The 54,818-nt window shown below is 44.0% G+C and carries 55 protein-coding genes, 3 tRNA genes and 1 pseudogene; 53 read left to right on the top strand and 6 right to left on the bottom strand.

Annotated features, from left to right (window positions below):
- Positions 1-270 precede the first annotated feature (270 nt).
- Positions 271-669: a MerR family transcriptional regulator gene (locus tag MXE28_RS05015; protein ID WP_021841612.1), complete on the top strand. Its 399-nt coding sequence runs from the start codon at positions 271-273 to the stop codon at positions 667-669.
- Between the two features lie 377 nt (positions 670-1,046).
- On the opposite strand, the gene MXE28_RS05020 is transcribed toward MXE28_RS05015, so the two are convergent.
- Positions 1,047-1,418 carry a winged helix-turn-helix transcriptional regulator gene (locus MXE28_RS05020; RefSeq protein ID WP_226974228.1) on the bottom strand — a complete coding sequence of 124 codons (372 nt, stop codon included), beginning with the start codon at positions 1,416-1,418 and terminating at the stop codon, positions 1,047-1,049.
- 205 nt (positions 1,419-1,623) lie between these two features.
- Between MXE28_RS05020 and MXE28_RS05025 the strand changes: the two genes are divergently transcribed.
- The 3 genes from MXE28_RS05025 to MXE28_RS05035 all read left to right on the top strand — a co-directional run bounded on the left by MXE28_RS05025 (position 1,624) and on the right by MXE28_RS05035 (position 3,405).
- The gene (locus tag MXE28_RS05025) at positions 1,624-2,577 is read left to right on the top strand and encodes an MFS transporter (RefSeq protein ID WP_226974229.1); all 954 of its coding nucleotides are present in this window, start codon (positions 1,624-1,626) and stop codon (positions 2,575-2,577) included.
- The gene (locus tag MXE28_RS05030) at positions 2,574-2,831 is read left to right on the top strand and encodes an MFS transporter (RefSeq protein ID WP_021841609.1); all 258 of its coding nucleotides are present in this window, start codon (positions 2,574-2,576) and stop codon (positions 2,829-2,831) included. Before MXE28_RS05025 ends, MXE28_RS05030 begins: the two co-directional genes overlap by 4 nt.
- 61 nt (positions 2,832-2,892) lie before the next feature.
- A complete protein-coding gene (locus MXE28_RS05035) occupies positions 2,893-3,405 on the top strand; it encodes a flavin reductase (protein ID WP_156703911.1) in 513 nt (170 codons plus the stop codon).
- A gap of 1,039 nt (positions 3,406-4,444) precedes the next feature.
- Here the strand turns inward: MXE28_RS05035 and MXE28_RS05040 are convergent.
- The gene (locus MXE28_RS05040; RefSeq protein ID WP_247239885.1) at positions 4,445-5,881 is read right to left on the bottom strand and encodes an aminoacyl-histidine dipeptidase; all 1,437 of its coding nucleotides are present in this window, start codon (positions 5,879-5,881) and stop codon (positions 4,445-4,447) included.
- A gap of 286 nt (positions 5,882-6,167) precedes the next feature.
- Between MXE28_RS05040 and MXE28_RS05045 the strand changes: the two genes are divergently transcribed.
- Positions 6,168-7,151 (top strand): asparaginase, encoded by a 984-nt coding sequence (locus MXE28_RS05045; RefSeq protein WP_021841606.1) that lies wholly within the window; start codon positions 6,168-6,170, stop codon positions 7,149-7,151.
- A 156-nt stretch (positions 7,152-7,307) separates the two neighbouring features.
- On the opposite strand, the pseudogene MXE28_RS05050 reads toward MXE28_RS05045, so the two are convergent.
- Positions 7,308-8,108: pseudogene (locus tag MXE28_RS05050) on the bottom strand (adenosylcobinamide amidohydrolase); the annotation flags it as partial.
- 224 nt (positions 8,109-8,332) lie between these two features.
- Between MXE28_RS05050 and MXE28_RS05055 the strand changes: the two are divergent.
- The 3 genes from MXE28_RS05055 (at position 8,333) to yfbR (ending at position 10,955) form a co-directional block, all read left to right on the top strand.
- Positions 8,333-9,256, top strand: a complete 924-nt coding sequence (locus tag MXE28_RS05055) for a mechanosensitive ion channel domain-containing protein (protein WP_226974230.1) — start codon at positions 8,333-8,335, stop codon at positions 9,254-9,256.
- Positions 9,257-9,269: 13 nt separating this feature from the next.
- Complete coding sequence (locus MXE28_RS05060) at positions 9,270-10,235, top strand: serine hydrolase (protein ID WP_021841603.1); 966 nt, start codon at positions 9,270-9,272, stop codon at positions 10,233-10,235.
- 108 nt (positions 10,236-10,343) lie between these two features.
- Complete coding sequence (gene yfbR, locus MXE28_RS05065; protein ID WP_226974231.1) at positions 10,344-10,955, top strand: 5'-deoxynucleotidase; 612 nt, start codon at positions 10,344-10,346, stop codon at positions 10,953-10,955.
- Here the strand turns inward: yfbR and MXE28_RS05070 are convergent.
- The 3 genes from MXE28_RS05070 to MXE28_RS05080 all read right to left on the bottom strand — a co-directional run bounded on the left by MXE28_RS05070 (position 10,934) and on the right by MXE28_RS05080 (position 13,982).
- Positions 10,934-11,932: a QueG-associated DUF1730 domain-containing protein gene (locus MXE28_RS05070; protein ID WP_021841600.1), complete on the bottom strand. Its 999-nt coding sequence runs from the start codon at positions 11,930-11,932 to the stop codon at positions 10,934-10,936. The two genes, yfbR and MXE28_RS05070, sit on opposite strands and share 22 nt — an antisense overlap.
- A gap of 142 nt (positions 11,933-12,074) precedes the next feature.
- A complete protein-coding gene (locus MXE28_RS05075; protein ID WP_247239886.1) occupies positions 12,075-13,223 on the bottom strand; it encodes a site-specific integrase in 1,149 nt (382 codons plus the stop codon).
- Positions 13,224-13,259: 36 nt separating this feature from the next.
- On the bottom strand, positions 13,260-13,982 hold the full coding sequence (locus MXE28_RS05080) for a helix-turn-helix transcriptional regulator (protein WP_247239887.1): 723 nt from the start codon (positions 13,980-13,982) through the stop codon (positions 13,260-13,262).
- A gap of 146 nt (positions 13,983-14,128) precedes the next feature.
- Here MXE28_RS05080 and MXE28_RS05085 point away from each other — a divergent pair, with 146 nt between their 5' ends.
- The 45 genes from MXE28_RS05085 (at position 14,129) to MXE28_RS05305 (ending at position 54,662) form a co-directional block, all read left to right on the top strand.
- A complete protein-coding gene (locus MXE28_RS05085; RefSeq protein WP_247239888.1) occupies positions 14,129-14,338 on the top strand; it encodes a helix-turn-helix transcriptional regulator in 210 nt (69 codons plus the stop codon).
- A 69-nt stretch (positions 14,339-14,407) separates the two neighbouring features.
- On the top strand, positions 14,408-14,659 hold the full coding sequence (locus tag MXE28_RS05090; RefSeq protein WP_247239889.1) for a hypothetical protein: 252 nt from the start codon (positions 14,408-14,410) through the stop codon (positions 14,657-14,659).
- Positions 14,660-14,804: 145 nt separating this feature from the next.
- Positions 14,805-16,160: a phage/plasmid primase, P4 family gene (locus MXE28_RS05095; RefSeq protein WP_247239890.1), complete on the top strand. Its 1,356-nt coding sequence runs from the start codon at positions 14,805-14,807 to the stop codon at positions 16,158-16,160.
- A 252-nt stretch (positions 16,161-16,412) separates the two neighbouring features.
- Positions 16,413-16,712: a hypothetical protein gene (locus MXE28_RS05100; protein WP_247239891.1), complete on the top strand. Its 300-nt coding sequence runs from the start codon at positions 16,413-16,415 to the stop codon at positions 16,710-16,712.
- A 12-nt stretch (positions 16,713-16,724) separates the two neighbouring features.
- Positions 16,725-16,952, top strand: coding sequence for a hypothetical protein (locus tag MXE28_RS05105; protein ID WP_247239892.1), 228 nt, complete (start codon positions 16,725-16,727; stop codon positions 16,950-16,952).
- A gap of 189 nt (positions 16,953-17,141) precedes the next feature.
- Entirely contained in the window at positions 17,142-17,327 is a 186-nt protein-coding gene (locus MXE28_RS05110) for a hypothetical protein (RefSeq protein WP_247239893.1), read from the top strand.
- Between the two features lie 452 nt (positions 17,328-17,779).
- Positions 17,780-18,307, top strand: a complete 528-nt coding sequence (locus tag MXE28_RS05115; protein WP_247239894.1) for an OmpH family outer membrane protein — start codon at positions 17,780-17,782, stop codon at positions 18,305-18,307.
- A gap of 6 nt (positions 18,308-18,313) precedes the next feature.
- Positions 18,314-19,171, top strand: coding sequence for a hypothetical protein (locus MXE28_RS05120; RefSeq protein WP_247239895.1), 858 nt, complete (start codon positions 18,314-18,316; stop codon positions 19,169-19,171).
- Positions 19,172-19,330: 159 nt separating this feature from the next.
- Complete coding sequence (locus MXE28_RS05125; RefSeq protein WP_247239896.1) at positions 19,331-19,783, top strand: hypothetical protein; 453 nt, start codon at positions 19,331-19,333, stop codon at positions 19,781-19,783.
- 22 nt (positions 19,784-19,805) lie between these two features.
- Positions 19,806-20,108: a hypothetical protein gene (locus tag MXE28_RS05130; RefSeq protein WP_247239897.1), complete on the top strand. Its 303-nt coding sequence runs from the start codon at positions 19,806-19,808 to the stop codon at positions 20,106-20,108.
- Positions 20,090-20,317: a hypothetical protein gene (locus tag MXE28_RS05135; protein ID WP_247239898.1), complete on the top strand. Its 228-nt coding sequence runs from the start codon at positions 20,090-20,092 to the stop codon at positions 20,315-20,317. Before MXE28_RS05130 ends, MXE28_RS05135 begins: the two co-directional genes overlap by 19 nt.
- 415 nt (positions 20,318-20,732) lie before the next feature.
- Positions 20,733-21,521 carry an FAD binding domain-containing protein gene (locus MXE28_RS05140; RefSeq protein ID WP_247239899.1) on the top strand — a complete coding sequence of 263 codons (789 nt, stop codon included), beginning with the start codon at positions 20,733-20,735 and terminating at the stop codon, positions 21,519-21,521.
- Complete coding sequence (locus tag MXE28_RS05145; RefSeq protein ID WP_021841598.1) at positions 21,512-21,967, top strand: 2Fe-2S iron-sulfur cluster-binding protein; 456 nt, start codon at positions 21,512-21,514, stop codon at positions 21,965-21,967. The genes MXE28_RS05140 and MXE28_RS05145 overlap by 10 nt, the downstream gene beginning before the upstream one ends.
- Positions 21,964-24,276: a molybdopterin cofactor-binding domain-containing protein gene (locus MXE28_RS05150; RefSeq protein ID WP_247239900.1), complete on the top strand. Its 2,313-nt coding sequence runs from the start codon at positions 21,964-21,966 to the stop codon at positions 24,274-24,276. Before MXE28_RS05145 ends, MXE28_RS05150 begins: the two co-directional genes overlap by 4 nt.
- Before the next feature lie 53 nt (positions 24,277-24,329).
- Positions 24,330-25,088, top strand: a complete 759-nt coding sequence (gene yqeC / locus MXE28_RS05155) for a selenium cofactor biosynthesis protein YqeC (protein ID WP_021841596.1) — start codon at positions 24,330-24,332, stop codon at positions 25,086-25,088.
- Positions 25,089-25,183: 95 nt separating this feature from the next.
- Entirely contained in the window at positions 25,184-25,795 is a 612-nt protein-coding gene (locus MXE28_RS05160; protein ID WP_247239901.1) for a nucleotidyltransferase family protein, read from the top strand.
- Positions 25,792-26,640 carry a selenium-dependent molybdenum cofactor biosynthesis protein YqeB gene (gene yqeB, locus MXE28_RS05165; protein ID WP_156703899.1) on the top strand — a complete coding sequence of 283 codons (849 nt, stop codon included), beginning with the start codon at positions 25,792-25,794 and terminating at the stop codon, positions 26,638-26,640. The genes MXE28_RS05160 and yqeB overlap by 4 nt, the downstream gene beginning before the upstream one ends.
- A 19-nt stretch (positions 26,641-26,659) precedes the next feature.
- Positions 26,660-27,376: an XdhC family protein gene (locus tag MXE28_RS05170; RefSeq protein ID WP_021841593.1), complete on the top strand. Its 717-nt coding sequence runs from the start codon at positions 26,660-26,662 to the stop codon at positions 27,374-27,376.
- A 2-nt stretch (positions 27,377-27,378) separates the two neighbouring features.
- On the top strand, positions 27,379-27,693 hold the full coding sequence (locus tag MXE28_RS05175) for an XdhC family protein (protein WP_021841592.1): 315 nt from the start codon (positions 27,379-27,381) through the stop codon (positions 27,691-27,693).
- Between the two features lie 124 nt (positions 27,694-27,817).
- Positions 27,818-28,636, top strand: coding sequence for a diadenylate cyclase CdaA (gene cdaA, locus MXE28_RS05180; protein ID WP_021841591.1), 819 nt, complete (start codon positions 27,818-27,820; stop codon positions 28,634-28,636).
- Complete coding sequence (locus MXE28_RS05185; RefSeq protein WP_021841590.1) at positions 28,633-29,589, top strand: CdaR family protein; 957 nt, start codon at positions 28,633-28,635, stop codon at positions 29,587-29,589. The genes cdaA and MXE28_RS05185 overlap by 4 nt, the downstream gene beginning before the upstream one ends.
- Positions 29,573-31,198 (top strand): FAD-dependent protein, encoded by a 1,626-nt coding sequence (locus MXE28_RS05190; protein WP_021841589.1) that lies wholly within the window; start codon positions 29,573-29,575, stop codon positions 31,196-31,198. Before MXE28_RS05185 ends, MXE28_RS05190 begins: the two co-directional genes overlap by 17 nt.
- The gene (gene glmM, locus MXE28_RS05195) at positions 31,198-32,553 is read left to right on the top strand and encodes a phosphoglucosamine mutase (RefSeq protein WP_247239902.1); all 1,356 of its coding nucleotides are present in this window, start codon (positions 31,198-31,200) and stop codon (positions 32,551-32,553) included. The genes MXE28_RS05190 and glmM overlap by 1 nt, the downstream gene beginning before the upstream one ends.
- Positions 32,554-33,079: 526 nt before the next feature.
- Positions 33,080-34,912 (top strand): glutamine--fructose-6-phosphate transaminase (isomerizing), encoded by a 1,833-nt coding sequence (glmS, locus tag MXE28_RS05200; protein WP_021841586.1) that lies wholly within the window; start codon positions 33,080-33,082, stop codon positions 34,910-34,912.
- A 161-nt stretch (positions 34,913-35,073) separates the two neighbouring features.
- Positions 35,074-36,060, top strand: coding sequence for a tryptophan--tRNA ligase (trpS, locus tag MXE28_RS05205; RefSeq protein ID WP_021841585.1), 987 nt, complete (start codon positions 35,074-35,076; stop codon positions 36,058-36,060).
- A 46-nt stretch (positions 36,061-36,106) separates the two neighbouring features.
- A complete protein-coding gene (locus tag MXE28_RS05210) occupies positions 36,107-36,595 on the top strand; it encodes a hypothetical protein (protein ID WP_021841584.1) in 489 nt (162 codons plus the stop codon).
- A gap of 255 nt (positions 36,596-36,850) precedes the next feature.
- Positions 36,851-37,666 carry an amino acid ABC transporter substrate-binding protein gene (locus tag MXE28_RS05215; protein WP_021841583.1) on the top strand — a complete coding sequence of 272 codons (816 nt, stop codon included), beginning with the start codon at positions 36,851-36,853 and terminating at the stop codon, positions 37,664-37,666.
- A 116-nt stretch (positions 37,667-37,782) separates the two neighbouring features.
- Positions 37,783-38,445 (top strand): amino acid ABC transporter permease, encoded by a 663-nt coding sequence (locus tag MXE28_RS05220; RefSeq protein ID WP_247239903.1) that lies wholly within the window; start codon positions 37,783-37,785, stop codon positions 38,443-38,445.
- Positions 38,446-38,456: 11 nt separating this feature from the next.
- Complete coding sequence (locus MXE28_RS05225) at positions 38,457-39,215, top strand: amino acid ABC transporter ATP-binding protein (RefSeq protein WP_247239904.1); 759 nt, start codon at positions 38,457-38,459, stop codon at positions 39,213-39,215.
- Between the two features lie 18 nt (positions 39,216-39,233).
- Positions 39,234-40,475 carry a hypothetical protein gene (locus MXE28_RS05230; protein ID WP_247239905.1) on the top strand — a complete coding sequence of 414 codons (1,242 nt, stop codon included), beginning with the start codon at positions 39,234-39,236 and terminating at the stop codon, positions 40,473-40,475.
- Between the two features lie 194 nt (positions 40,476-40,669).
- Positions 40,670-41,137 (top strand): universal stress protein, encoded by a 468-nt coding sequence (locus MXE28_RS05235; protein WP_021841579.1) that lies wholly within the window; start codon positions 40,670-40,672, stop codon positions 41,135-41,137.
- A gap of 63 nt (positions 41,138-41,200) precedes the next feature.
- Positions 41,201-42,775: a DUF2157 domain-containing protein gene (locus MXE28_RS05240; protein ID WP_156703889.1), complete on the top strand. Its 1,575-nt coding sequence runs from the start codon at positions 41,201-41,203 to the stop codon at positions 42,773-42,775.
- The gene (locus MXE28_RS05245) at positions 42,765-43,406 is read left to right on the top strand and encodes a hypothetical protein (protein WP_247239906.1); all 642 of its coding nucleotides are present in this window, start codon (positions 42,765-42,767) and stop codon (positions 43,404-43,406) included. The genes MXE28_RS05240 and MXE28_RS05245 overlap by 11 nt, the downstream gene beginning before the upstream one ends.
- 129 nt (positions 43,407-43,535) lie before the next feature.
- Positions 43,536-43,832, top strand: a complete 297-nt coding sequence (locus MXE28_RS05250; protein WP_021841576.1) for a metalloregulator ArsR/SmtB family transcription factor — start codon at positions 43,536-43,538, stop codon at positions 43,830-43,832.
- 221 nt (positions 43,833-44,053) lie between these two features.
- A complete protein-coding gene (locus MXE28_RS05255) occupies positions 44,054-45,217 on the top strand; it encodes an isochorismate synthase (protein WP_226974236.1) in 1,164 nt (387 codons plus the stop codon).
- 198 nt (positions 45,218-45,415) lie between these two features.
- The gene (menD, locus tag MXE28_RS05260; protein WP_021841574.1) at positions 45,416-47,359 is read left to right on the top strand and encodes a 2-succinyl-5-enolpyruvyl-6-hydroxy-3-cyclohexene-1-carboxylic-acid synthase; all 1,944 of its coding nucleotides are present in this window, start codon (positions 45,416-45,418) and stop codon (positions 47,357-47,359) included.
- Positions 47,349-48,266, top strand: coding sequence for a 2-succinyl-6-hydroxy-2,4-cyclohexadiene-1-carboxylate synthase (gene menH / locus MXE28_RS05265; protein WP_156703885.1), 918 nt, complete (start codon positions 47,349-47,351; stop codon positions 48,264-48,266). Before menD ends, menH begins: the two co-directional genes overlap by 11 nt.
- Positions 48,267-48,439: 173 nt before the next feature.
- Positions 48,440-49,282 carry a 1,4-dihydroxy-2-naphthoyl-CoA synthase gene (gene menB, locus MXE28_RS05270; RefSeq protein WP_006556072.1) on the top strand — a complete coding sequence of 281 codons (843 nt, stop codon included), beginning with the start codon at positions 48,440-48,442 and terminating at the stop codon, positions 49,280-49,282.
- An 18-nt stretch (positions 49,283-49,300) separates the two neighbouring features.
- Positions 49,301-50,752, top strand: coding sequence for an o-succinylbenzoate--CoA ligase (gene menE, locus MXE28_RS05275; RefSeq protein ID WP_247239907.1), 1,452 nt, complete (start codon positions 49,301-49,303; stop codon positions 50,750-50,752).
- Between the two features lie 136 nt (positions 50,753-50,888).
- A complete protein-coding gene (menC, locus tag MXE28_RS05280; RefSeq protein ID WP_247239908.1) occupies positions 50,889-52,118 on the top strand; it encodes an o-succinylbenzoate synthase in 1,230 nt (409 codons plus the stop codon).
- 107 nt (positions 52,119-52,225) lie between these two features.
- The gene (locus tag MXE28_RS05285; RefSeq protein WP_021841571.1) at positions 52,226-52,603 is read left to right on the top strand and encodes a PaaI family thioesterase; all 378 of its coding nucleotides are present in this window, start codon (positions 52,226-52,228) and stop codon (positions 52,601-52,603) included.
- A 158-nt stretch (positions 52,604-52,761) separates the two neighbouring features.
- Complete coding sequence (locus MXE28_RS05290; protein ID WP_247239909.1) at positions 52,762-53,976, top strand: chloride channel protein; 1,215 nt, start codon at positions 52,762-52,764, stop codon at positions 53,974-53,976.
- A gap of 193 nt (positions 53,977-54,169) precedes the next feature.
- Positions 54,170-54,246, top strand: a tRNA-Pro gene (locus MXE28_RS05295).
- Positions 54,247-54,255: 9 nt separating this feature from the next.
- A tRNA-Gly gene (locus tag MXE28_RS05300) sits at positions 54,256-54,329 on the top strand.
- Positions 54,330-54,585: 256 nt separating this feature from the next.
- Positions 54,586-54,662, top strand: a tRNA-Arg gene (locus MXE28_RS05305).
- Positions 54,663-54,818 lie beyond the last annotated feature (156 nt).

Raw genomic sequence — 54,818 nt, forward strand, 5'->3', positions numbered from 1 at the left:
GAAAGACCCTTATAGGGTCAGAGCAAACCACCCGTTCTACGGGTGGTTATGATTTCTTACATACCTATACTCTATACTTTAGCATTTTTATCTTATGCTTCTAGTTTTATACGCTAAGACTCTAAATTTTGAAAAACTCTATCTGATAATCATATTTTTAATAACAGATAACTTGACTTAAAGTTAACTCAAAGGGGTACAATAATTACAGTAAATAATGTGTCAAAAGCATAATATAGCATAACTAAAAACTTACAAGGAGATGATACAATGACAATAAAAGAAGTTGCTGAAAAGTTTGATATTACAACGGATACCCTTCGTTATTATGAACGCATCGGCTTGATTCCAAGCGTGCCGCGTACGGCATCAGGCATCCGCGATTTCGACGAAGTAACCATCAAGTGGGTTGAATTCGCCCTTTGCTTTAAAAAAGCAGGCGTACCTTTGGAAGGTATCGTGGAATATGTAAAACTTGCCTTGCAAGGTACCGGTACCGAACCGGCTCGCCGCGAAATCCTTGTGGAAACACGGGATAACTTGCTTGAAAAACTAGAAGAAATTCAAAATTGCTTGGAACTTTTGAATCATAAGATTGATGTTGTGTATAAAGACTGCGGTTCATATACACAACAATTGGTGGATGATTGGAAAAAGAGTCAGCAATAAAATATTCTCTAGCAACATGCTAATGTTGTAGTAAGATGTTCCCTATAAGTATAAGCAAAAGAAGGGTTCCCCTCGTAGTGCGATCGTTTCACGCTAAAGCACTACTCCGGGGAACCCTTCCTTTTGCTTTCAGTCATAGAACTAACATCCTTGCTACAACATTAGCAAATCAGTTACATAGAGAATATTTTGTTGCTGTGGGGGACGAAGAAAGAAGAGAAAAAAGATATGTTCTCGTACCGCTGGGCTGACAAGCAGCAAGGCGATACTCCGAGCATATCTTTTTTCTTGGAGGGATTATCATCTCAATTTAAAGTATTGGGAGTTTATATTGCAAGCATAATGATTAAGAGCAAATTTACTTTGAGGATATTTTTTTATGGTCTGAGTCCATCGTCTTCGGGAGCGGTGACTTCTACGGTTTCACCGGCGGCACGACGTGCTTCTATTAATTCGGCACCCCAGTCTGACATTTCGCCTAAAATGCGGCGAAGGCTTTGGCCGCGTTCGCTTAGGCTGTATTCTACACGCGGAGGGACTTCGTTATATACAGTGCGGGTGATAATGCCCGCATCTTCCAATTCGCGAAGTTGGAGGGTGAGCACACGTTGAGATATATTGGGCATCAAACGTTTTAATTCGCCGGTGCGCAAGGTTCCGTTACCTAAATGGCAGAGGATAGATACTTTCCATTTGCCGGTAAGAGCTTCTAACGTAGCCTCAATGGCTAAATGATATAAGTTTCGCAAAAATTTTTCACCTCCAAAACATTGAATATAGTTAAATTGTAACATTTATGTTCCTATAATACAAAAAAGTGCCGTCTTTTCAGGACTAATACTATGCTCTATAATTGCAATTGTTACAAGTTCAGTAAATGAATTCGTGTGAGAGTATAAATTTTTTATTGAAGAAAATAGCGTATAAAAGAGATGGGAGGATTTTTGGAATTATATGGATAAAACAAAAATGGCGCTTATAGCGCTGGCGATGATGTTTTTCGGTACGGGCATTACGGAATTCATTCCTGTAGGTCTCTTGCCGATGTTTTCACAAGAATTTGGCGTAAGCTTGTCTGAAGCGGGCAGTACCGTTTCACTTTATGCCTTTGGTGTAGCCGTAGGCGGCGTAATTTTAACATCCCTAACGGCACAAGTAAATCGCAAACGCCTTTTGGTATTTGCGGTTGCCTTATTTTTAATTGGTCATGTGTTCACTGCGATGGCCACATCTTTTACTTGGTTGTTGGTTGGCCGAATCATGGCGGCTGCGGCTCATGGCTTGTTTTTTGCCATTGCATCCTCGGTAGCCGTAAGTTTAGTGGCGCCTAATAAAAGTGCGGGTGCGATTGCCTTTATTTTTAGCGGCTTTACTATTGCAACGGCTTTTGCGGTGCCACTCGGAACGTATCTCAGTGAATTTCTAAGTTGGCGTGTATCTTTCTGGGGTGTTGTGACCGTAGCGGCCCTTACTTTATGGCTCAACTTGCGTTATATTCCTAACAATGCAGGTCAGATTGTGAGTAAACCTAGTTGGGGCGATCAATGGAAATTGATTACAACGCCACAGATTATTTTGTCATTAGTAATTACCGTATTAGGCTATGGTGGAACCTTCGCTACCTTTACATATTTGTCACCGATTTTACAAAATATTACAAAGATTAGTGCATCTGCGGTTAGTATTGTGCTTATCATGTATGGCATAATGATAGCGATAGGAAATTACTTGGGCGGTCGTTTTGGTAACTCCAATCCGATTAAAGCTTTGCTTTACACCTTTATCGTACAAAGTTTGATTCTCTTTTCATTTTACTTAACCTCTGGTTCGCCAACGGCAGCGATTATTACTGTGGCCGGTATGGGTATATTAGCGTTTATGAGTGTGCCCATGTTACAGGCGACATGATATTAGCAAAACGTTTTGTACCGAGTGCTGTTGATTTAGCTTCGTCTTTGAACATTGCCGGCTTTAGCGGTGGCATTATGTTAGGTGCTATTTTAGGCGGCATAGTCATTGATTTTGCGGGCCTTGCCTATACGCCGTTGGTTGCTGCTCTTATGGTAGGTCTTAGCGTAATTTTGACAGTAGTAGCTATTGTTTTACAAAACGAACCGGTTCATGAAACGGAAGCTGAAGGATTATTAACTAATCTTCGTTAAGGTGATTGGTTTTTAATAGATAGAATCTTATTGTGAAAATTCAGTAGAAAGGATGTATATTATGAAAGAAATTCAAGTAAAAGATTTACAATTGAATCCCATGACACTTATTTCTGACGGTTGGATGCTGATTACGGCCGGCAACGAACAAAACGGTTTTAATACGATGACCGCCAGCTGGGGGCATTTAGGCGCTATTTGGGGAACCAATAAGGGCTTACCTACGGCAACGGTATATATTCGTCCGCAACGCTATACTAAAGAGTTTGTTGATCGTGAAGAGGAATTTACTTTGTCCTTCTTTAGTAACGACTATAAACGCCAATTGGCATATTTAGGTACGCATTCCGGCCGCGATGAAGATAAAGTGGCAAAAATGGGCTTAACACCTGAGTTCGTGGATAATACCACTTACTTCAAAGAAGCCGATTTGGTACTGGTTTGCCGCAAAATCTATAAAGCACCACTTGTTGAAGAAGGTTTTCTTGATAAAAAACTAATTACCGAAAACTATACGGAAAAAGACTTCCATACCATGTACATAGGAGAAATTACGAGAGTATTAACTCGATAAAATAAAATCGCTATATTTTCAGTGTTTTCAAAGCTCCGAAATGTTTAGTCGTATTCCGTAAGTTATACAATCATAAAGAAATAAAGGCCACTCTACCTTCCTTGCACCCGGGCTACACGTAGCAAAGGGATGCTGCGTAAGGCAGAGTGGCCTTTTTGCCGTTTGCGATTACATAACAATAATCGGAATACTCCTAATCATTTCTCAGAGTCATTAAGGGGCACTGGCAAAAGTATAGCGATTTTATTTTTAATCGCCTTAACACCTCGTGTGGGGGAGAAAGGGAAAATTAATAAAGTCCATCAGGCATTTTTAATTATGCTATGTGTGAGAAAAGTGGCAAGAGATTATGCAAAACATTTTACTCTCTATTTAATACACTAGTGAAAAGCCTGATGGCGATTTATTTACAATGTGTGAGTAAGTCAAATTCGGATTCCCCTAAAACACTAACCGGAAAGACTGTAGCGACTAAAGGCGAGTTATTATAATATGCGCACCGGCATTGTTTTGAAATGATACATCCCTACCAGAAAAAAGATGTCCTCGTAGCAGTGCTTTAGCGTGAAACGATCGCACTGCGAGAGGAAATCTTTTTTCCTTTCTCCTCCCCAAGTTGATTACTTGAAGGTTTTGTAGGAGCTCTATAAGGAAGGCGCCTATGTATTTAATGAGTTGGCTAATTGGATAAAAGCTTTGGTGGCCTTCTGATATAGTAGAACGCTTTTTGAAAAGACACCCTTCCATTCAGAGTAATTATATTAGTACATGCATAAGTTTTGGTGCAAACCGAGCTTTTCTATGTATGAGTAAGTATATAAAAAAAGACACACCACCTTCTGAAGCATCCCTTTGCTGCTTGTCAGCCCGGGTGCAAGGAAGGTGGTGTGTCTTTTATTTTTATTTTTAGGAAATTCGGTTGCACCAAAACCTATTCTAACATTTTTTGCAGGAAGGGTGTCTTTTACAATACTTTTTTGTATTATAAGGCCACCAAAACTTTTAATCCTTTAGCAATAAGTAAAGAATAGGCGCCTTCCTACTTGAGCTCCTTCAATAAAACCTTTAAGTAGTCAAAAATATGCTCTACTGATGGCAAATGCAATCTTTCTTGTGGTGTATGGGCATGGGTAATGGTTGGCCCGAAGCTAATCATCTGGGTATTAGGCATAACGGCTTTCAAGAGACCACATTCGAGACCGGCATGGATAGCGGTTACTTTAGGTTTTTGACCGGTTACTTTTTCATAAAGAGCAATGGCTTGTTCTTCCAAAGCGCTACCCGGTTCATATTCCCAAGCCGGATAGGAGCCCGCAATTTTGGAAGGAAGACCTAAGGTGGAAGCTAAGAGATGGATTTTCTTGGTTAAGAAGTCCATGGAGCTTTCGGAGAGGCTGCGGATGGAAATCAACAAGTGAATGGTGTGTTCCGTTTCTTCCACGATGGCGATGTTATTACTTGTTTCAACGAGGCCTTCCAAGGAATGGTTCATGGCAAACACACCGTTTGGTGCGAGGTATAAGAAGGTAAGTAAGGATTCAGCCGTGTCACCGCCGTATACGGTATCAGGTAATTCGGCATCGCTTACGAGGATATTGATTTTTTCATCCTGTGGTGTAAATTCACTGCGATAAGCTTTCATTTTTGCTTGAATCCAAGTGGTTACCGGTTTAACATCCGCTTCTTTTACGAGGATAGTGGCTGAACCTACGCGAGGGATGGCATTGTGTTTAGTGCCGCCCGTGAAGGAAGCTAATTGGTAATTATATTGAGACGCTAATTCATATAAGAGACGGCCGAGAATTTGGTTGCCGTTGGCCCGTTCTTTGTGAATTTCAATACCGGAGTGGCCACCCAAGAAGCCGTCTAAGGTTAACTTCAAGCCGTGCGTGAATTGGGAGTCGCGATTATCGCGAAGGCGTGGAATTTCAACGTCCACACGGCACCCGCCGGCGCAACTTACTACAAATTCACCCTCCACTTCGGTGTCTATATTGAGGAGGTATTGACCGTGGGTTTGACCTTCTTTAACAGCCAAAGCACCATCCATACCGGTTTCTTCGCTTGTTGTGAAAAGACATTCCAATGGGCCGTGTTCGATTTCGTCGGAATCGAGTACAGCAAGGCTCATGGCAACGGCGATACCGTTGTCGGCGCCCAAGGTTGTTTCGTTGGCATGGAGCCATTCGCCGTCAATAATATGTTTAATCGGATCGGTTAAGAAATCATGGGTTGAAGCGTCACTTTTTTCACAAACCATATCCATATGACCTTGCAAAATGATGCTGGGGCGGTTTTCATAACCCGGCGTAGCCGCTTTGCGAATAAGTACGTTATTGGCACTGTCCTGTTCAACTTCCAAATTACGTGCTTTGGCGAACGCAACGAGCCAGTCGCTGACAGCTTTTTCATTACCGGAACCACGTGGAATTTGATTCATTGCTTTAAAAAACTCTAATACTTTTTGTGCACTCATAAATACACCCCATTTACTAAATATTGTTTAAGATTGTATACAAATGTATACGAAGAAAAAACTACAACTTTATAGTAACACATTTATGTTGATTTGTGACAAAAATATTCTTAACTATATAGTATAGAAATTGGAATTCATGATGAAATGTCATTAAAAAAGTTGTACACTGAAATTATCGACACATCGATTTTTATAGATAAAATTACCCCTTTGCATAGCCAGTGAAAGGAATTCTTTGTTATAATAATATTGTAAAAACCTTGAATTAAGAGGAGGGTATGCTATGGCATATACTAAAAAAATTGTTGTTATCGGCACCGGCGGCACCATTGCGGGACAAAGCGGTTCGGCCGAAGACTTGACGGCTTATCAGGCGGGGGAGCTTACCATTGACGAAGTGCTGGCTATCGTGCCGGGCGTTGAAAATTATGGCCCTTTTGAAAGTAAACAACTCTGTAATATTGACAGTTCAGATATGACGATGGCTATATGGATGGAGCTTGCCCGGACGGTTCAAGCTGCCGTGGATCGTGAGGATGTAGCGGCGGTAGTCATTACGCATGGCACCGATACAATGGAAGAAGGCTCCTATTTCTTGCAGTTGACGGTGCAAACGAATAAACCTATTGTCATGGTGGGCGCTATGCGTCCGGCCACCGCGATCAGCGCGGACGGACCGCTCAATTTATTACAGGCTATGCAAATAGCCCGTTCTCCTGAGGCGGTAGGTAAAGGGGTGCTCGTTACCTTGAACGGTACGATTAACTGTGCCCGCGAAGTGGTTAAACAACATACAACCGGTTCCGATGCGTTCGGCAATGCCTTTTTCGGTCATATCGGGTTTGTGCAGGACGGCATAGCGCGTTTTTACTATGAATCCTTGCGTAAACATACGGCGGCCAGTGAATTTGCACCGCTTACGGCAAAAGAATTGCCTATGGTGGCGCTTGTTTATTTGTATGGCGGTATTGATTCCAATGTATTACACTCCGTATTACAAACTAAGCCCCATGGCTTAGTGCTCGCAGGGCTTGGACATGGTATTTTGCCGGAACGTATTCGTCAGTTGGTTGAAAACCTTGATATTCCGGTGGTTCGTTCTTCGCGAACCGGTAGCGGCATGGTATCGGCTATGCCGAATGACAGCCGCCACGGCTTCATCGTTAGTGATACCTTGGCTCCTTCGAAAGCACGCATTTTATTGACCTTAGGTTTGACTAAGACGAAGGATAGAGCCGCTTTGCAGGAATATTTTTACGAATATTAATGCAAGTAGCAGTGTAAGAAGCAGTGTAAGTAGCAGTGTAAGTAGCTTAGATTTTGGCATACAAAAACGTGCTATCTTAAGTCATGGTATTTCTTAAGATAGCACGCATATAGTAGGTTAGAGTATGTTAGAGTAGCTAGGAGAGTGTTAGCTTGTTTAGGCCTCAGTGTCAGTCTCAGCTTCTTCCTTTTCATAGGCCGCTTTAGCTTTTTCATAGGCTACTTTTCGCTGAATGTTTTCAAAAGCCCGTTTCATAGCGAGACGAACGCATTTGGCTAAGGTGTCGCCGAATAGGGAATAGGTGCCGCTATCGGTTAATAACTCTCCATTCGTATCGATGGTGAGGACCACGCCGTCGGTGGCTGTACCGGTGGCGTAGGCACCGCTTATAAGGCTGTGAATTTCCTCGTCCCGAAAGGCTGCGCATTTAGCTTCCGTTACGGTGATTAAGGCTTTGGTTAATGCCCCGTCGGTTAAGGCCTTATTGGTAAAAATTAAGAGATTGATTGTCCCGGGTTGGCGGAATTTACCGTCCTTTTCTTCATAGTAATAACCGTCGCCGGCGCAATGAGCGGTCGCTTCAAAACCGCCGGTAGCAATGGTTTCTACAATGACATCACCGGCTGTTACTTTGGCGTACGCATGAAACTCCATGGTAGCACTTGTGATGAGGCCGGTGCAGAAGTTCAACGGATAATCTTCCTGCTCGAATTCGGCACTCAAATAGCCGGCCGATGAGCCGCCGGGCAATTCCTTTTCCGTTTCTACAAAAAACGGCAGATTCTGATTGCGAATGGCCATGATGTGATGGAGACCGCCATTTAAAGGACCGGTGCTCAAGCTGTAGCGCACATCGTCAAAGGCAACGACGATGGCAGTGTGGTGAAGCTTGACTTGACCGCCTACGGCTAATTCCGAAGGGGCCGTATATGGATTCTGTATAGTTGGTTTTGTCATAACTGACTCCTGTTATTTTGATGTATATGATATATATTCTGTACTACAGTTATACTATGGGTGATGTGCCTGACATATGTTAGCCCATATATAAAGGGCCTATCGACACATAGTGTTATCATATATGTTTTTTTATATTTTGTCATCCATTGTTTTTTTCAAAAAACACAATAAAACAAGTAGTAAAACGTTAGTTAATTATTAAAAGAAAGCGAGGCGTTTATATGTTAGTTGCAAGTGTACAAGAGGCTGAGCCGGTGTCGAATGCAGTTAAAAACCAAGTGGCGGACAGCATGAGTTATGTGGATAAGCTTATTAATTTCTTTATTGATCGCGGACCAAGCCTGATTGTGGCCGTTCTTATTTATATTGTGGGGCTCTATATTGCCCGTTTTATTCGTGATGTAGCCATGCGCATGATGCGCCGTGCCAACTATGATCACACGGTTGTGTCTTTTGTGAGCCAAATTATCTACTACGGTGTGTTGGCTATTGTGCTTTTGACGGCTCTTAACTCAGCAGGCTTCCCGACAACGTCCTTATTGGCAGCCTTTGGTGCCTTAGGTTTGGCCATCGGTCTTTCCTTGCAGAGCAACCTGTCAAACTTTGCATCCGGTTTGTTGATTTTGATTTTCAAACCGTTTAAAGCCGGTGATGTGATTACGGTAGGTTCTGTGACGGGTACGGTTCGTAGCATTCAGTTCATGAACACTACGATTGTAACTAAAGAAATGCGCACTGTCTTTATTCCGAATTCCATGCTCACGTCTCAGCAGGTTACTAATGCTACGTATCAAGATACGCGCGTGGTACCGTTTGTGTTTGATATCGGTTATGATAATGACCATCATAAAGCGATTGACGTTATTCGTGAGGTTATGGAAAATGATGAGCGCATCGTCAACCGTGAAATGGTTGAAATCGGCATCTCCGAATTTGGTGATAACTCCGTGCGTATCGCGGCATATCCGGTGGTGGAAAACCGCAATTACATGCAGGTGTTCTATGATACCATGTCGTCCGTAAAAGATCGTTTTGATGAAGAAAATATTGATATTCCATATCCTCAACGCGTTGTTCATATTCAGCGCAGTGGTCTTGATGAAAATGCGAAACCTTTGAGCGATATGAGTCAATATGTAAAATAAGGATTGTTAGACTATGAAATGTTGGCAAAAAATAGTAAGTGTTTTTGTATTAACCGGTAGCTTGTTTACCGGCGCGGCACTATCGGGAGCAGCGGTTTGCGCTGCTTCTGATAACGCCGTAACCTCGAAGGCGGCGGTATCTTCGGGCAGCCAAACCGGTACGTCTGAATTAGCCAAGCAGGCAGAGGTGTTTTTGGGTGAAAAAAATAGCGCTGCAAAATCGGTCGCTGTGCCTGGTTTTGCCGCCGAAGCGGCGGTTCTGATGAATGCCGATACGGGTGAAGTATTGGTGGCCCGCAATGAAAATAAACGGATGCATCCGGCCAGCACGACTAAAATGGTGACCCTATTAACGGCCTTGAAATTGCAGGGGACGCGTCTTGATGAATTGGCTACGATTAGTCCTTATGCGGCATCCATGGAGGAATCCAATTTAGGGGTGAAAACGACAGATCAATTGCCGTTGCAGGCTGTGGCGGAAGGCATGATGGTGGCCAGCGGCAATGATGCGGCTGTGGTAGTGGCTGAAAATGTAAGTGGCAGCGTGTATCGTTTTGCCTTGGAAATGAATGAGGTAGCCAAAGAAGCGGGCGCCACAAAGAGTCACTTTTTGAATCCTCATGGACTCACTGAAGTGGGCCATTATTCGACGGCGTTGGATTTGGCTAAAATAGCCGCATACGGCATGAATATTCCCATGTTCCGTGATTTTGTAGGCGATGATTTTTACAAAGTTCCTTATGAAAACCGTAAACCGGTTTGGGTGCGCACGACGAATCATTTTATTCGCAGCAAGTATGAAGGGGCGAATGGCCTCAAAACGGGCTATACCGAAGCCGCCGGTGAATGTTTGATTGCATCCGCAACGCGCGACGGCCATACTTTGATTGTGGTCCTTTTGAATGACGATAATCGTTGGGTCGATGCGCCGGCATTGTTGGATTACGGTTTTGCCAAATTGGGCGTAACCGGTAAATAGGGCCGGTCGGTGTAATAAAATTGGTCGCAGCCGGGAATTTTAAATAAATTCGGAGCCCGGCAAAAGAGCTTAGTATACATAGAGATTAGGTATAGGATGAGGGATAGTATGAAAGAAGCAACAAGTAAGGCCAGTGCATTTTTTGCATTTTTGCGGCGATTGCGATTTATTCGTCGCTGGGGCTTGATGCGTAATATGGAGCCTGAAAATAATCAGGAACACAGCCTTGATGTGGCGTTTATCGTTCATAACCTGGCGTTGTTACACAATTTAAACGGCGGCACGGTAGACGTTAATCGTCTGGCCGTAGCCGCCATGTATCATGATGTGAGTGAAATTTTTACCGGCGATATGCCGACTCCGATCAAGTATTTTCATCCGACCCTACGTGAATTGTATGGTCAGGTGGAACGATTGGCACAGGAAAAAATGCTCCGCACATTGCCGGCAGAACTTCAAAAGGCCTATGAGCCGTATTTGCTGGGTGAACTCGACGAAGTAGAAACAAAGCTTCTCAAAGCGGCTGACACGATGGCGGCGTTTATGAAATGCGCTATCGAGAAAAAAGCCGGCAATGAGGAGTTTAACGAAGCGTACGACAGCATATTAAAAAAGCTCCACGCCATGGAGTTACCGGCAGTGGAGCAGTTTTTAACGCTATATTTGGAACCTATGAGTGCGTCCTTGGATACGCTGAATTATTCGTCCTTAGACGAATGATGCTTAGCTGATGCCGGCGCTATGACGGCTGAATCGGCAGATAAGGTTGAGTCGGTAGGCGCGGACGATTCAGTAGCGGAGATGGCGCCGGTGGTTGCCGTGTCGGCCACATAACCGGCGTTGCGCAGCAGTACGGCTTTACCGCGCCACGAGAAAGCACGGTCGCCATAGGCCGCTTTGAATGTCTTATTGGTAAGGCCTACGAGCTCTGCCGGATTGACATAGGGCTCAACGGTTTGAAATTCCGGAATTGGTGTGGTAGGCACATTGCGGTTGTGAGGGCACACTTCCTGGCAAATGTCACAGCCCCAGATGAGCGGCGTTTTTTGAATAATGGCCACTTCATGAGGCGGCAAGTCGCCTTTTTTCTGGGTAAGATAACTTTTGCAGGTTTCAAAACCGAATTCTTTACGGCCCAACGATTGGCCGGGACAGGCGTTAACACAGCGGTTGCAGCCTAAGCAGGTACCTTCCATGGGCTTGTCCGCATCCAATTCGCAGGAGGTTAGGAGGGTGCCGATGGAGGTGTAGCTGCCCCAAACGGGATGAATGAGGGCGCGGTTTTTACCAAACACACCAAGCCCTGCGAGGTAGGCCATGTAACGATCCGCCATAGGGGACGTGTCGCAGTGAATTTCAAATTCCATGGTGCTGTCCATTTCCTGTAAGGCTGTGCCGAAGCGTTTGAGGTAGTCGGGAATGACCAGATGATAGTCGGGCCCCCAGGCGTAACGCGGTAAATTGACGGGCTTTTCGGTTTTTACATAATAGGGAAAAAGGCAAACGATGGCACTCTTAGGTGACTGTAACGCCGTATTGGCGCTGAGGCGTTCCTCTAATGTGCCGTTGATGAACGGACAGGGATTGGCCGTGTCGATATAGTTTGCCGCATCGTCCGGTAACGGCCATGGGGCAATGCCCACGGCGGGAATATTTAATTTTTTGGCTATTTGAAAAATGTCGTTTCGTGTTATCATAATACAGTTCTTTTTTTTTGGTTTTTATTGGTTTCTAATAGAGGCTATGTGTATAAGCGCTGTAGGGGTTAGGGGGCGTTTTTGGTTTCTAATGTTAACTAAGGTTTTACGCCTCTTTTGCCTCTTTTTTTGCCCCTTAAAATTAAAGCGCTAAATCTTCAAGTTTATTGATTAAATCAGTGTTCATGCGTTCAGTAACATGCGTATATATTGCAAGGGTGGTATTTGGGTTATTATGACCTACTCTTGCCATAATCGCTTTTAGTGGTACGCCTAACTCACAAAGTATTGAAATGTGGGTATGTCGGAATACATGACTTGTGATATGTTTTCCGTTAATTGTAATTTGGGCTAGGTTGCGGTTAATGACTTGAATTTGTAAGGGTTGACCTGTACGCCCTGTGAATATATAGCTTTCATTGCTCCATAGGAAGCGTTTTCTATTCTCCATGATTAATATATCAAGGATAGCCATTGAACGTCTACAAAGTGAAATAACACGATTGCTATATATGTTTTTGGGAGTACCTCTTTTTTTTTCATTAGAGCCTCTCAAAGTAAAGCATATCGTACCATTGATGCTTAACTGTGAATGCTCTTTATCATAATCACAGTTTCGTAAGGCGAGCAATTCGCCAATTCTAACACCGGTTAATGACATAAACTCCATAGCAAGCCCTACACGCTTATTTTTAGCCTTGATTTTTGATAAAACTTCTTTCAACTCATCACGATTTAAGAATTTATCATTCTTTTTCTTGATTTCCTCAACTGAATACGCTTTTCGCTTTAACTTGATAGCCTGTATCTCGTCGATATGGGCTATTTTCTTTTTGTCTTTTGCATATTGAAAAACTTGTTTAATTGTTGTTAATAATTGGTTGCTATATGTGTAGGATAAGCCTTTTTCAGCATAGTACACGCCATGAATAGCATTTTTTATATCCGGGGCGGTTAGATCTAATAATAGGACGTCCACCGGTAAGACTTTGTGTATCTTTTTTAACATTTGTTTGTGTGTTTTAGCCGTTACCGGTTTTACTATTAGCGCTTGTGCAGCTTGCCACTCATCAGCGATCTTCTTAAACGTGATTTTGGTATCTTCTTTTACTTTCTCTTTAGCTATGACTATTTTCTTCTGTAATTCTTCTGTAGCCATTTTTACAGCTTGCCGGCTGTTGCTATTAAGAGTAATGCTTACTTTTCGTTCCTTGCCTGTGATGTCGGTATATCGTTCAGAATACTTATATCGCACGCCCTTTTTATTTGTCTTTACTTCCTCTATCCACATAATTTATTCCCCTTTTCTGTGGAGAAAGGCTTTCACTCACCATTCGTCTATACCTAACTTTTTACGCAATTTATAGTTTTCAGATAACAGCTCATCTATTCGTATGGACATATTTACTTCTCTTTCTGAATAAGGGACACTTTCACCCTCTAATTCCTTAATGTCTATATTCATATCAATGTTTTCATTGCCAGTCATGCTTGAGATAAGAGAATAAAAAAATATACCTAGTGTATCTGAAATAAATTGTTTAATGTTTTTGTCTAATGAGTTAAATATGTTTGTTGCTGCATATTCATAGTGATTCATGAATATAATAAATATTTTTTGCGGATTTGGTGATAATAATTCGTTTTCTTCACAGATAATGTTAAATGAAATTGCTTTTTTCTTCTTGTAGATTAATTGGAGTGGAATTTTTAATAAAATGGGCTCATCTTTTTTTTGTTGATAGTCTTTAAAATTGACTTTTTGATTAATGAAATATCCTTTTATAAGTATATGGTATAACTCTTTTATATCTATATAATCTTTCAAGTTATATAAGACTTTCAGCTTAATCGGTTCATAAGAAAACAAATTATTTAGTGAAATATCAAGAAATTCGCAAAGTTTATCTACATTAGCCATATTTAAACGTTCAAAATTATTAAGGTATAAGCTGTCAATGAATGTCCTAGAGACGTTTAACTCCATTGCTAGTGGATATGGTTTTAAGCCTTTCTCCGCCATAATTTTTGACAAATTACAAATAATCATTTTATATCACCTCTCTAAGGTAATTATATAAATAAAGAATGTAATTTGCAATAGCAAAAATGTCGATTGACAAAACAAACTAAAAATTGTAAAATCAAGTTACAGTAGTGTTATTCTAAAAAACAATAATGTGAGGTGGAAAAAATATGCATATCATGTTTTCAGTTAATCAAGAACGTTTTAAGTCTGAAATGTTATCTCAAAACAAGAGTGTTACAGATTTAGCAAAAGAAGCGGGGCTTGCCACAGTAACAATAACCAATGTAATTAGTGGGAAGCGTCAAGCTACTGTAAAAACTTGTAATAAGTTAGCTAAGGCTTTAAACGTTCCTGTAGACGAATTATTCACGGTTTAAACCTCTTATATATCATCTCTTAAACCGTGGATAATTCTATTCGTTGTTCTAAGAAAGGAGATCTCAACGATGAGAGCAGCAAAAAAAAGACCGCTTGAGGAATTGCGGCAAATGGAATGGGTAAGACCTTATGAGTTATTGAGGTTGTACCCTATAGGGCGGGCGACTGTTTACAACATCTTCAATGAAATGAAGAAAGAAGGAAGGTATCAAGAATCATTCAAGAAGATTAGTAGAACATGCGCCTTTGTAAAATTGGCTGATTTTGATGAGTTTTTACTGTTAAAAAATGAAATGCGGTTAGCCGCCTTCAAAGAATAGAGGTGTGCATTATGTCAGAAAAAAGAAAAAACCGCTTCATGTGCTGCAACACATGGAGCGGAAGGGGAAGTAAAGCGACTAAGCTTTATACTCTATTTTTATTATACCATTTTCTCATAGGTATATCAATAAAAGGTGGCATTATATGGAATTAGAAACGTCATATTTTGAGGGGCGAAAATTCCTACATCAAAAATTAGGCGATGAATTAATACAAGAATTTCATATTTGCCGGATCCGTCAACACAAGGATGAAAAAGACGAGGATATAAAAAAACGCGATTTAATGTTTTATCAAGCTGAGTGGGGGGCATATACAGCGTTAACGGTGGAGATGCTTAATTCATTGATAAGACAAAAAATGAACGATATTTCAATCAGCCGTCAAAGAGAAGTACGCCGGTACATTGAAGATGTAGCTAGTATTATTCAAGTAAAATATGAAGATTTAGTATCAGCGCCTAACGTGGTATTCAGTGTTAAAAATGGAGCGTTTTTTAGTCACTCATCAAGTCATATCATCACTAAGCGCATAGCAACGAATTACAAAAAGGAAGAAACAGAATGCGCCGTGCTTGATGAGTTTATGAGTACAATAACCTGTGGCAACAAGGAAATAGAGCAGTTACTTTATGAAATAGTCGGTTATTGTCTTTCACCTACAATATTTATACATAAATTCTTTATTATCGTTGGTGAAGGTGGCAACGGTAAGAGCGCATTTCTTAACCTGTTGACGGCGCTGTTAGGGCGTTGGAATGTAGGCAATACACCACTTAATAAATACGGCGGGCGCTTTGAATTAGCCGGCATGGAACACATAGCCGTTAACATTGGCGATGATATAAGCAATAAGGCGCTGTTAGAGAGTGATAATTTAAAAAAATTGGTTAGTGGTGATCCTGTAAAAGTCGAATACAAAGGGCAACAAGGATATACTATTTATCCAACATGCAAGCATATTTTCAGCACTAACAGCATGTTACGCATTATTGATACTACATACGGCATAAAAAGGCGCTTTGTAGCTATTCCATTTAGAGCTAATTTAAAAGGGAAAATGAAGCCTTTTATACTCAAAGATATAATAAAAGCCGGTGGGCTTCCTGTATTGCTCAACAGGGCATTAGAGGGGCTCCAACGTTTATATGACAATCAAGAATTTACTTTATGTGATGAAGTTAAACAGGAAACGGAACAGCGCCTTAATGAAACAAACCCAATACATATTTTTAATGAAATGTGGAAAAACAACGAGTTTGAGCCATATGAAAGCCTAACCGCAAAAGAATTTATATGTGTTCCGGTGGAGCAAGTACCAACAAATAAGTATTACAAATATTACAAAGACTTTTGCAAGCAGTACGGCTATGAGGCGCTAGGTATTACAAAGTTTAATCAAGGCATGAAAGAACTAGGGTATAAAATCGCTCAACGGTGGGACGGCGAATTTAGAGGAAAACGAGTTTTTGAGCATATAGGCGATAACGCTACAAAATGATACACAACACTACAAATTTAATAATAAATCCGTAGCAAGAAAAAATTAGTAATATCAAGGCTTGAAAGGTTAAAGCTACAAATGCTACTGATATTTTCTTATTAAAGAGAAATGTAAGTATAAATAAAATTAAGCATATAAGAAATTGAAAAAATTTGTTGCATCTGTAGCAAATGTCGATAAAGTCAATAAATAAAAGGGTTTTCATGCTACACATCATTTGTTATTAGCAACAGAAAGGGGTGAAATGCTATGAATCAGGCAAAGAAGGTTGTTCAATATCCGGGTTCTAATGAAGAAACAGATTTTACTAAACTTCAAAAAAGAAAATTGGTAGAAGCTATGGAGCTGATGCAAGAAGTAACAGAATGCGATAGAAAAAAGGCGTTTTTTACAGTGGCATCGACAAATGCATTGAATGAAGTTTATAGAGCATATCCGTTTTATGACTATGTTGTTACACCGTTTGTAATTCAGTATAAAGGCATAGAAATTACCTGTTTTTATGTTGATGCTACATATAACCCAAAACCTGCACAAAGTACATACTAGGAGGAAAAGAACATGACTGAAACAACGAAAAAAATTATTAATGAAACATTATCAACGGATCCAAAAGAAGTAAGAGCAGATTTATCTAATATTGATTTAGATACTATTTATGAAGTGTTATCAGTATATTCAAAGGAATTAGAAGCCGGCTGCTCAGGTGATTTATTAATGGCAAAAGTAGCGATTATGTGCTATAAAGCGGGCAAAATAAACGGCATGCGTTTAATTACTAGTAAATAGTATTCTGACTTTTCTGACTCCCTAAAAAGGGCTATTGCGAGATTTGCGAGTCCCTAAAAAGGAAGTATCCCGACATTTCCGACACCCTAAAAAGGGAAAACTTGAAAAACGTTTGGTTTTTAAAAGGTTGAGTAAATAAGCCGGGGCGTTGCACACACAACGCCCTTATTCTTAAAAGAGGGGGGAAACATGATTAAAGCCAAAATCAGTTATGACGCTAATGAAGATACGGATCTTGCCAATGAGTTATTAAAACCGTTTAAGGCTAATTTATATAAGGTGAAATATACAACAAAATCAATTAATGGGCGTGAACATACAATCGTTTATGTGCAGCCTAAAAGAAAACCCAAAAACATGGGAAATATACCGTGATTTTGTATCGAAAAAGTGCTATGAATTCAGTAAATACGCCGGTTTTAATTGATATACTCCCCCCATTTATGATATAATATTAATAACTAGATAAGCATAGTACCGCTGTTATAGTTGACGAATTATAATAGTAAGGCTGATAAACAGTTTTGCATTTAGGTTTGTGTACAAGGCTTAAATAATAAACTGAACGCCGTGGGAATAGCAAATGACCTTTTTAACGAGGTTGTCTCTCTTTTGCTATTTCTCACGGCTTTTTTATTTGGCTGTGGTGGCTTGTTTGGTGAATAATTAAATACCTTTGCTTTTTTCAAAATCTTTTTTGAATATTCTGCTATTGGTATTTTCTTGATACCTCCGTATCATGATTAACAATATACCCCGCTTTGCCTACGCATGGCGGGGTGTGTTGTATACCTTAACTTTAGGGACTTAAAAAGGAGAAACAAAACATGAGCAACGAAAACAACGTGAACCCGACCGGAAATAATGGGGCTGAAAAACTGTTTACACAGTCTGAATTAGATACTATTGTAAAAGAACGTTTGGAGCGGGAGCGGAAGCGCTATAGTGCTGATGCTGATGCAATGAACGAATTAAATAAACAAATGGAAAGCCTACAAGCTGAATTATCACAGCTGAAAGAGGATAAAGCAGCACAGGCAAAACAGCTAAAATCTGAAAAGATAAAAAATGTGATTGTTAATGAATTAAATAAGGGCAATGCAGTAAATACATCTAGCCTACTTCATATATTTACCGGTGGCGCTGATATGGCTGATGATGAATCTATCACATATACCGGTGAGGACGGAAAAACGACTTTAATGTCAGATGCTATTGCAAAATGGCTAAAAAATAATGACTGGGCTGTAAAGTGTACACAAATTCCGGGTAGCGGTTACGGTGGACGAGGCGCAAGCGGGTATAATAGGCGTGATGAATTGCGTGAAGCCTTTGGACTAAAAAGAAAGGAATAATAAACTATGGCAACTATTGAATTAGCTTCTAAATACGCTGAATTAGTGGACGAGAAGTTCAGTACAGAAAGTAAAAGTGATTTACTAACTAACCAAAACTACAAATGGGACGGCGTGAAGTCTGTAAAGGTGTATAAAATCAGTACATCGAATATGTATGACTATGACCGGCAAGGTGAAGGGAAATACAACTCTAAATCTTATTATGGTGAAGTGCAGCCATTAGACGCTACAACACAAGAAATGACCTTATCGCAAGATCGTTCTTTTACATTTGTAATTGACCGATTAGACGAGGAAGAAACAGGGGACGCATTAGGAGCAGCTAAAGCCCTAGAGCGTCAATTAAGGGAAGTAGCTATTCCCGAATTTGATAGTTATATCTTACAAAAAATTTGTAACGGCGCCGGCATTAAAGCTAAGGCTAAAGCGTTGACCGTTGAGAATATCGCTACTGAAATTCTTACCGCAACAAATGCAATGGATAATAAAGAAGTACCGGAAGCCGGGCGTGTATTGGTGGTAACACCGGATATTTATTTCTTAATGAAACAGTGTAAAGATATTGTAATGAATACCGATGTAGGCAATGATATGCGCTTGCGTGGTGTTATTAGTAGCCTTGACGGTATGACTATCATGAAAGTACCTGCAGCCCGCTTACCTAAAAACTTTGGTTTTATGGTAGTTCACCCAGCTGCAACGGTAGCCCCTAGAAAATTGAGTGATTATGTAGTACACGATAACCCGCCGGGCATCAACGGCTTTTTAGTAGAAGGGCGTTTGGCATATGATGCTTTTGTACTTGATAATAAGAAAGACGCTATTTATTATCAGCCTACTACCACGGTAGCCACTGAATAATTAGTTTTATGTACATGCAGCCGCAAGAGGTGAAAAAGTCGCTTCTTGTGGCTATTTTCTTAAAAAATAGTCTTCTTATTTGAGGCGTACGGTGTTTTATGGTTGTGTTAGGTATAAATACCCTAGTTAATTATGAAATGACATATAGGAGCGTATGAGATGCAAGAATTAAGCTATTACAATAAAACATTACACCTCATTCAGTTGAATAAGCGCATTCAAAGGCTACAAGATAAATTGTGCAGTCTTGATAGTATAACCACTAGCAGCACAAGCCCTCAACGAGGCGGGCGCAAGGGCGATTCTATTGGCGCAATAGTGGCAAAACGTGAAGAATATACTGTGGAAATAAGAGAGATAGAAAAAGAGCGTGAAACGTTAATTGGTGATGTGAAAAGGGCTTTATATGCTTGTTGTGATTTAGACCACAACACGAGTTTTGAAGCGCTAAGGCGAGTTATAAGCGTTGTAATAGAAAATAAAACGGCATCGCATGTAGGTGCTTTATATGGTAAAACACCGGAAAGTGTTAATAATTTAGTGATTAAGTATTTGGGGCGCATGAAGGAACGAGAGGAAAAAGGAATATCGAAAATTAGTACATGGCTATGAATTTGTAAAACGAGGTGAAAATATGGATCGCATAGACAAATTGTTAATATGCATGAAAGATAAAGTTGATGATTTAAATACTATTGGCGTAGCTATTTTAGAATTAGATGAAAATAACAAGCCAACTCTAACTATGAGTACGGCTAGAGGGCTGAAAAAAGTAAACTATTCAAGTTATGAAGAAGCGGAACAGGCATTATATGAGAAGTCCGGATATAATGAAGATACCGTGTTAATCATAGATGATATTTCGCCAATGGTGGTGGCGGGGTATCATAGAGAATTACAGGAAGGGGGAACGTACGAATGGGTAAAAAACGATTAAGCCTAAGACTAAGCAAGCCGGCTGATGTAAGAAAAACACTTGCTCGCATTGCTAACATGGTAATAAATAAAGAAGTAGATAGTAAAACGGCTAACACAATTATAATTGCCTGTAATGCGATTTTGAGCGCTCTTCGTATAGATGAGCAGCAGCGGAAGCTTGACGAATTAGAACGTTTTATACAAGAATATGTCGAAAACGATAAATAGAATTATAAAAAGTAGGAATATAAACATTGAATGACGATTCGGAATAATAAATATTATTGTTCTGTGGCTACAACAGTTCTTGAACTGATATTCAAACTTCACAATATAGGATATAATAATCAAAGAAGAATGTATTCTATTGTGGGGTTAGATAAAAAAACCACCCAACGTTTTATAATTGAGTGGCTTTTGAGAGGTGATAATATATTGTGTTTGCCCCTTTTTCCGCCTCTTTTTGTGTATTGGCGTATTAAGCTTTGTAAAATGCGCGCTTTTGGGGCTTGTGTTATCATAATACAGTTATTATGACAAATTTTCCTCAAAAAAGCGAGAATTTTATGTATTGCTGACGGTAGACTTTTATAATAAAAGTGTACAACAATTCAAGTTTTATAGGTATAATTAGGAGGACATCATGTTGATGTATCGGCAATTATTGCAGCCGAAGACGGTTGCCGAGGCTTATGAAATGGCCTTGAAATTTAAAACAGCTCCATTTTTGGCCGGCGGTTGTTGGATCGGCTTAGGGAAATGGCGTTGGCCTTCGGTTATTGATATGAGCGGGTTGGGACTTGATTATATTCGTGAAGAAGACGATTATTATGCTATCGGTGCCATGGCTACGCAAGGTGACGTGGAACGGTTTGCGCCGTTTCAGACTTATGCGAAAGGCCTTTTGGTAAAAGCTGTGCATCCGATTTTGGGCGTGCAATTTCGCAATATGGCCACTATGGGAGGATCCGTGGCGGCACGCTTCGGTTTTTCGGATATTTTACCCGCTTTATTGGCTTTAGAAGCAGAAGTTATGCTTCATCAGAACGGCGTCATGCCATTATCCGAGTACATGAATTTTAAGGAAAAAGATGTGCTCGTTGAAATCCGTGTGCCTAAGAAAGTAACAGCCGTGGCTATTCATACTTTGCGTAAATCGACGAGTGATTTTCCGTTTTTGACCGGCTCAATTCGTAAAGATGAAACAGGCTATCACATTTATATCGGCTGTCGTCCCGCAGCAGTGCGTGAAGCGGTTAAGGCCGGTAAATTATTGAGTGCTAAAGGGATTACGACCCTCGAAGAGGCGATGGCTACCGCGGCCGATGAAATCGCGTTTCAGACGAATTCGCATGCGTCGGCAGATTATCGCGCAGCTATGACAAAGGTATTGGTAAAACGTTTGGTGCAGGAGGTAGAGCAGTGGAGGTAAGTTTGATAATAAATGGTAAAAAACTACAAGTGTCGGTTGAACCGGATGAAATGTTATTGACTACCTTGCGCGGTCAAGGCTATTTCAGTACGCGTCGCGGTTGCGATACGCTGAATTGCGGCCTTTGTACAGTATGGCTGGATGGTAAGACTATCTTATCTTGTTCCTATCCGACCTATCGGGCGGCCGGTCATGAAGTGACAACGTTGGAAGGCCTCGCCGATGAAGCGGCGCTCTTAGCGGATTGTTTGGCTGCCGAAGGGGCCGATCAATGCGGTTACTGCACGACGGGCATGATGATGAGTGCCATGGCGTTACGCCGTCAAAATCCGAATCCCACCGACGAAGAAATTAAAGATTTTCTCGTAGGTAATTTATGCCGTTGTACCGGTTATGAATCACATTTACGCGGCATTCGTCGTTACTTGGAGGAGGTAGAGGCATGAGTGAAGCATTAAAGGCGCGCCAACATGTAGGCAAGTCTTATAAAAAAGTAGATGCCGCTACGATTTTGAGCGGCCGTGCTGCGTATACCGAAGATTTTGTGCCGCCTCATGCGTTGGTTATTAAGGTGCTCCGCAGTCCGCATCCGATGGCTAAAATTTTAGACATTAATGCTACGGCAGCTCTAAAGTTACCGGGCGTGGAAGCGGTTTTTACTTATAAAGATGTGCCGAAGACGCGGTTCACTTTGGCAGGCCAATCCTATCCGGAACCATCCGCCTATGATTCCTTGATTCTGGATCAGTATGTACGTTATGTAGGGGATGCGGTCGCTCTCATCGTAGCGAAGGACGAAGCCACAGCGTTGCAGGCCATGAAAGTAGTACGGGTAACTTATGATGTGATGGAGCCGGTTCTCGATATGCGTACGGCGCTGGACCATCCGACGGTGATTCATCCGGAAGATGATCTTCATTACAATATGCCCGTAGGCGGCGATCCGAAGCGCAACTTGGCCTGTTCTTACAGCCGTGTGGTAGGCGATATTGAAGGGGAATTGGCTAAATGTGACTATGTGGTGGAAGACACCTATTTTGATCAGGCCACATTGCAGACGGCGATGGAAACATTCCGTACCTTCTGTACGCTTGATCAGTTTGGTCGTTTAGTTTGTACCAGTTCGACGCAAATTCCGTTCCATGTGCGTCGACATATTGCCCGAGCCTTGGAAATTCCCGCTACGAAAGTGCGCGTAATTAAACCTCGTATCGGCGGAGGCTTTGGTTCTAAGCAAACAGCCTGTACGGAACTATATGCCGCTTTTGTCACTTGGACTTTGAAAAAACCGGCCGTTTTGATTTATGACCGTCATGAAGCTAATAACTGTTCAACCAGCCGTCACGCTCGTGAATGGAAGATTCGTTTGGGTGCCACTAAAGACGGTATCATTCAAGTTATCGACATGGTGGCTATCTCGGATGCCGGCGCTTACGGCACTCATGCTTTTACCACTTTTACGGCGGGCGAACATAAATCGGTGCCCCTTTACAATAAGGGCAAAGCGGTTCGCTATGAATCCAATATTGTGTACACCAATCACATGGCCGGCGGTGCGTTCCGCGGTTACGGTGCTACGGAAGCCTTGTGGCCGCTCGAATGTGCGGTGACTAAACTCGCTAAAAAGATGGGCGTCGATGAAATTGAATTACGCCTCAAAAACCTTATTAATGTGGGCGAACGTTCGCAGGTTTACGCGCCGGACGAAGTGCTTGAATCCGGTCTTTTAAAAGAAGCGATTGCGAAAGCCAAAACGATGGCTCGTTGGGATGAACGCCCTCACAGTTGGCAGATTGACGAAACGCATCGCGGCGGCTTGGGCGTGGCCTTGGCCTTCCAAGGGTCCGGCGTAGCCAATGTGGATACGGCATCGGTAGAAATTAAGCTCCAAGATGACGGCTATTACACTTTGTATACCGGTTCCACTGACATGGGCACCGGGGCTAACACGATTTTGATGCAGATGGCCTGTGAAGTATTGGGCTGTCCGATTGATCATATGACTTGTTATGAAGCAGATACCGACGTAGTACCGTTCGATCCGGGTTCGTATGCATCCAGTACAACCTATGTAACGGGAACGGCCGCTAAATTGGCCGCGGAAGATTTACGGGCTAAATTGCTTAAGACGTTTGCTATGTATTTGGAAGTGGCCGAAGAAGATATTGATTTTGACGGCGTAACGGCCAGAACCAAGGATGGCCAAAAATCCATGACGACTCAGGAATTGGCACCGAAGTTGATGGTCAGCTTTGGTCATGAAGCACAGCAACTCGTCGGTTTTGCCACCTGGGGTAGTCATACGTCACCGCCACCGTTCATGGTAGGTATTGCGGAAGTGAGTGTCGATACGGAAACGGGTCAGGTAACACCGCTTGATTATTATGCCGTAGTAGATTGCGGTACGGTGGTGAATCCGAAGCTTGCCAAAGTGCAGGCGGAAGGCGGTATTGTGCAAGGCATCGGTATGGCTTTGACGGAAGAAATTAACTATTCGAGCACGGGCCGTTTGGAAACTAATAATCTGATGCGTTATAAGATTCCGACGCGCCTCGATATGGGAACGCTCCATGTAGATTTTGTAGAATCGCATGAGCCGACCGGCGCTTTCGGTGTGAAATCTATCGGCGAAGTAGTCATTAACACATCCTGTCCGGCCATTCAAGGGGCCATCTTAAATGCTTGCGGAGCAGAATTAACTACATTACCTATGATTTCAGAAAAGGTATTTCAGGCCTTGATGGCGAAAGAATAAAGGGTAGGTATTTAATTTCGAGCTAAACGTGCTCGTACTGAGGAGGAACGGCCATGATGATTCAAGCTAAACATTGGAATTCGTTGATTGAACCGGGGATTACAGCCATTGTAGGGGCTGGCGGTAAGACAACTGTATTGTCTAAATTGGTAGAATATGCAGGTTTAATAGGACAGCCGACATTAGTTACGACGACTACCAAACTGTATGAATCTCAGGTAGCTTTGTGGAATCCCTATTACGGGACTGATTTTAATGATGCGGAAGATGCATGTCACAAAGCTATGCAGCGGGGACGGTGTGCAGCTTGGTTCAGCGGTGTGGACGGCACCAAAGTAACCTCCTTGAAGCCCCAGGCTATTGATGCGATGTATATGGTACATCCAAATTGGCAAATTTTGGTTGAAGCGGATGGTGCTAAAGAAAAATGGGTAAAAGCACCAAAAACGACGGAACCGATTATCCCATCCAAAACGACGACTACCATCGGGGTAGTAAATTTACAAATGCTCGGCACTGAACTTACGGAGGAACATGTTCATAATTTAGGCGCTGTAGCGCAGATTATGGAACGTGCCGAAGGGGCCGTAGTTACGCCATCTATGTTGGCGCGCTTGGTACTGCATCCGCAAGGTCTGTTCCAGTACAGCCAAGGTAAGCGAATTTTATTCTGTACCGGTTATGATACGGTGCAGCATCGCATTATCGATTCCTTCCTTGACGCCTTAGCGGACAGCAAATTCTCTATGATTGTTTTGGCCGACGGCTATAAAGCCAGCTGCGAAATTGCCCGCGTTATTCAGTGGCAATAGAAAGACTGTAGGAATTTTCGCACAAAACAAGGTTATATGCATAAGCTGATGCATAAGCCGGGTTTTTAAAAATCAGCAGTGATTAGGAATACACAATGGAAATTGATGTAGTGATTTTGGCGGCTGGGCTCAGCCGCCGCATGGGGACCTCCAAAGTCTTGTTGCCATGGCGTGGAGGTACTCTGTTAGAAGCCGCCTGTCAGGTATACGGTGACTTGGGAGGCAAACGAATTGTAGTTATAGGGGGAGAACGGGCAGAGGAAGCGGCACGCATAGTAAATGCATGTGGCTTTACTGCTGTTTATAACGAAAAACCGGAAGCGGGGCAAAGCCGTTCATTGGCTCTGGGAATCGCCGCCCTGGCTGATTCTGCAAGGCCTGTGCTTTGCGCCGTGGCGGATCAACCGCTGATGACGAAAGAGGCTGCAGGGCAAATGCAAGTTGCCTACAGTAAACTTGAGCAAAATGATAAGCCCATTCTGTGTCCTTTGTATGGGCCGAATAAAGAAAGGGGCAATCCGGTTATTTTTTCACCTGATTGGAAAGACGCTTTACAACAGTTAGTGGGGGATGAAGGGGGTCGCCGTCTGATTCGAGGGGCGGCTAAAGAGTATGTGCAATTTATCGAAATTTCAGAACCTATCGGCGTTGATGTAGATACGCCGTTTGAATATGAACAGTTGTATAATAGGCGAGGAAAAATATGAAACCATTAATATTAATGCGCAGTGGCGGCGATATTGCCTCCGGTTGTGTGTATCGCTTACGCCGCGCCGGTTTTCCTGTTGTGATTAATGAATTACCGATTCCTACGATGATTCGTCGCAAGGTGTGTTATGGGTCGGCTGTGCATCGCGGGGAAGTTTTATTGGAACGTTACGTGGCGCGCCATGTGACTTTGGCGGAAGCTAAAGCTATTTTGGAGCGCGGCGAAGATATAATACCGGTAGTGACTGAGGACTACCGAACCGTGCTGGAGGCCTTGACGCCGGATGTGGTGGTGGATGCCATTTTGGCCAAACGCAATGTAGGTACGCGCAATGACGATGCGCCGCTGGTAATCGGTTGCGGACCGGGCTTCACCGCCGGTGATGATGTAAATGTCGTAGTGGAAACTATGCGCGGTCACACTTTGGGCCGTTGTATTTATGACGGCTCCGCTTTACCGAATACGGGTGTGCCCGGTAATGTAGGCGGCTATACCATTGAGCGGGTTATGCATTCCCCGTGTGACGGTTTATTTACGGCGCGCCGTCATATCGGTGAAGAAGTGGAAGCCGGTGAAACCATCGGTTTTGTTGACGGAACACCGGTTGTCTCTCAGATTGCCGGCATTTTGCGCGGCGTGTTGGCATCCGGTTTGATGGTAACGAAGGGCTTTAAATTAGCCGATGTGGACGCTCGTTGCGAGAAATCTCACTGCTATAGCATTTCCGATAAGGCCTTGGCGGTAGCCGGCGGTGTTATGGAAGCTATAATGGCATTTTTGTATGAAGAATCTAAAAAGCAGACGGCCCATAAAGGGATGTCGTCCGATATAGATTTACATTAAGGTAGAATTTGAGGTTTTTATGAGTTTATATGATGTAATTGAAAAGCGTTTGTCACAAGATGAAAAATCAATCATGGTGACTGTTTTAAGTGGTGAACGACAAGGAGATAAAGTATTGTATAGTGAAAAAGGCGAAGTGGTATATGGTGATGCGGTTGATGGCATCTGCATCAATCCGGAACAACGCCCCGAAGTATTGAATTTGGGAGCTATGGAATGCTTTGTACAACCGGTTGAAAAAGATCCGGAAGTATTAGTGCTGGGCGCCGGCCATGTGAGTCGCTGTATTGCGGATATGCTATTATTTATCGGCTGTCATGTAACCGTAGCCGATGACCGTCCCGAATATTTACGGCCCGACTTTTTCGATGAACGCGTTCGTCGTCAATGCATTGATTTTAATAATCTGGCAGCAAAGTTGCCGCTTAACAACTATAAGGGTATCATCATCGTAACCAGAGCTCATGAATACGACAGCATTTGTCTTCATCAGGTACGCCATTTGGTAGATGCCACCTATATGGGCATGATGGGCAGTCATAAACGGGTGTATCATGCCTTTGAAGTATTAAAAGAAGAAGGCTGGACCCAGACGGAATTAGATAAAATTTACGCACCTATCGGCTTGTCGTTGGGCGCACAAACACCGGAAGAAATCGCCTTATCTATTGTAAGCGAATATCTGGCAGTAACTCGTGGTCATAAGGGCGGTTTCTTATCGGAAGGAGCGAAGTAAGCATGAAACGAGAATTTGTCCGCTATTTACAAGGACATGAGAAAGATACCTTGGCGATTGCCACAATTTTGCAGACTCACGGATCTACACCGCGCAAAGCGGGCACCACTATGGTGGTACATCCGGACGGCTCTATTTTTGGTACCATCGGCGGCGGCCGGGCAGAAAACGAAATCCGTTTGAGTGCCTTAGAGGCTCTTAAGTTAAAAGAAGCTCATCGTCGAATTATGGTGGATTTGAATGATGATGCTGCTGTTAAAGAAGGCATGGTATGCGGCGGTAACCTGGACGTTTGGATTGAAACGCAGAATGTATAATCCGTTGTAATTATTGGTTATCAAATTTACAGCACTCTCAAAATAAGGTAAAATAAAAGAGTACCTGTGCGTTAGCGCAGTGTACTCTTTATTTATTTGTGAACCTCCTGAGGAGTGGTTATATATGATGGCACAGTTGCAAGGTTTAATTGAAACATTCCGCTTCGGTGACTTAGTCGATATTTTATCGGTAGCGGTTTTATTATATTATCTATATAAACAAATTCGAGACACTCGCGCTATGGCGCTGTTAAAAGGCCTTATTGTACTTGGTCTTATTAATGTGGCCAGCCGTTTCTTTGATTTACACGTTATCAGCTGGTTGTTGCAGCAAGGGATGACGGTCTTATTGGTTGCGTTGCCGGTAGTATTTCAGCCGGAATTGCGCCGTGCGTTGGAACGATTGGGCCGTGGACGACTTTTTTCAAAATCACAAGATGTGAGTGAAGTTGAAATCGATAGTTTAGTAAATGAAGTAATGGCGTCGGCGAAAGTCATGTCCCGTGATCGCATCGGTGCGCTCATTGTATTTGAACGTGAAGTGGGGCTCGGCGAAATCATCGATACAGGCATCGAGATTGACGGTAAGGTGTCTAGAGAACTTTTAAATAACATATTTATTCCGAATACACCGCTTCATGACGGTGCCGTTGTTATTCGCGGCAATCGCATTATGGCGGCGGGCTGTTTATTACCGTTGACGCAGGATCGGTCCTTAAGCACTGAATTGGGGACGCGTCACCGTGCGGCTATCGGCCTCAGTGAACAGGCTGATGCGGTAGTATTGGTAGTGAGTGAAGAAACCGGTAAAATTTCCTATACTTACGGCGGTCATATTTACCGTCATTTACCGGAAGAACAATTGCGCGAATCCTTGCGTGCCTTCATGGAACGTCCTAAGAACGCGTTGTCCTTCTTGAAGAAATGGAGGGCTAAAAAATGATGCGTTTTATTCATAAAATTCAAGGTCATTGGATGGCTAAAATTTTGTCCCTCTTAGGTGCCATTTTATTGTGGTTCTTTGTAATGAAGGAACAAAATCCGATTGTGGATATTAATTACACCGTACCGGTGCAGATGCAAAATTTGAATTCCCAATATGTAGTTGAAAATATTCCGTCGGAAGTGCATATCCACTTGCGCGGACCGCGTAATTCCATCTTAGCCATTAATCAAAGCACCCTTAAAGCCTATATGGATATGGGGGATGTGGCACCGGGTCAGCAAAATATTCAGGTGCAGTTTACCCCACCTTCCGGGGTAAGCCTCGTGAGCATGACGCCGGATTCGGTGAACGTAAATGTGGATGAATATACCTTGCGTGAAGTACCGGTAGAGGTACAACAGCTCGGCAAAGTCCCTGAAGACGTGGCCATTAAATCCATAAACACGGTGCCGAAAGTGGTAACCGTAAGCGGTGCGAAACAGCAAGTTGATGCAGTAGCCCATGTGGTACTGCGCGTTAAAATGAATGATCGCCGCGCTGATTTTACTGCCTCCGGTATGATGGTGGCTGTTGATACAGCGGGCAAGGCGGTAGACAATGTAACAATTACGCCACGCCAAGGGCAGGCTCAAATTGACTTAGAGCAGATTCGTTTTGAGAAAAACTTACCGGCTGTAGCCAATTTAACCGGTACCTTGAGCAATGAGTATGCAGTTAAGAGCGTTACCGTAGAGCCGCAACAAGTTCTTGTGAGCGGCAAAGAAGGGGTCATTAAAGACCTCACTGAAGTTCGTACTATAGATATTCCGCTTAACGGCCAAGTTGCCAATATTGAAGGGGACTATGATTTAGTATCGAACGAAAACTATACGGCAACTCCGGCGAGAGTGCACGTAATTGTAGAAATCGTCAAAAAATATTTAGGAGACACTAATGCTCAGAATAATTAATTTTCGAGTGGATGTAAAAAATAAAAATCCCCTGGAAGCCTTACTTGTTCATAAATTTCCTGTCTTAAAAGATCAGATTCAAGAGATTCATGTAGTGAGACGAGCCGTAGATGCTCGTAAAAAACCGCATATTACCTTCGTGTATACCTTGTTCGTAGCGGTGCAGAACGAAGTGGTGGTTATGAAAAAGCTTGGCCGTGATAAAAATGTGAGCACCATGGAGCCTATCGAACCGGAACCGATTGTACATGGCGAGCAGGTTCTGAAAGAGCGACCGGTGGTGGTCGGCTTTGGTCCGGCCGGCATGTTGGCGGCTTTTTACCTCGCCCGTGAAGGCTATCGTCCCATCGTATTGGAGCGCGGCCAAGATGTAGATCAACGCTCTCATGATGTGGAAACCTTTTGGCAAACCGGCGAATTCAAAGCCGAATCGAATGTACAATTCGGTGAAGGTGGTGCCGGTACTTTCTCGGATGGTAAATTAACCACCCGCGTTACCCATCCGCGACTCCATGAAATCGCCAAATATTTTGTTCAATTCGGGGCGCCGCAAGAGATTCTCTACAAACATAAACCCCATGTAGGGACTGATGTTTTGCGTGGTATGGTGAAGGCCATGCGCGAGCAGATTATCGCCTGGGGCGGTGAAGTGCGCTTCGGTGCGAAACTTACCAAACTTCAGTTGGCAGCTAATCAGGTGGTCGGCGTTGAAGTGAATGATGAAGAAATAATTCCCACGAGCCTGGTATTGGCCGGGGTCGGTCACAGTGCTCGCGATACCTATGAAATGCTCTATAATACGGGCATTGCCATGGAAAGTAAACCTTTTGCCGTAGGCGTGCGTATCGAGCATCCGCAGTCCATGATTGATATTTCTCAGTACGGCATCGAGCCGGCTGAATTGGGCCTGGGGGCGGCGGAATACTCTGTTGTCTACCATGATAAAGAAACCGGGCGTACGGCGTACAGCTTCTGTATGTGCCCGGGCGGTGAAGTGGTGGCCTCCGCGTCGGAAGACGGTCACGTGGTTACGAACGGCATGAGTTTATATGCTCGTGCCAGCGGTGTGGCCAACAGTGCCTTAGTGGTTACGGTTGGGCCTGATGATTTCGGGAACCATCCGCTCGGCGGCGTAGCCTTCCAGCGTGAATGGGAAAAGAAAGCCTTTGAGTTGGGCGGTCATGACTATAAAGCACCGCTGCAGACGGTAGGCGATTTCTTGGCCCGTCAAAAAGGGACTGTGCCGGAAGGGAATGCGGCAGCACCGCATTCCTATCGTCCCGGCGTAGTGGCGGCAGACCTCCATGAATGTTTGCCAACCTATGTGACGGACGTAATGGAGCGAGCGTTACCGTATTTCGGACGTCGTATTAAAGGATTTGATGAACCTCAGATTTGTATGACCGGTGTAGAAACGAGAACCTCCTCACCATTGCGCATTTTGCGGGATGATGATCGGCAATCGCCGACGGTCAAGGGACTATACCCTATGGGTGAAGGAGCCGGCTATGCAGGCGGTATCATGAGTGCCGCTTTGGATGGTGCGGAAACAGCCATTCGTGTTATGGTTGCGTATAAGCCGTTGAAGGCGCAGGAAGGAGAAGCGTAATGTCTAGATTATTTGGCACCGATGGGGTGCGTGGCGTAGTAAATGCTTTTTTGACGCCTGAATTGGCGTATCATTTGGGACGTGCGGCAGGATCATATTTCGGCCGTCAAAAGAAACGTCCCGTATTCCTTATCGGGCGCGACACTCGTATTTCCGGGGCTATGCTTGAAAACGCATTGGCTGCCGGCATTTGCTCCGTAGGTGGCGATGTAGTGGTAGCCGGTGTTGTACCGACTCCTGCCGTTGCCTATTTAGTACGCAAACATGGTTGGGATGCGGGTGTTGTTATTTCCGCATCTCATAATAAATTCCCTGATAATGGGATTAAATTTTTCGACCGCGAAGGCTTTAAATTGCCGGATGCCGTAGAAGATGAATTGGAAGAATTATGCAGTCAAAGCAGCGAAAATAATTTGGAACGGCCTACAGGTGCCGATATCGGTCGTATTTTGAACAGCCGTGAATTGGCTCATGAATACGCCGCTTTCGTAGAAAGTACCGTAGATGTGTCCCTCGAAGGCTTGACTGTGGTATATGATGGTGCCAACGGAGCCGCTTCGGCTGTAGGTCCTGAAGTATTTGAGAAATTAGGTGCCAAAGTTATCGCCATCAATGTTGATCCTGACGGCGTTAATATCAATGAAAACGCCGGTTCCACTCATATGGAAGGCCTCCAGGCCGCTGTTGTGAAATACGGCGCCGATGTGGGGATTGCCAACGATGGTGATGCGGACCGTTGCCTTTTGGTTGATGAAAAAGGTCAGACCCTCGACGGCGACCAAATCATGTTACTCTGCGCCAAACAGCTTAAAGAACAGGGCCGTTTGAAGCAAGACATGATTGTAGGCACCGTTATGAGTAACATCGGTTTCCACAAAGCGGCTAAAGAAATGGGTATGAAAACCTTTGCTACCGCTGTAGGCGATCGCTATGTACTTGAAAAAATGCGTGCCGACGGTTATTCCATCGGCGGTGAACAGTCCGGTCACGTTATTTTCCTCGATTATAACAGCACCGGTGACGGTTTATTGACCGCCGTGCAGATGCTTGCATTGCTTAAAAAATCCGGTCAACCTTTATCGGAATTGGCAAAAGTTATGGTGAAATATCCGCAATTGCTTATCAACGTTCATGTAGTAACAAAAACGGGTTGGGATGAAAATCCGCTCATTCAGGCAGAAATTTCCGAAGCCGCTCGTGAGCTTGGTGAAAACGGTCGCATCTTGGTGCGCCCATCCGGCACGGAAGCGTTAATCCGCGTTATGGCGGAAGGTCCGGACCATGAACAATTGGAACGCATTTGTCATACCGTGGCTGAAACCATCGGTCGTGAACAAGGTCTTGTAGAAGAGTAAGGCTAATTGATGCATAGCTGAATGACCTTAGGGGCTCTTCATTGAGCATAAAAGAATAAAGATATAAAATAATCAAAATCCATAGCATGATAAGCGTCTTGGAGTATCAAGATGCTTGCCTGCTATGGATTTTTCACGCTTTTTGGCCTTCTTTACTTTAATTCCGGTATCGGTTATAATATATTAACGCAGTATGCTTTGTTGAGAGATATATTCAGAAACTTTTTGTATGCTCTCTATATGCTTACAGATGATTAAATAAAGTCTCTAATGCGTGTACAGCAGGCTACTGCAAGACTGTCGCAACTTAAGTAAAGGAGAGAACCAAATTCGTAAAGGCGAATAGCGCAGGCACTGATCGGGGACAGCCGATTTCAGTAGACGAGGTAGAGGAGTATCGAAACATCAGCGGATGCCTCTCGGCCGGCTTCAGTCGTTATATAAGTTACAATGTCTATCGGTGACGATGAGAACAAAAGACTTATACGAAGCAATTGGAGTAGTCTGTTTACAGGAGGATACAACCATGTGTGGTATTGTAGGATATATTGGATTTGAAGATGCGTCCCAGTTTATGTTGGATGGTTTGTCTAAGCTCGAATATCGCGGCTATGACTCTGCCGGGATTGCCGTAATCGGTCCGAATAATGTAATTAAAGTGCAGAAAAAAGTGGGCCGTTTGGCTAACTTGGAAGGCATTGTTAAAAACGACCCAAATCCGGGTCATATAGGTATCGGTCATACTCGTTGGGCCACTCACGGCCGTCCGTCGGATATGAATGCTCATCCGCACACCGATGCTAAAGGCTTATTTGCCGTTGTACATAATGGTATTGTAGAAAATTACTTACCGATTAAAGAAGAATTAATCAAAAAAGGTTACGAATTCAAATCCGAAACGGATACGGAAGTAGTAGCCCACTTATTGGCTGACTTATACGACGGAGACTTTGAAGGTACCGTTCGTCGCGTATTACAACGCATCGAAGGTTCTTACTCTTTGGTTATTTTGTGCGCCGACGATCCAAGTCGTATCATTTGTACTAAAAAAGATAACCCTCTCGTTATCGGTCTCGGTAAAGGTGAAAACTTCATCGCTTCCGATATTCCGGCCATTATCAATCACACCCGTGATACTTTTATCATGAACGACGGTGAAGTAGCGGTTGTTACTAAAGATTCCGTACGTGTAAGCGATTTGGCGGGTAATTTAATCAATAAAAAAGTATACCATGTAACTTGGAATGCAGAAGCAGCTGAAAAAGGCGGTTTTGAACATTTCATGTTAAAAGAAATCTACGAACAACCTAAAGCAATTCGCGATACCTTGACCGGTCGTATTTCCAAAGATAACAAAGATGTTATCTTCGAAGAATTGGGTTGGGAACCGGCTGATGTAGCGTCCGTTAACCGTATTTTGATTACTGCTTGCGGTACCGCTTATCATGCAGGTTTGGTAGCTAAATATTATATTGAACAATTGGCGCGCATTCCGGTAGAAGTAGATATCGCTTCCGAATACCGTTATCGCGATCCGTTGACTGATAAAAATACCTTGGCTATTGTTATTAGTCAGTCCGGTGAAACCAGCGACACCTTGGCGGCTTTAAAAGAAGCAAAACGCCGCGGCGCTCGTTCCTTGGCGGTAACTAACGTTGTAGGTTCTTCCATCGCTCGTGAAGCAGACCAAGTAATTTACACTTGGGCCGGCCCTGAAATCGCCGTTGCTTCTACGAAAGCTTACACAACGCAGCTCGTAGCTTTATTGTTACTCGCTGTTTACATCGGTAAATTGAACGGCAAATTGGATGCTGCTTTGGCAGAAAAAATCTTAACCGATTTACATGAATTGCCAACTCTATGCAATGAAATCTTTGAAACGGTTGATGATATTAAAGCATTTGCCAAAAACTACGGTTTCCGTGAAGATGCGTTCTTCTTGGGCCGTTCCATCGACTATGCCGTAGCCATGGAAGGTTCCTTGAAATTGAAAGAAATTTCGTACATCCATGCGGAAGCGTACGCCGGCGGCGAATTGAAACACGGTACCTTAGCCCTCATCGAAGAAGGTGTGCCGGTTATCGCCTTGGCAACCCAGGAAGATGTACGCGAAAAAATGATGAGCAACATTAAGGAAGTTAAAGCTCGTGATGCGGTTGTTATCGGTCTCGGTCTGGCCGGTGATACGGAAATTTCCAAATATGTGGACCACACAATTTTTGTACCACGCTCCGATAAATTTACGGCCCCTATTTTGGCCGTTGTGCCATTGCAGTTATTGGCTTACTATGCAGCCATTACGCGCGGTACCGACGTTGATAAACCAAGAAACTTGGCTAAATCCGTAACGGTTGAATAATTGCTTATTGATTTTTAGAATCCTAACCGTGGCTATATGAAGATGTAGCCACGGTTATTTTTCATGTACAGAATGACGTTTTCGGGGTACAATAATATATAATACATACAAAAGATTTCGCCGGTGTGAGAGAGGACGAAATCTTTATAGGAGGAATTTTTATGTCAGTTATTTTTTCAGGCATTCAACCGAGCGGTGAATTGACCTTAGGCAACTATTTAGGCGCGTTGCGTAACTTTTTGGATTATCAGGAGAGCGATGAATGCTACTACTGTATCGTAAACCAGCATGCTATCACGGTACCGCAAGATCCAAAAGAACTTTTTGCCAACACTCGTCGCTTGGCTGCACTATATTTAGCCGTAGGCCTCGACCCTAAGAAAGTTACCTTGTTCGTACAGTCCGAAGTACCGGAACATGTACGCTTAGGTTGGGTTATGACGACGATCAGCTACGTGGGCGAATTGGAACGCATGACACAGTACAAAGATAAATCGCAAAAACGGGGTGACTCCATTCCGGCCGGTTTGTTGACCTATCCGCCACTCATGGCTGCGGATATTTTGCTCTACCAGACCAATTATGTACCGGTTGGGGAAGACCAGAAGCAACATATGGAATTGACCCGCGATTTGGCCCAGCGCTTCAACCGCGTGTACGGCGAAGTTTTCACTATTCCTGAAATTAAACTCGGCGTGGGCGGTGCTCGCGTTATGAGCTTACAAGAACCGACTAAGAAAATGAGTAAATCCGATGACAATCAGATGGCTACCATTCGCTTGTTGGATGATGAAAAGACAATCGTTAAGAAGATTAAACGAGCTCAGACTGACTCGGAAAACTCCGTTCATTATGACAAAGAAAATAAACCGGGCATTTCCAACTTGATGGGAATTTATGCGGCCATCACCAAAGAATCGTATGAAACCATCGAACAACGCTATGTGGGTCAGGGCTACGGCACGTTTAAAAAAGACGTAGCCGAATTGTTGGTAGACACATTACGCCCGATTCATGAACGTTACAATGACTTAATCGACAGTCCTGAATTGGATCGCATTCTCGACGAAGGGGCTGTTAAAGCTCGTGAAAAGGCAAGCAAAACATATCGTGACGTAGAGCTTGCTATGGGCCTTCATCGTAAATAATTATCTGTATTTAGGGGAACCTTGGGCTGATGCTGGAGGTGGGAATATGGAAGTACGTGAAGTAACCGAACGCTTTCCTTGCGGTGAAGTAGAGGAAACGTTTGCCGATTATATATTAGTATCTTGGGTTATGTGGCTGTTTTTTGGTGCCGTGGCTACTTGGGCCGTGTGGCATTCACAACGCGGTGTGGTTTGGAATCATATCGCGATTGACTACATCATTGTAGGTTTTTGTGTATGGCGCATGACAAGACAAAGACGCCCGTTGGTCTACGTTTGTGAAAAGGGGATTGTCATCAGACGTCGGCCGAGTAGTCTTTGGGAGCGCATTGACATGCTCTGGAATGGTGACCATTACTACAATTTTATTCCGTATGCTCAAATTATCGGTTTTACCGCTAATTGGGAAGAAATCCACATGGTAACCGAAAGCGGGGGTATCCTTATCGTAATGGTGGACTTACAGTTCGTAACCTATAAGGATAAACTTAAATTGTTGTCGGTTATTGATGAACGCAGTCATACTGCCATGTAAATAACAGTGAACGTGCAGCGGTCCGGCTTTTGTCGGACCGTTTTTTGTTAGTGTATAGGCCGAATTTGCTGTTTTGAAATTAAAAAGGCCGGCCGGTCTATTTCATAACTATGACTTTTGGTAAAAGTTCCTATGATTAATTAGAAGTATAAATTAAAATTTAACTCTTTACTTCTTTAGTTAGATAAAGTATAATGAGTTCATGAATTAAAACTAATGCTTTGGATTGAGAAAACAGAAAGAGGGGACTTAGTTATGAAGTTGAAGAAGATGTTGGCCTTGGGCCTGGCAATGTTTACGATGGCGGCGTTTGCAGCCGGTTGTGGTAATGACGCCGATAAAGATAAAGCGGCCGCCACTGAATTACCGAAGAAAATTGTAATCGGTTTGGATGACAATTTCCCACCAATGGGCTTCCGTGATGATAAGGGCGAAATCGTAGGTTTTGATATCGATTTAGCCAAAGAAGTGGCGAAACGAGCCGGTATGGAAGTAGAATTTAAACCAATCGACTGGGACAGCAAGGAAGCAGAACTTAAGAGTAAACGTATCGACGCTTTGTGGAATGGCTTAAGCCTTACACCGGAACGTGAAAAGAATATTTTATTCTCCACCCCATATGTACAGGATAAACAAATCATTGCCGTGCGCGCTGATTCCCCAATCCAAAGCAAAGACGACTTAAAAGGTAAAATCGTAGGTACCCAGCAGGGTAGTAGCGTAGAAGCGGCTGTTGAAAAAGATGCGCAAGAACGCGGTTTTAAAGAAGTGAAAAAATATGGCGACTTCGTTAACGCCTTCATGGATTTGGAACTCGGTCGTATTGATGCCCTCGTAGTTGACGGTATCGTTGGTCAGTTTACCATGACTCAAAAACCGGGCGTATTCCGCTTGGCTAACGGCGACTATGGCGCTGAAACAATGGGCGTTGGTTTCCGCTTAGACGATAAAGCGTTACAAGCCAGAATCAATGAAGTATTAAAACAAGTAATGAATGACGGCACAGCCGACAAGATTGCTGAAAAATGGTTCGGCAACAGTAACTTATTAAATAAAGATGCTTTTAAATAATCGCTTTGTGGCAGTGATGGCGTAAGGCTGTAACCGTTTACACAACCCGGTTAATATAGCAGTGAAGAAAGGAGGTAGTCCTTACCTCCTTTCTTTCTTTGAAAGGAGTCAGTTTGATGGAATTAATAGACTATTTATTGAAGATTACGCCGGTCATCGCCAACGGGCTGGGAGTAACCGTCTCCCTGTTTTTAATCGTATTGGTATTGTCCGTGCCGTTCGGTGTTTTAGCGGCTCTGTTGCGCTTGTCACCTATCGGCATTGTACGCAAAATTATGGCATTCTATGTATATATTATGCGTGGCACCCCGTTAATGTTACAGATCTTATTTATTTACTACGGCTTGCCATTCATTCCTTACGTCGGCGTGCAACTCGACGATACGACGGCGGCGGTTATTTCCTTCGTGCTCAACTATGCGGCTTATTTGTGTGAAATCTTCCGCGGCGGCATTCAATCCATTCCGAAAGGCCAGTATGAAGGGGCCAAGGTTTTGGGCTTTACCTATGTACAGACCATGCGCAAAATTATTTTACCCCAGGTAATCAAACGCGTTTTACCGCCGTTGGCGAATGAAACAATCAACTTGCTCAAAGATACGTCTTTGGTGTATATTTTAGCTATGAACGATGTTCTTAGAATTACGCGCGGTATTGTGCAACGTGATTTTGACACGTCTGCTTTTATCGTGGCGGCTATTTTCTATTTAATAATGACCTTTGTATTGACTAGTATTTTTAACTATTTGGAAAAACGTTACGCTGTGTACGATGAATAGGAGGACTACACATGAGCTTTATTGAAATGAAAGAAATAGAAAAAAGCTTTGACGGCCTACCTGTTCTAAAAAAAGTATCCCTGGCTATGGATAAAGGTGAGGTTGTGGCTATCATCGGACCATCCGGTTCGGGGAAATCTACATTTTTACGCTGTTTAGGTCAGCTGGAAGTGATAGACCGTGGTACAATAGTAGTAGATGGTACACCTTTGGTACAGACTGAAGGGGACGGTAATGCCGTGTATACTGATAAAAAGACACAGCAGGCACTCTTGCTTAAAATGGGCATGGTGTTCCAGCAGTTCAATTTATTCCCACACATGACGGTTTGGGATAATATTTTGATTGCCCCGCAAATGGTAAAAGGCATGAAAGCCGCTGATATTGCTCCGACGGCGGAAGCGTTACTTAAAAAAGTAGGCCTCTGGGAGAAAAAGGATGTATATCCGTCCAAATTGTCGGGCGGCCAGAAACAGCGTGTGGCCATTGCCAGAGCATTGGCCATGAATCCGAGCATCATGCTTTTTGATGAACCGACGTCGGCCCTTGATCCGGAATTGACCGGTGAAGTACTGCGTACGATTCAACAATTGGCGGAAGAGCATATGACGATGATTATCGTAACCCATGAAATGACGTTTGCCCGTCAGGTGGCGGATCGCATCATTTTCATGGCGGACGGCATCATTCAGGAAGAAGGCAAACCGGAAGACGTTTTTACCAATCCAAAGTCACCACGTACCAAGGCATTTTTAGATTCTATGCTATAAGTAAAGGAGACATATGTAATGAAGCAACGATGGCAAATGCGAATTGCTACCTTAGCGGTAGGGGCACTGTTGGGCGTAGTCGGCACCGGCTATGCTAAGAGTTTACCGACTTATGATACGACGAAAGCAACGGCGGAAGCTCAGACTTTTGAAGCTCGCGGGGTTCACAGTGAATCCGATTTACCGGCGGCGTATCAATCGTATGCTACCACGATGATCACAGAAATTCGCGATTACTCTGACGGTTATACATTTACCGTGCCATGGCGTCTCACCAATGGTCGTTATGAATCACAAGCTAAAGATGACGGCAGCACCGAACGCGGTTATTTCTTTAACTTGGCGGAAAGCTCTATTTCCGAGCCATTCCTTGTTTCTTTTACCAAACGTGACAATATTGTGGAAGGCAATGTGAGTTTGCAACAGTGGAACACTACTTGGTATAACGAATCTGTTACGAATATGACGAAAGAACGCTACCTTGCTTTGTGGCGTGAAAACCGCAAGGACTTAAGCGGGTACACCTTAGACGGCGATTTATTCGATTTCAAAGGGGCTACGACGGCTCGTTGGGACTCCTTCGTGCGCAGTGATGCTGGCGAAACCGGTTCTACTTTCTTTGATGCTGAATTTATCATGGCGGCGGACCCTACGCAGCGATATACCATGACCATGATGTATCCTAGCAAATACAATGATTATATGATGCAGGGTGTTGTAAAGAATGTCGTGCCTTCGTTTAAACTTATGAAAGAAAAATATCGCAATACGGGCAACTTGGTATTAACCGATGAAATCAGTTATATTAAACCAAGCGGCTTTAAAGTGGTAACACAAAATAGAAACGGTGCCGTTTTAACCAAAGATTTCTATCGCATCGAAGTGGGCCTATTCCCGATGGATAAAACCGTATCCATCGATTCCCGAGCCAGCTATCCGACTATGACGGCTCGTCAGGAAATTGCCGATTTCTATGTAAATGAATTAGTCACCAATTATGGCGCTACGATTGAAGGTTATAAAACTTTGATTGATAACCATAATACGGGCTCCTTAATCGTAGGCAGCTTACAACGTGGTGAAGGGGTAGCCATTAAGTTTGCTTCTTTCATCACCCTTACCGACTCCGGTCAAGCCGTTGTGGCTCGCGTTATGGCGCCGGATAACGGTCAGTTTACCGACGAAGACTTGATGAAAATGGTCGAAGGTGTTCGCATTCAGCACAAAGGCCTTTTGAGTGGCGGTACGGTTATACTGTAAGCGTGTGCAAGAGCTTCTGTTTAGGTTCGCATACGGTGATATTATGAGTATCTCCGCATTAATTTAAAAATTCTAAACTTTTTTTGAAAATTTTTTGAAATAAAAAAGGACTTTTGTAACTCCGTAGAGAATACTTAAGTATAGAAGAAGTCATCGTGAATGAATCGAATCATTCACCAATGGGAGGGATTCATATGCAAGAACAAAATAACGCTAAAGTAGTATACAAGACGATAGTTGTACCGGCTGACGGTTCCGAGAACTCGAAACGTGCATTACAGCATGCTGTTTCGATTTGCGAACGTAACGAAGCACAGCTTGTTATCGTACACGTAGCCAATATCGTGTCCGCTATTTCCAATTTTGACCAGACCCCTATCAGTGGCGGTTATGTATCGGAACAAATCGCGGAAGACATGGAAGAAACAGGTAAAAAGATTTTGGAAGACGTTTCCAAAGATGTACCTGCTGATATTGCTGTTAAAAATGTATTTGAAGTAGGATCTCCCGGCCCGGCTGTATTAGCGGTAGCTAAGAAGTTTAATGCCGATTTAATCGTAATGGGCAGCCGAGGCCTTGGACCTTTGAAAGGTTTATTTATGGGCAGTGTAAGTAGCTATGTAACCAGTCATTCTACTTGCCCGGTGCTCGTTGTCAAATAAATAGTCACATATGAGGGGCTTTGCTCGCCAAGGGGCAAAGCCTCTTTTTAGAATGGAGGTACTATGAATAAACAACGGATTGTTTGGCTTCATGAACAACTGCCCGAGTGGGAGGCAAAGGGTTGGATTTCTAAAGAACATGCGGCACAGATGCGCGTGTTTTATGGTACCGTAGACACCACTCAGGGGCCTTCGCTCAGAAGGTTATTGGTGTTATTATTAGGGCTGTTGTTAACGAGTTTAGGTGTATTTTTACTCTTTGCCGGTTATTGGTACAGCTTTTCACCGGCCGGTCGTATGGACTGGTGTATTGCGCTCTTGCTCTTGGCGGTTATCGCTTTAGGCTTAGGTCTTTGGAAAGCGCCTAGGGGGAGCATCTATGCGGAAGGCATAGGGCTTTTTTATGTGGCGGCCCTTACCATCTCGACGGTGCTCATGAGCGATACCTATTATACGGGTGAAGGCTGGGGCTTTTATGCCCTCATCATAATGCTCCTCACCTTGCCGGTCATATATCTGTTGGGATCCGGCTTCACCATGATGGCCTATCTCTTAATTGGCCTTTTATGGAGCGTATCGGCGCGGGAAGTTACCATGTGGGGTGAACCTGTTTGGTTATGGCTTCTTCTGGCAGCGGGCAGTCCGTTCTTTGCGGAGCAGTTACGTAAACGCACACGCTCATATTTGTCCACGTTGTGGCTCTCATGGGCCTATGTGGCGGCTATTTTCGGGGCGTTCTTTTTTACCATTACGTCGTATAACTTATCGCTCGGTCTATTCTTTGTAGCGTCTTTATCGGCGGCCACTTATGCACTGGGCAGCTTGTCCCGCGAACAGGGTCTCTGGTCTTTGCCGTTCCGCGGTATCGGGGTACTCGGCCTCATGTATGTGGTCGTATACGGTACATTTATCAGTACCTGGCAGGAAGAAGCGGCGGCTTCGGCTGATTGGCTCAGTATCGGCTTAGGAATAGTTGCCTTAATCTTGGTTGCGGGCGGCTTAAATGCACTTTGGCAAAAACGAATGGGCACGGATCTTTTAATCACGTTTTGTCCTATTGTAGTAGGGCTTTTGATGTTGTCTGTTCATTGGGGTGTGACACCGCTAACCGGTTCTATCCTATTTAATGTATATGTAGTATTATTAGCCATTGTCCTCTTGTGGCAAGGTACGGTAACCAAACGTGTAGGTTTGGTAAATGGTTGTATTTTTACCTTCTTAGCTATGATTGCGGCGCGCTTCTTTGATCCTACGTTCTCCTTTGTTGAACGCGGTTTTACCTTTATGGTAACAGGCGTAGCTATTTTTGCGGTTAACTTGTTCTACATGTGGCGTAAGCAATCGCAACAGGCGCAGGTGAATACATCGGTAGCCAGAGCCAATCGACGTTTACGTCGTCGCCAAACCTTGGGTGATGATGAACATATTGAAGTGACGGATACCGGTGAACATACCGAATCGGCCGGTAATTATACGAGTGCGCCGAGCGATGATCGAACGGGGGCAGACGCAGCGAAATCTGCCACTGTTAAAGAAGACGGTAATATGGCCTATACTGCTCGCGAGCAGGAATCGGCGGCCGCTGTAAGTTCTGATAAAACGACGGCACGAAAGGGGGAATCCTCTGATGCGCAATAGAGTTTATATAAAATGGATTCTCTTTATTGTAGTCGGTATTTGTACTTTGCTATCGCCGTTTTTTATTCAACATCGGTCCACCTCATTGTTGCAAGGTGGCGGTGAATATCAATGGCCCATGTCCTTGTCGCGTACAGCCGGTTGGATTCCGTCCGATTATTTGGAAGTCAGATTTTTAGGCAGTCGCGGACCATGGCAGGGCGGTCGTTTGCCGGTGTATGACCAGGAAGTATATGTGTGGGTAACGGCTAAGCCGAACGGCATCTTGGAAGTAACCGGCGTGTCCGATAAAAAGCCGACTACAGGCGATTATATTTTTGCGCGCGTAACTCGCGTAGATAATACGGATGTAGAATTTAAACTATTATTTAATCGTGTGACCTTGGATTTAAATAAAGTAAATCCCGATTTTTACACGACCTATAAAGGAACTTTATTGGCTACGCTTAAAATCAAAGACGGCCACGGTATCGTTACGGGCGTATATTCGCGCGGTATACCTTTAGAATTGGCTACCCCTGAGAGTGAAGCACAACAGGAAATTGACAGCCGCACACCAATCAATCAAATCGGTGAACCGCAGGCAACTGCTGAAGCAACGGCCGCCATTGACGGGGCGGGTCAAAATTAAACTGGTTAAATTTGCTTGTTTCGTTATATAATAATTAAACAGGCTCTGAAAGCTTTAAGTAACCGTTAGCAAATAGAAGTCTATAAGTATTAGAACGTGAGAATATAAATGGTGTAATAGGAGTTAGGTATGGATGTTGCTCATGCACAAGTAGATGTGCAAGAATTGGCTGATTTGTTTAAAGTGCTGGGAGATCCTACGCGGATTCGCATTGTGCAGCAATTATTGAATAAAGAAATGTGTGTAACGGATATTGCTGAAGCCATGGGTATGGGGCAATCCGCTATTTCACACCAATTGCGAGTGTTGCGCCAAGCGCGCTTGGTAGCATTTCGTAAGGAAGGGAAAACCGTGTACTACAGCCTTAATGACGAACACGTGGTTATGCTTCTCAGTCAGGGGATTGAGCACGTATCCCATCAGTAAAAACAGAATAGCCCTAGGGTTAAACGTAAAAACCGCCTGCAAAGGCGGTTTTATTTTGTTCTGTAAATACAATGTTGCAGACTTAATTTTATGGCAGCGGTTTAATTTTGTTATATGAAGCAGTTGAAAATCGTGGTAAGCCGCATTATGAGAGACATTTTCTTTTGACTGGTGAGAGTGGTATAATAAGATGTTAACGTTATTTATGAATGAGGAAGTTTATGAAATATACAATCTTTCCAACAGATATATGGGAACCCTTAGCTGTTTGGCAACATTTTGAGGGCGAGGAAAGGGTCTATTGGCATGATACGCAGGTTAATCGCGTTATCGTGGCGGCCGGCCGTGTTAAAAGTATTACGGAAGCGGAATTACCGGAGTATCCGTGGGCTTGGTACGGTCAGACTTTTTTTGAAACAGTCAACGATGAAGCATGGCAAAACATGGGGAATGAATTGGTTGTTTTCACCCATTACTATGTACAGGAAGAAGGACGTGCCTATTGGGTCACCGCCGCTGCGGCGCCACCGGTTATTGAATCGGAACCGATTAAGCCGGTAGCACACAGCTATCGCGAAGCGGGAGCCGATGATTATGAAGCCTGGCAGACCTTGTTCGGTCATATTCAAGAAGGTATTGCGTCGGGCGAAGTGACTAAAGTAGTGGCTTCCCGTAAAGTGACGCTGGAAAGCGATACACCGTTTGACAGTACCTCGATTATCGGTCGCTTAGTGGCGCAGAACCAAGGGGCGTTTATTTTTGCCTATAACAAGGGTGACGCCGTATTCCTCGGTGCATCGCCGGAAGTATTGGTGCGTAAGCGCGGTCAGGACTTCATGAGCTATGCCTTAGCCGGTACGATGAAAAAAGATGACATTCATGATCAAGGGGCGCGTCTCTTGGCGGATGCTAAAAACCGCTATGAACACAATATTGTGGTGGATATGATTAAAGCAACCATGAGTGATTTATGCGATAGGGTAGAAGTGAAAGATACGCATATTATGGAACTACCGAATTTGTATCATTTGCGTACCTTACTCTACGGTCATGATACGGAACACTCTATTTTGACCATGGCTAAAGCCCTTCATCCGACACCGGCCATGGGCGGTGAACCGCGGGCAGCGGCGTTGGCCCTTTTACAGCAATATGAGCCGTATGAACGGGGCTTATATGCGGCACCTATCGGTTGGGTTTGCGGGAATACGCCACTTTTCCGTGAAGCGGGCGACGGACTCTTAATCGTAGGTATTCGTTCGGCCCTGATTCATGGCAAGACATTGTATGCCTATGCGGGTTGCGGTGTCGTGGCTGATTCCGATTGCGAGTCGGAATACAAAGAAACAATGACTAAATTACAAACTATTATGCGGGCCTTGTAAGTGGCTTAGGTACCTACAGCTTCGTGGCTAACAGGTTCCTTTGTGGTTAACGGCTTTTTGAACCATCTGATTATAGGCCCTATGAACCAGCCGGTTATAGGCTCTTTGAACCAGCCGGTTATAGGCGTATATCGAAGATTATGATAAAATAAAAAAGCAGGATACGTGTAGTGGTCGTTGTTTTCATGGAGGTGCAGGATGAACGAATATATAGCAGCCGCAGTGGATGAGCTTTTTGAACTTGGTGTGCGCCATGTGGTTTTCAGCGGGGGATCTCGCTCGACGAGTATGGCCGTACCATTCATGGCTCACGGCGGCTACAAAACATATATGAATATTGATGAACGTTCGGCAGGCTTTTTTGCCCTCGGTTTGGCAAAACGTTTGCATACACCGGTGGCTTTGGTATGCACCTCCGGATCGGCAGGCGCTCATTATTTTCCGGCCGTTATTGAAGCGTTTCACAGCCGAGTGCCTTTAATCGTGCTCACTGCGGACCGTCCGCCGGAAGCTCAGTTTGTAGGGGCACCGCAAACGATGGACCAAGTAAAACTCTTCGGTTCTTTCGTGCATCATTTTGAAACCCTCAGTCCCGATATTGCCGGCAGCGGCGCTCTTGAGTCGTCCCTGTATGCGCGTCAGGTAATCCAAAGGGCCTATATGAAAGCCATGGATGTGGTACCGGGGCCGGTACATATTAACGTACCCCTTCGTGAGCCTTTGGTGCCGGATACGAGCGCCGAGCAGTTTGCTAAAGGCCGGTTGAGCGGAGCTAAGCGCTTTGTAACTCAATCGGGTATTATGCGTCTCAGTGAAAATGCCTTAAAGCCTCTGATTGAAGAACTTAAAGGTCGTAAAGGCATTATTTTGTGCGGCCCCGCTACGGGACGCGACGGTGATGATGAGTACTACCGAGCTAATGGTTACGGCAATGGCTTTGAATTTTGCCAGGGCGTAGAAATACGGCCCGGTTTTTACGATAATCCTAAAAACGTAATCAACAATGCCTATGGCACGGCCATGCTAGCCTTAGGTGAAGCTTTGGAAGCGCCCGTACTGGCTGATCCCCTATCGCCGGTTAGAGCTTTGAATCATCCGCTCATCATTGACAAGTATGATGCGTTTTTGAGTAATGAGGAATGGCAAAGTGAGTTGGCACCGGAGTACATCTTGATGATGGGTCAAATGCCGGTTTCAAAACGATTGCAACAATTCATCAAAAAGCATTCCGCAGCTGTTTGTTATCAGATTGATGCGGGGGCCGGGTATCGCAACGGCACGGTAACGACGAACCGTGTTATTCAATGCGACCCCATTGCTTTTGCCTTGGATGTGGCAAAACAGTTGATTTATACCTTATGGGCGCCGGAGATGATTGATAATCTCTTAACCACCAAAGGCGAGTTGAGGACCTTTTTAAAAGCCAAGGAAAATCTTCATAAGAAATTAAGCGACAATGCCTATACGAAAAGTTGGCTGAAAGCACAATATAGAACGAGTCTTTCCATGGCCCGCGTAAGGGAAGAGAAAACTCTCTTTGAGGGCAAGTTCGTGGCCCTCTTGAACGATGGTCTCGATGAGCGAACCTTCATCAAACACGGGGCCCCACAGACGGTGAATGTGGTGGTGGCCAACAGCATGCCGATTCGCGATTTTGACTATTTTTGGCGCCAAGGTAAACCGAATACGCGCGTGTTCGGAAACCGCGGTATCAACGGTATCGACGGCACCGAATCGACAGCGTTGGGGATTGCGGCCGCTTTAGGTGAGCAGACTTTACTCGTGACGGGCGATTTATCCTTCTTCCATGACCTGAACGGTCTTGTGATGGGCAAAAATGAAGGCCTGAACTTAGTAATTGTATTGTTTAATAACGATGGGGGCGGTATTTTTGAATATTTACCGCAAAAAGGCATCGACAATTTCGAATATTTATTTGGAACGCCGCAAGGCCTGAACTACAGTGCCCTAGCTGATTTGATGGGCATTCACTATCAGGCGGTGACGAGCTATGAAGACTTTGAAGACAATGTAGTGCGCGCCATGAAAGCGGGCGGTATCCATGTATTGGAAGTAAAAACAAATCGTGAAGTGAGTCGTGAACTTCACAGAAAGTATACGGTAACTGTGTATGAAAAATGACTTTGACAGTCTTGATGAAACATCAATGTACGATCAAGGTGATCGAGAAGAGATTACGGCTGTGTTGGAAGCGGCCGATGATGTATATATAAGTATTGACAACGTGTCTTATCACGTGGCCCTGCGGGGTGAGGGCATGCCCCTCATTTGTCTCCACGGCTTCGGCGAAGCCGGTGACACGTGGGATAAATTGAATCTCCCCGGTTTTCGCCTCTATTGTGTGGATTTTTTGGGCCACGGCGTATCGGACCGGTCGCACAATCCGGTGCTGTATCAGTTTGATACGGTGCTGCGCCATTTATATACCTTGATTCACACCTTGGTAGGTGAAGAACCATACGGTATTATGGGGTACTCCATGGGCGGTCGCATGGCCTTGCAGTATGCGGCTATGTATGAACCGTCGCGGTTAATGTTCCTCGTATTGGAATCCGCTTCAGCGGGCATTGAAGATATTAATGAGCGGCAGGAACGGGCGGCTGCCGACGAAGTGTTGGCCCACAAAATTGAGACCCACTCCATTGAATGGTTTGAAGAAATGTGGTCAAAACTGCCTATTTTTGCGACTCAGCAAAAACTATCACCGGCGGTGCAGCACACCATCAAAGAGCGTCGTCTCAGTAACACACCGGAGGTGCTCGCCCATACTTTACGCGGCACCGGTCAGGGCATGACGCCCTACGTAGGGAATAAAATTGCCGATTTGGAAATGGAAATCCTTTACGTATCGGGGGCGCTTGATACAAAGTATGATGACATAGGGAAGACTATTTTCGGGTTTTGTGAAAACTCGGCCCATGTGTCGGTCCCTGAGGCGGGGCACAATGTGCACACCGAAATGCCCGATGAATTTAATGATATAGTAAACCTGTTTTTGTCAGATTATAATGACAAAAACATCAGTTGATTAGCTGTTAACTATGAATACTTTATGTGTTTTAGCTGTTAACTATGAATACTTTATGTGTTTTAGTTGTTAACTATGAAGACTTTAAGTGCTTTTTAGATGTATATTAATGTAGCTAGCATTGCCGATTGCAACTGAAATACGGTCGGCAGAGGTTTAAAAAGGAGGCTATTATGAGCAAGTTTGATTGGCAAGTATTGGATCGCGGTTATGAAGATGTAATTTATGAAACCTATAACGGCATTGCCAAAATCACTATTAATCGTCCTGAAATCCGCAATGCGTTCCGTCCTAAAACAGTGGTGGAACTCATTGACGCGTTTACCATTGCCCGTGATGACACCGAAGTGGGCGTAATTATTTTAACCGGTGCCAACCACGGCGGCGATGTGAATAAAGAAGCATTCTGCTCCGGCGGTGACCAGAGTGTGCGCGGTAACGGCGGTTATGTAGGTGAAGACCGCATTCCACGCCTTAACGTGCTCGATTTGCAGCACTTAATCCGCATCACGCCAAAACCGGTTATTGCCATGGTTAACGGCTATGCTATCGGCGGCGGTCATGTACTTCACATCGTTTGTGACTTGTCCATTGCTTCTGAAAACGCTAAATTCGGCCAGACCGGTCCGCGCGTAGGCTCCTTCGATGCCGGTTACGGTGCAGGCTACCTCGCTCGTTTGGTCGGTCATAAAAAAGCCCGTGAAATCTGGTTCTTGTGCCGCCAATACACCGCGCAGGAAGCCCTCGACATGGGTCTTGTTAATACGGTAGTGCCATTTGACCAATTGGAAGAAGAAACCGTTAAATGGTGTGAAGAAATCCTTCAATTATCCCCAATGGCCCTTCGCTTCTTAAAAGCATCCTTCAACGCTGATACCGACGGTCTTGCCGGTTTACAACAGTTCGGTGGCGACGCAACTCTCATGTTCTACACCACCGACGAAGCGAAAGAAGGTCGCGACGCGTTCAAAGAAAAACGTAAACCTAATTTCAAACAATTCCCTAAATTCCCTTGATAGGAGGACGTTTTAATTATGCGATGGTTACGAGAGCGGGCGCAAGCAACTCCCAATCAGCCCTTTCTTGATGGCTATACTTATAAAACGATATATGAGCGCACCGTACTGCAGGCCGGCTTTTTGTCGGCCGTAGTGCTCGGTGAGAACCGCATCGGTCTTTGCAGTGAAAACTCGGTGGACATGGCGGTGATGCTCTTCGCGTTATGGTCCTTAGGGAAAGAAGTATTTTTAGTAAATCCACACCTCACTGTACAGGAGCAGGAACAGCAAGCCCTCGACTTGGGCGTTCATTTAATCTTTGCGTCACCCACGGTGCAGGAACGGGTGGAAGCAACCTGTAACGGTCGTTTTTGCCGACCCCATCACAGTGCGGTCAACGAAGTAGCTTGGCGTACCTGGGGTGCCTTGCCGCCTATGGATGAAACATCCCGCACAAGACTTGTGCAATGCTTTGAAGGTCTCTTGGTGCCGCCACTGATGGATCAGGCTATAGCGGCCATTATGAACACCAGTGCTACAACCGGTTCGGTAAAATCCGTACCCCTTCGCTGGGGGCAGATTGAAGCCCATGTGAAAGCGTCGGCCAAGGTGCTGGGCGTTTCGCCGAACGATAATTGGCTTACCGTACTACCTATGTTCCACGTGTCGGGCTTGTCTATTATTTTGCGGACCTTATATAACGGCACGGCGGCTACGATTATGTCGTCTTTTGACGAAGCCAAAGTCATTGCCGGCATTACGTCCGGTAAACTTACCATGGTATCGTTGGTGCCCACCGTATTGCAGCGCATCATCGATCGTATTGATAACCACGCCTTGCGGGTGGTGCTGCTCGGTGGTGAGTTCATCCCCGATGCGTTGGTGGAAAACTGTTTAGCCAAAGCCATGCCGATTTTTAAGACCTACGGCATGACGGAAACCTTTGCTCAAAGTGCGACGGTGAATGTATTGGCTCATCCGGATAAGCGACAGGCTGTAGGTAAGCCATTACCGGGTGTTGTTATTGAAGTGCGTAATCCCGATGAAACGGGTATCGGGGAAATTTGGCTTCAGTCGCCTATGCTCATGACAGGCTACCTCGGTAAGCCGCCGATTGTTGGCTTTTTCAATACGGACGATATGGGCTATTTGGATGAAGACGGCTATTTATATATTGTGAATCGCCGCCAGGATATTATTATCTCCGGTGGTGAAAACATTTATCCGAAAGAATTGGAAGATTGCCTCTATCGCTTGCCGGGCGTGACGGAATGTGCCGTAGTCCCTAAAGCGGATGAACGGTGGGGACAGGTACCGATTCTCTACTATGCCGGCGAGGCCAGTGTAAAAGCGGTTAAAGAGCACTTGAGTGAAAACTTGGGCCGCTACAAACAACCAAAGGCGATTTGCCGTTTGGCAAAATTACCACGTAATAACTCTGGCAAAATCATGCGTCGCACGCTGATTGACGAAGCGGCGGATATGTAAAATAGAATGATCGGCATGGCAGATTGCTGCGAAGGTAATCGCTATGTGAGGGCGATGCCAACATTTGAAATAAGGCTATGTGGCGTCGATGATATTAATATTGTTTTAAGGCGAGGGACGAACGATGACTCATCAGATGACAATCTCAAAAATCACCTTATGGCACATTGGTTTACCGATGCGCTTTACCTTTCGTACGTCCCAAAGCACCTTATCACATCGAGAAAGTCTTATCGTAGGCGTCACCATATCGTCAGGCTATACCGGCTATGGCGAAGTGGTGGCGTTTACGGAGCCTTTTTATACGGCAGAAACGTTGACCAAGAGTAAAGAGATACTGTTGACGGCGTGGCTGCCGTTTTTTGTAGGCAAAACTATGGTAGGGCCGTGGGCCATGTATGAAATGGTGGATTCGTTACAGGATGTGTCGGTTGAGCCGAATGCGAATGCTGACTATGCTAATGAGGGTGCCGATTCTCCTAGGGCGACGGGCAAAAAATTGCGCATGTGTTATCCTATGGCTTGGGCGGGGCTTGAAAATGCCATCCTCCATGCTTATTATGGTGAACAAGGGTTAGCAACTATCGATACTTTAGTACCCGGTAAAAAATGTAAAACCATTGAATCCGGCGTTGTTTTGGGCGATATGCCGATTCCGGAGCTTTTAAAGGCTGTGGAAAAACACGTAGACAACGGTTGCCGACGTATCAAGTTAAAACTCAAGCCCGGTGATGCGGTGGACCGTGTGGCAGCCGTACGCAAGGCTTATCCAGATATTATCTTGGCCGGGGATGCGAACTGCAGTTTTGCGCCGGACAAGGCTGATGAGATTATTGCTTTAAATGAGTATAATCTGCGGTCCTTGGAAGAACCGTTTGTGGTGAAGGATGCAGCAGGAAACTATAAAAGTGCTGAAGTTTATGGTTCACTGCCTCAAGAATTACGACAGACGATTCAAACGCCACTTTGTTTTGACGAAAGTGTACAATCCTTAGCAGAATTAAAAGCCATGCATCAAACAGGCTGGCTCGATTTATTGAATATTAAAGTAGGACGCCTTGGTGGGCTCCGCGAAACTTTGGACTGCTTAAGTTATTGTCGTCAACATAAGATTGGTTTTTGGATTGGCAGCATGGTGGAAAGCGGTGTTTCAAAATACATGCATGTACAGCTGGCTACCTTGGCAGATACGTGGATGGCCGGCGATTTATCGGATATGAGCCGTTATTTTGAAAAGGACATTATTACCACGCCTATTGAGTTTTTACAGGGAAAGTTAGCCGTGGATTTCAAAGCCGGTCTGGGAACGGATATAAATGATGCGGCTCTGCGAGAATATACCTTGGACAGGACTGTGTTTGAATAGAGCTGGGGCTAGACGACATAGAAGATAGATAAAATAGATCATGGTTAAAAATTGAGCCTTCAAAATGATGAGGTGTAAGATTTATAGCAATCGGAAGGGAGTGCACTATGACTTTAGTTGATCAATTAAATATAGATTATGTAAATTTAACGGATACAGGCTTTGAAAGTACTATGACCATGGGTGAATTTCATGCCCAGCCGTTTGGCTTTTTAAACGGTGGCGCAACGCTTGCGTATTGCGAAGCTATCGCGGGCATGGCCAGTAATCTTATGGGTGAAGGTGCCTATGTGGGCGTAGGACAGACTGTTACAGCTCACCATTTAAAAGCAACGAAGCCTCAGGGCAAATTGTTGGCGCAGGGAATCTTATTACATGGCGGTAAACGCAGTCATGTGTGGGAAATAAAGTTGACTAATGAAAAAGGCGAACACATTTCGCAAGTAACTGTGGTTAATGCATTGATTGAGATGAATTGTAAATAGCTGGTTATGAAGTACTTGTTTAGTAATTGGTTTGTAAAGACGTTTTAAGAGATGTAAATAAACTGTACGGAATGTCGAAAACACAGAGTGAAGTGTTATAATAGGGATATGTTTATAATTTTGGAATAAATAGAGTAATACAGGTGTAGGAGTTTGGTGTGTTAGAGCGTAAAGTATTTGGCCTGGTTGTATTAGTCGGCATTTTTGCCGGTATCGTAGGTATAGTATTTACCAATTTATTGCATGTGATTCAGCATTTTACCTTTGGTTACAATGATTTGAGCTTTGGTGTTGGCGTAGCGCAGGCGAGCGGCGAACGTCGTGTTTGGGCGTTGCTGGCTTGTGGTCTTGTGGGCGGTATTGGCTGGGTGCTGATTCACCGCTATGGCGGCAAACTTGTTGAAGTTAAAGACGCAGTAAAAGATGTGACGAAAGAAATGCCGCCGGTAACTACTTTGATCCACTCTACTTTGCAAATTATAACCGTGGCTATGGGTTCTCCGCTCGGTCGAGAAGTGGCACCGCGCGAAGCAACTTCGGCGCTAATTACTTGGGTGATGCGCTATGTGAAACTAACGAATGAAAATCGATCCCTTCTCATTGCTTGTGCATCCGGTGCCGGTTTAGCGGCCGTGTATAACTCGCCGGTATCGGCCACGATTTTCGTTTTGGAAACACTGCTGTTAACCTGGAACGTGAGAGCGTTGAGCTCCGCTTTTATCGCCTGTGGTATTGCCACATTTGTGGTTCGTTTAGGGCTTGGTGATACGGTTCAGTACGATATGCCACAACCGGTTATGATTGGAAATTTTGCCGAATTTGCCGTACTTATCGGGATTATTATCGGCGTGGCTGTAGTGTTTTTTGATAAATCGCAAGCTTATTTACCTAAGTTTGATCGTAAAAGTCCTAAGATGATTTTATTATCGGTGATTGCCTTTGGCCTCGTAGGCCTTATGGCTGTATATTTCCCGGCCATTTTGGGTAACGGTAAACCTGGAAATCAGCTTACCTTTGCTCATTTAGTACCTTGGGAATATGGCTTAGGACTCTTTGCCGCTAAATGGGCTGCTGTCCTACTCGCTATGGGCGCCGGCGCTTATGGTGGTAAAATTACACCATCCATGATGCTGGGGAGTACTTTGGCCCTCGTTGTAGCCATTGCGTGGAACTTCGCTATCGGGCCTATTTCAATTGGACTCAGTGCCTTTTTGGGGGCAGTAGTGTTCTTGGGTCTCGCGCAAAAAATGCCGCTTACTTCCTCTGTATTTATGCTGGAATTATCGCGGTTTTCAGTGGAACTATTATTCCCGATTGCACTCGCTATGGGGATGGGGATGATTACGCAGGCGTGGCTTAAAGATAAAATATAATGCTAAGATAATCGGCATATTATATAAAGAATACGTACGATTCTTGATGATTTATAATGTTGTAAAGTTTTTTGCAAAATTTGTAAAAAATTTATAAAAAAGTACTTGCGCTGATTTGCGTGGTATGATACAATATCTTTGTTGTTGAGAACGAAGCAATAAACAACGGCGAAAAGAATACTATTCTTTATATCGGGGCATAGCGCAGTTTGGTAGCGCACCTGGCTTGGGACCAGGGGGTCGCAGGTTCGAATCCTGCTGCCCCGACCATTTTTTTATGCGGGTGTAGCTCAATGGTAGAGCCCCAGCCTTCCAAGCTGGTCGCGAGGGTTCGATTCCCTTCACCCGCTCCATAAACGACTTTTACCGCAATCATTCGATGAGTGATTGCGGATTTTTTTGTGAACAGGCACTCTGTTGACTGTTGTCAGTCTGCAAGCTGTTTAAAAATAAAAAAGTATAAAATAATGTAGTTGATATGCATAGAGTAAATCGTGTAAACTATGTAAAGAACTTAGTGATGAGAATTGATTTTTTCTCAAACTTTGGTGTATAATAGTATACAGTGATTTTTGGAGAGCTTCTGATTGTCACAACTAAATTAAATATGGTCCAGTAGCTCAGTTGGATAGAGCAACGGCCTTCTAAGCCGTGGGTCGGGAGTTCGAATCTCTCCTGGATCACCATAAAAATAAAGCAGCCATGCCGATTTTACTAAAGTGTAAAATTGTTCGCATGGCTGCTTTTTTGCTTTTGGGGCTTATTTTTGGGGCTGCGCGATATTTGATGAGTTATAGGACAAAAAGTGTGTGTAAAAAGTGCTGTAAACCTAGATAGATACT

The sequence above is a fragment of the Veillonella sp. KGMB01456 genome (genome assembly GCF_023051165.1).
Lineage (GTDB): Bacteria > Bacillota > Negativicutes > Veillonellales > Veillonellaceae > Veillonella_A.

Excerpts from the sequence above, each read along its gene's own strand:
- MXE28_RS05015 (WP_021841612.1), top strand. The coding sequence starts at position 271 with ATGACAATAAAAGAAGTTGCTGAAAAGTTTGATATTACAACGGATACC.
- MXE28_RS05025 (WP_226974229.1), top strand. The coding sequence starts at position 1,624 with ATGGATAAAACAAAAATGGCGCTTATAGCGCTGGCGATGATGTTTTTC.
- MXE28_RS05030 (WP_021841609.1), top strand. The coding sequence starts at position 2,574 with ATGATATTAGCAAAACGTTTTGTACCGAGTGCTGTTGATTTAGCTTCG.
- MXE28_RS05035 (WP_156703911.1), top strand. The coding sequence starts at position 2,893 with ATGAAAGAAATTCAAGTAAAAGATTTACAATTGAATCCCATGACACTT.
- MXE28_RS05040 (WP_247239885.1), bottom strand. The coding sequence starts at position 5,881 with ATGAGTGCACAAAAAGTATTAGAGTTTTTTAAAGCAATGAATCAAATT.
- MXE28_RS05045 (WP_021841606.1), top strand. The coding sequence starts at position 6,168 with ATGGCATATACTAAAAAAATTGTTGTTATCGGCACCGGCGGCACCATT.
- MXE28_RS05055 (WP_226974230.1), top strand. The coding sequence starts at position 8,333 with ATGTTAGTTGCAAGTGTACAAGAGGCTGAGCCGGTGTCGAATGCAGTT.
- MXE28_RS05060 (WP_021841603.1), top strand. The coding sequence starts at position 9,270 with ATGAAATGTTGGCAAAAAATAGTAAGTGTTTTTGTATTAACCGGTAGC.
- yfbR (WP_226974231.1), top strand. The coding sequence starts at position 10,344 with ATGAAAGAAGCAACAAGTAAGGCCAGTGCATTTTTTGCATTTTTGCGG.
- MXE28_RS05070 (WP_021841600.1), bottom strand. The coding sequence starts at position 11,932 with ATGATAACACGAAACGACATTTTTCAAATAGCCAAAAAATTAAATATT.
- MXE28_RS05075 (WP_247239886.1), bottom strand. The coding sequence starts at position 13,223 with ATGTGGATAGAGGAAGTAAAGACAAATAAAAAGGGCGTGCGATATAAG.
- MXE28_RS05080 (WP_247239887.1), bottom strand. The coding sequence starts at position 13,982 with ATGATTATTTGTAATTTGTCAAAAATTATGGCGGAGAAAGGCTTAAAA.
- MXE28_RS05085 (WP_247239888.1), top strand. The coding sequence starts at position 14,129 with ATGCATATCATGTTTTCAGTTAATCAAGAACGTTTTAAGTCTGAAATG.
- MXE28_RS05090 (WP_247239889.1), top strand. The coding sequence starts at position 14,408 with ATGAGAGCAGCAAAAAAAAGACCGCTTGAGGAATTGCGGCAAATGGAA.
- MXE28_RS05095 (WP_247239890.1), top strand. The coding sequence starts at position 14,805 with ATGGAATTAGAAACGTCATATTTTGAGGGGCGAAAATTCCTACATCAA.
- MXE28_RS05100 (WP_247239891.1), top strand. The coding sequence starts at position 16,413 with ATGAATCAGGCAAAGAAGGTTGTTCAATATCCGGGTTCTAATGAAGAA.
- MXE28_RS05105 (WP_247239892.1), top strand. The coding sequence starts at position 16,725 with ATGACTGAAACAACGAAAAAAATTATTAATGAAACATTATCAACGGAT.
- MXE28_RS05110 (WP_247239893.1), top strand. The coding sequence starts at position 17,142 with ATGATTAAAGCCAAAATCAGTTATGACGCTAATGAAGATACGGATCTT.
- MXE28_RS05115 (WP_247239894.1), top strand. The coding sequence starts at position 17,780 with ATGAGCAACGAAAACAACGTGAACCCGACCGGAAATAATGGGGCTGAA.
- MXE28_RS05120 (WP_247239895.1), top strand. The coding sequence starts at position 18,314 with ATGGCAACTATTGAATTAGCTTCTAAATACGCTGAATTAGTGGACGAG.
- MXE28_RS05125 (WP_247239896.1), top strand. The coding sequence starts at position 19,331 with ATGCAAGAATTAAGCTATTACAATAAAACATTACACCTCATTCAGTTG.
- MXE28_RS05130 (WP_247239897.1), top strand. The coding sequence starts at position 19,806 with ATGGATCGCATAGACAAATTGTTAATATGCATGAAAGATAAAGTTGAT.
- MXE28_RS05135 (WP_247239898.1), top strand. The coding sequence starts at position 20,090 with ATGGGTAAAAAACGATTAAGCCTAAGACTAAGCAAGCCGGCTGATGTA.
- MXE28_RS05140 (WP_247239899.1), top strand. The coding sequence starts at position 20,733 with ATGTTGATGTATCGGCAATTATTGCAGCCGAAGACGGTTGCCGAGGCT.
- MXE28_RS05150 (WP_247239900.1), top strand. The coding sequence starts at position 21,964 with ATGAGTGAAGCATTAAAGGCGCGCCAACATGTAGGCAAGTCTTATAAA.
- yqeC (WP_021841596.1), top strand. The coding sequence starts at position 24,330 with ATGATGATTCAAGCTAAACATTGGAATTCGTTGATTGAACCGGGGATT.
- MXE28_RS05160 (WP_247239901.1), top strand. The coding sequence starts at position 25,184 with ATGGAAATTGATGTAGTGATTTTGGCGGCTGGGCTCAGCCGCCGCATG.
- yqeB (WP_156703899.1), top strand. The coding sequence starts at position 25,792 with ATGAAACCATTAATATTAATGCGCAGTGGCGGCGATATTGCCTCCGGT.
- MXE28_RS05170 (WP_021841593.1), top strand. The coding sequence starts at position 26,660 with ATGAGTTTATATGATGTAATTGAAAAGCGTTTGTCACAAGATGAAAAA.
- MXE28_RS05175 (WP_021841592.1), top strand. The coding sequence starts at position 27,379 with ATGAAACGAGAATTTGTCCGCTATTTACAAGGACATGAGAAAGATACC.
- cdaA (WP_021841591.1), top strand. The coding sequence starts at position 27,818 with ATGATGGCACAGTTGCAAGGTTTAATTGAAACATTCCGCTTCGGTGAC.
- MXE28_RS05185 (WP_021841590.1), top strand. The coding sequence starts at position 28,633 with ATGATGCGTTTTATTCATAAAATTCAAGGTCATTGGATGGCTAAAATT.
- MXE28_RS05190 (WP_021841589.1), top strand. The coding sequence starts at position 29,573 with ATGCTCAGAATAATTAATTTTCGAGTGGATGTAAAAAATAAAAATCCC.
- glmM (WP_247239902.1), top strand. The coding sequence starts at position 31,198 with ATGTCTAGATTATTTGGCACCGATGGGGTGCGTGGCGTAGTAAATGCT.
- glmS (WP_021841586.1), top strand. The coding sequence starts at position 33,080 with ATGTGTGGTATTGTAGGATATATTGGATTTGAAGATGCGTCCCAGTTT.
- trpS (WP_021841585.1), top strand. The coding sequence starts at position 35,074 with ATGTCAGTTATTTTTTCAGGCATTCAACCGAGCGGTGAATTGACCTTA.
- MXE28_RS05210 (WP_021841584.1), top strand. The coding sequence starts at position 36,107 with ATGGAAGTACGTGAAGTAACCGAACGCTTTCCTTGCGGTGAAGTAGAG.
- MXE28_RS05215 (WP_021841583.1), top strand. The coding sequence starts at position 36,851 with ATGAAGTTGAAGAAGATGTTGGCCTTGGGCCTGGCAATGTTTACGATG.
- MXE28_RS05220 (WP_247239903.1), top strand. The coding sequence starts at position 37,783 with ATGGAATTAATAGACTATTTATTGAAGATTACGCCGGTCATCGCCAAC.
- MXE28_RS05225 (WP_247239904.1), top strand. The coding sequence starts at position 38,457 with ATGAGCTTTATTGAAATGAAAGAAATAGAAAAAAGCTTTGACGGCCTA.
- MXE28_RS05230 (WP_247239905.1), top strand. The coding sequence starts at position 39,234 with ATGAAGCAACGATGGCAAATGCGAATTGCTACCTTAGCGGTAGGGGCA.
- MXE28_RS05235 (WP_021841579.1), top strand. The coding sequence starts at position 40,670 with ATGCAAGAACAAAATAACGCTAAAGTAGTATACAAGACGATAGTTGTA.
- MXE28_RS05240 (WP_156703889.1), top strand. The coding sequence starts at position 41,201 with ATGAATAAACAACGGATTGTTTGGCTTCATGAACAACTGCCCGAGTGG.
- MXE28_RS05245 (WP_247239906.1), top strand. The coding sequence starts at position 42,765 with ATGCGCAATAGAGTTTATATAAAATGGATTCTCTTTATTGTAGTCGGT.
- MXE28_RS05250 (WP_021841576.1), top strand. The coding sequence starts at position 43,536 with ATGGATGTTGCTCATGCACAAGTAGATGTGCAAGAATTGGCTGATTTG.
- MXE28_RS05255 (WP_226974236.1), top strand. The coding sequence starts at position 44,054 with ATGAAATATACAATCTTTCCAACAGATATATGGGAACCCTTAGCTGTT.
- menD (WP_021841574.1), top strand. The coding sequence starts at position 45,416 with ATGAACGAATATATAGCAGCCGCAGTGGATGAGCTTTTTGAACTTGGT.
- menH (WP_156703885.1), top strand. The coding sequence starts at position 47,349 with ATGAAAAATGACTTTGACAGTCTTGATGAAACATCAATGTACGATCAA.
- menB (WP_006556072.1), top strand. The coding sequence starts at position 48,440 with ATGAGCAAGTTTGATTGGCAAGTATTGGATCGCGGTTATGAAGATGTA.
- menE (WP_247239907.1), top strand. The coding sequence starts at position 49,301 with ATGCGATGGTTACGAGAGCGGGCGCAAGCAACTCCCAATCAGCCCTTT.
- menC (WP_247239908.1), top strand. The coding sequence starts at position 50,889 with ATGACAATCTCAAAAATCACCTTATGGCACATTGGTTTACCGATGCGC.
- MXE28_RS05285 (WP_021841571.1), top strand. The coding sequence starts at position 52,226 with ATGACTTTAGTTGATCAATTAAATATAGATTATGTAAATTTAACGGAT.